General features: G+C 74.5%; 45 protein-coding genes and 2 pseudogenes (2 of these 47 only partly in view). 19 read left to right on the top strand and 28 right to left on the bottom strand.

Annotation, left to right across the window (positions count from 1 at the left end; all coding sequences use genetic code 11):
- The 3 genes from NX794_RS16420 to NX794_RS16410 all read right to left on the bottom strand — a co-directional run.
- The coding region annotated (locus NX794_RS16420; RefSeq protein WP_258779285.1) for an SDR family NAD(P)-dependent oxidoreductase crosses the window boundary (this coding region is incomplete at its 3' end): on the bottom strand, window positions 1-1,411 show 1,411 of its 6,258 nt. The annotated region extends 4,847 nt beyond the left edge of the window.
- Window positions 1,408-3,036 (bottom strand): AMP-binding protein, encoded by a 1,629-nt coding sequence (locus NX794_RS16415; protein WP_258779284.1) that lies wholly within the window; start codon window positions 3,034-3,036, stop codon window positions 1,408-1,410. The genes NX794_RS16415 and NX794_RS16420, both read right to left, overlap by 4 nt.
- A gap of 32 nt (window positions 3,037-3,068) precedes the next feature.
- Complete coding sequence (locus tag NX794_RS16410; RefSeq protein WP_258779283.1) at window positions 3,069-3,323, bottom strand: acyl carrier protein; 255 nt, start codon at window positions 3,321-3,323, stop codon at window positions 3,069-3,071.
- Window positions 3,324-3,638: 315 nt separating this feature from the next.
- On the opposite strand from NX794_RS16410, the gene NX794_RS16405 reads away from it, so the two are divergent.
- Both NX794_RS16405 and NX794_RS16400 read left to right on the top strand, forming a co-directional pair.
- Window positions 3,639-5,972 (top strand): alpha/beta fold hydrolase, encoded by a 2,334-nt coding sequence (locus NX794_RS16405; protein ID WP_258779282.1) that lies wholly within the window; start codon window positions 3,639-3,641, stop codon window positions 5,970-5,972.
- Window positions 5,969-6,715: a class I SAM-dependent methyltransferase gene (locus NX794_RS16400; RefSeq protein WP_258779281.1), complete on the top strand. Its 747-nt coding sequence runs from the start codon at window positions 5,969-5,971 to the stop codon at window positions 6,713-6,715. Before NX794_RS16405 ends, NX794_RS16400 begins: the two co-directional genes overlap by 4 nt.
- Window positions 6,716-6,799: 84 nt before the next feature.
- Here the strand turns inward: NX794_RS16400 and NX794_RS16395 are convergent, their stop codons facing one another.
- Entirely contained in the window at window positions 6,800-7,516 is a 717-nt protein-coding gene (locus tag NX794_RS16395; protein ID WP_258779280.1) for a PIG-L deacetylase family protein, read from the bottom strand.
- 169 nt (window positions 7,517-7,685) lie between these two features.
- Between NX794_RS16395 and NX794_RS16390 the strand changes: the two genes are divergently transcribed.
- Both NX794_RS16390 and NX794_RS16385 read left to right on the top strand, forming a co-directional pair.
- The gene (locus NX794_RS16390; RefSeq protein WP_258779279.1) at window positions 7,686-8,093 is read left to right on the top strand and encodes a DUF3224 domain-containing protein; all 408 of its coding nucleotides are present in this window, start codon (window positions 7,686-7,688) and stop codon (window positions 8,091-8,093) included.
- A 139-nt stretch (window positions 8,094-8,232) separates the two neighbouring features.
- Window positions 8,233-8,598: a VOC family protein gene (locus NX794_RS16385; protein WP_258779278.1), complete on the top strand. Its 366-nt coding sequence runs from the start codon at window positions 8,233-8,235 to the stop codon at window positions 8,596-8,598.
- A gap of 72 nt (window positions 8,599-8,670) precedes the next feature.
- On the opposite strand, the gene NX794_RS16380 is transcribed toward NX794_RS16385, so the two are convergent.
- The 8 genes from NX794_RS16380 to NX794_RS16345 form a co-directional block, all read right to left on the bottom strand.
- Window positions 8,671-9,603, bottom strand: coding sequence for a DUF6039 family protein (locus NX794_RS16380; RefSeq protein ID WP_258779277.1), 933 nt, complete (start codon window positions 9,601-9,603; stop codon window positions 8,671-8,673).
- 19 nt (window positions 9,604-9,622) lie between these two features.
- Entirely contained in the window at window positions 9,623-11,971 is a 2,349-nt protein-coding gene (gene fabD / locus NX794_RS16375; protein ID WP_258779276.1) for an ACP S-malonyltransferase, read from the bottom strand.
- Entirely contained in the window at window positions 11,968-12,867 is a 900-nt protein-coding gene (locus NX794_RS16370; protein ID WP_258779275.1) for a DUF6039 family protein, read from the bottom strand. Before NX794_RS16370 ends, fabD begins: the two co-directional genes overlap by 4 nt.
- A gap of 143 nt (window positions 12,868-13,010) precedes the next feature.
- Window positions 13,011-14,570 carry an MDR family MFS transporter gene (locus NX794_RS16365; protein ID WP_258779274.1) on the bottom strand — a complete coding sequence of 520 codons (1,560 nt, stop codon included), beginning with the start codon at window positions 14,568-14,570 and terminating at the stop codon, window positions 13,011-13,013.
- A 47-nt stretch (window positions 14,571-14,617) separates the two neighbouring features.
- On the bottom strand, window positions 14,618-20,821 hold the full coding sequence (locus NX794_RS16360; protein WP_258779273.1) for a beta-ketoacyl synthase N-terminal-like domain-containing protein: 6,204 nt from the start codon (window positions 20,819-20,821) through the stop codon (window positions 14,618-14,620).
- A 137-nt stretch (window positions 20,822-20,958) separates the two neighbouring features.
- A complete protein-coding gene (locus tag NX794_RS16355; RefSeq protein WP_258779272.1) occupies window positions 20,959-23,241 on the bottom strand; it encodes an acyltransferase domain-containing protein in 2,283 nt (760 codons plus the stop codon).
- 46 nt (window positions 23,242-23,287) lie between these two features.
- A complete protein-coding gene (locus NX794_RS16350) occupies window positions 23,288-24,067 on the bottom strand; it encodes an enoyl-CoA hydratase-related protein (RefSeq protein WP_258779271.1) in 780 nt (259 codons plus the stop codon).
- 7 nt (window positions 24,068-24,074) lie between these two features.
- Window positions 24,075-25,307: a hydroxymethylglutaryl-CoA synthase family protein gene (locus NX794_RS16345; protein ID WP_258779270.1), complete on the bottom strand. Its 1,233-nt coding sequence runs from the start codon at window positions 25,305-25,307 to the stop codon at window positions 24,075-24,077.
- A 174-nt stretch (window positions 25,308-25,481) separates the two neighbouring features.
- Here NX794_RS16345 and NX794_RS16340 point away from each other — a divergent pair, with 174 nt between their 5' ends.
- Complete coding sequence (locus tag NX794_RS16340) at window positions 25,482-26,222, top strand: 4'-phosphopantetheinyl transferase family protein (protein WP_258779269.1); 741 nt, start codon at window positions 25,482-25,484, stop codon at window positions 26,220-26,222.
- 6 nt (window positions 26,223-26,228) lie between these two features.
- Here the strand turns inward: NX794_RS16340 and NX794_RS16335 are convergent, their stop codons facing one another.
- From NX794_RS16335 to NX794_RS16315, 5 genes are all read right to left on the bottom strand, one after another.
- Window positions 26,229-26,996, bottom strand: coding sequence for a thioesterase II family protein (locus tag NX794_RS16335; protein WP_258779268.1), 768 nt, complete (start codon window positions 26,994-26,996; stop codon window positions 26,229-26,231).
- 43 nt (window positions 26,997-27,039) lie between these two features.
- Window positions 27,040-33,942: an amino acid adenylation domain-containing protein gene (locus tag NX794_RS16330; RefSeq protein WP_258779267.1), complete on the bottom strand. Its 6,903-nt coding sequence runs from the start codon at window positions 33,940-33,942 to the stop codon at window positions 27,040-27,042.
- A 65-nt stretch (window positions 33,943-34,007) separates the two neighbouring features.
- A complete protein-coding gene (locus tag NX794_RS16325) occupies window positions 34,008-34,445 on the bottom strand; it encodes a group II truncated hemoglobin (RefSeq protein WP_258779266.1) in 438 nt (145 codons plus the stop codon).
- A 68-nt stretch (window positions 34,446-34,513) separates the two neighbouring features.
- Window positions 34,514-34,792 carry a hypothetical protein gene (locus NX794_RS16320; protein WP_258779265.1) on the bottom strand — a complete coding sequence of 93 codons (279 nt, stop codon included), beginning with the start codon at window positions 34,790-34,792 and terminating at the stop codon, window positions 34,514-34,516.
- Window positions 34,793-34,894: 102 nt separating this feature from the next.
- A complete protein-coding gene (locus NX794_RS16315) occupies window positions 34,895-35,611 on the bottom strand; it encodes an FAD binding domain-containing protein (RefSeq protein ID WP_258779264.1) in 717 nt (238 codons plus the stop codon).
- 198 nt (window positions 35,612-35,809) lie between these two features.
- Between NX794_RS16315 and cpt the strand changes: the two are divergent.
- Both cpt and NX794_RS16305 read left to right on the top strand, forming a co-directional pair.
- Window positions 35,810-36,328 (top strand): annotated as a pseudogene (cpt, locus tag NX794_RS16310) (chloramphenicol phosphotransferase CPT); the annotation flags it as partial.
- 151 nt (window positions 36,329-36,479) lie between these two features.
- The gene (locus NX794_RS16305) at window positions 36,480-36,866 is read left to right on the top strand and encodes an SRPBCC family protein (protein WP_309505997.1); all 387 of its coding nucleotides are present in this window, start codon (window positions 36,480-36,482) and stop codon (window positions 36,864-36,866) included.
- 16 nt (window positions 36,867-36,882) lie between these two features.
- Here the strand turns inward: NX794_RS16305 and NX794_RS16300 are convergent, their stop codons facing one another.
- Window positions 36,883-37,443, bottom strand: coding sequence for a TetR/AcrR family transcriptional regulator (locus tag NX794_RS16300; protein WP_258779263.1), 561 nt, complete (start codon window positions 37,441-37,443; stop codon window positions 36,883-36,885).
- A 91-nt stretch (window positions 37,444-37,534) separates the two neighbouring features.
- Between NX794_RS16300 and NX794_RS16295 the strand changes: the two genes are divergently transcribed.
- Window positions 37,535-38,989, top strand: a complete 1,455-nt coding sequence (locus NX794_RS16295) for an MDR family MFS transporter (RefSeq protein WP_258779262.1) — start codon at window positions 37,535-37,537, stop codon at window positions 38,987-38,989.
- 64 nt (window positions 38,990-39,053) lie between these two features.
- On the opposite strand, the gene NX794_RS16290 is transcribed toward NX794_RS16295, so the two are convergent.
- Window positions 39,054-40,121, bottom strand: coding sequence for a YihY/virulence factor BrkB family protein (locus NX794_RS16290; protein WP_258779261.1), 1,068 nt, complete (start codon window positions 40,119-40,121; stop codon window positions 39,054-39,056).
- A 96-nt stretch (window positions 40,122-40,217) separates the two neighbouring features.
- On the opposite strand from NX794_RS16290, the gene NX794_RS16285 reads away from it, so the two are divergent.
- Window positions 40,218-40,814 carry a YdeI/OmpD-associated family protein gene (locus NX794_RS16285; protein ID WP_428985917.1) on the top strand — a complete coding sequence of 199 codons (597 nt, stop codon included), beginning with the start codon at window positions 40,218-40,220 and terminating at the stop codon, window positions 40,812-40,814.
- An 18-nt stretch (window positions 40,815-40,832) separates the two neighbouring features.
- Here the strand turns inward: NX794_RS16285 and NX794_RS36140 are convergent, their stop codons facing one another.
- A complete protein-coding gene (locus tag NX794_RS36140) occupies window positions 40,833-40,910 on the bottom strand; it encodes a 50S ribosomal protein bL37 (RefSeq protein ID WP_467258484.1) in 78 nt (25 codons plus the stop codon).
- A gap of 144 nt (window positions 40,911-41,054) precedes the next feature.
- Here NX794_RS36140 and NX794_RS16280 point away from each other — a divergent pair, with 144 nt between their 5' ends.
- Window positions 41,055-41,525 (top strand): GreA/GreB family elongation factor, encoded by a 471-nt coding sequence (locus NX794_RS16280; protein ID WP_258779259.1) that lies wholly within the window; start codon window positions 41,055-41,057, stop codon window positions 41,523-41,525.
- A 10-nt stretch (window positions 41,526-41,535) separates the two neighbouring features.
- Here the strand turns inward: NX794_RS16280 and NX794_RS16275 are convergent, their stop codons facing one another.
- From NX794_RS16275 to NX794_RS16260, 4 genes are all read right to left on the bottom strand, one after another.
- Complete coding sequence (locus NX794_RS16275) at window positions 41,536-41,805, bottom strand: hypothetical protein (protein WP_258779301.1); 270 nt, start codon at window positions 41,803-41,805, stop codon at window positions 41,536-41,538.
- Window positions 41,806-41,881: 76 nt separating this feature from the next.
- Entirely contained in the window at window positions 41,882-44,404 is a 2,523-nt protein-coding gene (locus tag NX794_RS16270; RefSeq protein WP_258779258.1) for an ATP-dependent Clp protease ATP-binding subunit, read from the bottom strand.
- A gap of 183 nt (window positions 44,405-44,587) precedes the next feature.
- The gene (locus tag NX794_RS16265; protein WP_258779257.1) at window positions 44,588-45,469 is read right to left on the bottom strand and encodes a diacylglycerol kinase family protein; all 882 of its coding nucleotides are present in this window, start codon (window positions 45,467-45,469) and stop codon (window positions 44,588-44,590) included.
- Window positions 45,470-45,519: 50 nt separating this feature from the next.
- Window positions 45,520-47,112: an FAD-binding oxidoreductase gene (locus NX794_RS16260; protein ID WP_258779256.1), complete on the bottom strand. Its 1,593-nt coding sequence runs from the start codon at window positions 47,110-47,112 to the stop codon at window positions 45,520-45,522.
- Window positions 47,113-47,242: 130 nt separating this feature from the next.
- Here NX794_RS16260 and NX794_RS16255 point away from each other — a divergent pair, with 130 nt between their 5' ends.
- Window positions 47,243-47,866: a TetR/AcrR family transcriptional regulator gene (locus tag NX794_RS16255; protein ID WP_258779255.1), complete on the top strand. Its 624-nt coding sequence runs from the start codon at window positions 47,243-47,245 to the stop codon at window positions 47,864-47,866.
- Window positions 47,863-49,446: a glycerol-3-phosphate dehydrogenase/oxidase gene (locus NX794_RS16250; protein ID WP_258779254.1), complete on the top strand. Its 1,584-nt coding sequence runs from the start codon at window positions 47,863-47,865 to the stop codon at window positions 49,444-49,446. Before NX794_RS16255 ends, NX794_RS16250 begins: the two co-directional genes overlap by 4 nt.
- A gap of 5 nt (window positions 49,447-49,451) precedes the next feature.
- Here the strand turns inward: NX794_RS16250 and NX794_RS16245 are convergent, their stop codons facing one another.
- From NX794_RS16245 to NX794_RS16235, 3 genes are all read right to left on the bottom strand, one after another.
- Window positions 49,452-50,903: a WGR domain-containing protein gene (locus NX794_RS16245; RefSeq protein WP_258779253.1), complete on the bottom strand. Its 1,452-nt coding sequence runs from the start codon at window positions 50,901-50,903 to the stop codon at window positions 49,452-49,454.
- A gap of 94 nt (window positions 50,904-50,997) precedes the next feature.
- Window positions 50,998-51,960, bottom strand: a complete 963-nt coding sequence (locus tag NX794_RS16240; protein WP_258779252.1) for a threo-3-hydroxy-L-aspartate ammonia-lyase — start codon at window positions 51,958-51,960, stop codon at window positions 50,998-51,000.
- Window positions 51,961-52,028: 68 nt separating this feature from the next.
- Window positions 52,029-52,664 (bottom strand): helix-turn-helix transcriptional regulator, encoded by a 636-nt coding sequence (locus NX794_RS16235; RefSeq protein WP_258779251.1) that lies wholly within the window; start codon window positions 52,662-52,664, stop codon window positions 52,029-52,031.
- A gap of 174 nt (window positions 52,665-52,838) precedes the next feature.
- Between NX794_RS16235 and NX794_RS16230 the strand changes: the two genes are divergently transcribed.
- Window positions 52,839-54,317, top strand: coding sequence for a glutamate-cysteine ligase family protein (locus NX794_RS16230; protein WP_258779250.1), 1,479 nt, complete (start codon window positions 52,839-52,841; stop codon window positions 54,315-54,317).
- A 15-nt stretch (window positions 54,318-54,332) separates the two neighbouring features.
- On the opposite strand, the gene NX794_RS16225 is transcribed toward NX794_RS16230, so the two are convergent.
- Window positions 54,333-54,719: a winged helix-turn-helix transcriptional regulator gene (locus tag NX794_RS16225; protein ID WP_258779249.1), complete on the bottom strand. Its 387-nt coding sequence runs from the start codon at window positions 54,717-54,719 to the stop codon at window positions 54,333-54,335.
- A 149-nt stretch (window positions 54,720-54,868) separates the two neighbouring features.
- Here NX794_RS16225 and NX794_RS16220 point away from each other — a divergent pair, with 149 nt between their 5' ends.
- The 6 genes and pseudogenes from NX794_RS16220 to NX794_RS16195 form a co-directional block, all read left to right on the top strand.
- Window positions 54,869-55,507 (top strand): FMN-dependent NADH-azoreductase, encoded by a 639-nt coding sequence (locus NX794_RS16220; RefSeq protein WP_258779248.1) that lies wholly within the window; start codon window positions 54,869-54,871, stop codon window positions 55,505-55,507.
- A 107-nt stretch (window positions 55,508-55,614) separates the two neighbouring features.
- Complete coding sequence (locus NX794_RS16215; RefSeq protein WP_258779247.1) at window positions 55,615-55,896, top strand: hypothetical protein; 282 nt, start codon at window positions 55,615-55,617, stop codon at window positions 55,894-55,896.
- Between the two features lie 114 nt (window positions 55,897-56,010).
- Entirely contained in the window at window positions 56,011-56,178 is a 168-nt protein-coding gene (locus tag NX794_RS16210; RefSeq protein WP_258779246.1) for a hypothetical protein, read from the top strand.
- Window position 56,179: 1 nt separating this feature from the next.
- Entirely contained in the window at window positions 56,180-56,452 is a 273-nt protein-coding gene (locus tag NX794_RS16205) for a DUF4190 domain-containing protein (RefSeq protein ID WP_258779245.1), read from the top strand.
- Window positions 56,453-56,567: 115 nt separating this feature from the next.
- Window positions 56,568-57,191: pseudogene (locus NX794_RS16200) on the top strand (hypothetical protein); the annotation flags it as partial.
- Between the two features lie 36 nt (window positions 57,192-57,227).
- A protein-coding gene (locus tag NX794_RS16195; protein ID WP_258779298.1) for a hypothetical protein crosses the window boundary here: on the top strand, window positions 57,228-57,343 show its 5' portion. It continues 412 nt past the right edge of the window; only the first 116 of its 528 coding nucleotides appear in the window; the start codon lies at window positions 57,228-57,230; its stop codon lies off the right edge, out of view.

Raw genomic sequence — 57,343 nt, 5'->3', positions numbered from 1 at the left:
GCGGCTGCTGGGCGCGGGTGGCGGCGAGGGGTATCCAGCGGGGGCGGTGGAGGGCGAGGCGGGCGGCGGACGCCGGTGGTGCCGGCGGCTCGTCGGCAGGCGCGTCCGTCGCGGCGGTCGGTGCCGTGGCGGTCGGTGCCGTGGCAGTCGGTGCCGTGGCAGTCGGTGCCGTGGCAGTCGGTGCCGTGGCAGTCGGTGCCGTGGCGGTCGGTGCCGTGGCGGCCCGGTCCTCGGCCGGCAGCGTGAGGGTGTGCCGCTGGGCCAGGTGGTGGGCGACGGAGGCGACGTCCGGGTGCTCGAAGAGCAGCGTCGGGTAGAGGCGGCCGTCGACGACCTTCTCCAGTTCGGCGCTCAGTGAGAGCAACGCGACCGAGTCCAGGCCGAGTTCGTAGAATCCCCGGCGGGGGTCGACGGTCTCCGGAGCCCGGCCCAGCAGGCCGCCGATCAGGGAGCGCACGTACGCGACCAGCCGCTGCTCGGGGTCGCCGGCCGCCTCGACGGCGGAGGCGGGCCGCTCCGGCGGTGCGGCCGGGGTGTCGGTGTCCAGGAGCCGGGTGATGAGCCCGGCGTGCCGTACCCGCTTGCAGCTGAGTTTGGTGAACTGGGCGACGAAGCGGCCCTGTTCGTCGTAGAGCAGGCAGTCGTTGTGCATCACGTCGCCGGACGGGGCGACGGTCTCGGCCGTCGGCACGTGCACCCAGCAGGGCCCGGTCACCGCGCGCGGGGCGCGGAACTCCGCGATGTAGACCGGGATGAACGGGTCGGGTCCGGGCGGCGGCCGGTGGCCGAAGGCGACGAGGGTGGCGGCGTCGAGCTTCGCCGGGTGCAGGTGGAAGGCGCTCTCCTGGTCCCGGGAGCCGGGGTCGAGTTCGAGGCGGGCCAGCAGGCCGCCCGTGTCGAGGCGGTGGAGGACGCCGAAGCCCATCATGGGCGGGCCGTGCTCGATGTCCTCGGTCCGGGCCTGCCGGTACAGCTCGGCCATGTCCCGGCTGGACTCGGCGCGGGTGAGCAGGGCGCGCGGGTCGATCGGCGGGGGCGGGGGTTCGTCGGTGAACTCCAGGCGGGCCGAGAAGTGTGGGCGCCAGCGGACACCGTCGGAAGCCGCCGCCGGGTCCGTGCCCGGTGCCATGACGGCGCCGGCCGCCGCCACGGGCCGGGAGCCGGTGGTGTCGGGGGCGCCGATCGTGACGCGGACGGCGAGGTCGCGTCCCGGGGCGGTGGCGATGGGCTCGGCGAAGAGCACGTCCCGCAGCACCGCGCGCTCGGTGTCCATCCCCCGCGCGCGCAGGATCCGGTACACGATGTCGAGGAAGGTCGCGCCCGGCATCACCGACACCTGGTGGATACGGTGGTTCTGCATGATGAAGTCGTCGTGCGGCAGCGAGAGGTGACACTCGATCGGGTCGTTCACGGCGTGGCTTCCCCCTCGTGTCCGAGCCGGCGGGCGGCGTCCTCGCGCAGCCGGGTCCGGTCCGTCTTCCCATGGGCGTTCAGCGGTGCGTCGGGCAGCCACCACAGGTGGCGGGGCAGCATGTAGGGCGGCAGGCGGTCGGCGAGCCGTTCGGCCAGGTGCGCGGTGTCGGGTTCGGTGTCGCCGAGCAGGTAGGCGACGAGCCGGGTGCCGCCGGGCGCGTCGAGCGCGAACGCGACGGCGTCGGTGCCGGAGGTGTCGCGCAGGGCGGCCTCCACCTCGCCGACCTCCACCCGGTAGCCGTTGACCTTCACCTGGGCGTCCTTGCGGCCGAGGTGGACCCAGCCGTGCGCGGTGGCGCGCACCTGGTCGCCGGTGCGGTACCAGCGCCGGCCGCCGTGGTGCAGGAACCGGCCCGCGTCCTGGGCCGGTTCGAGGTAGCCGCGGAACATCTGGGGCCCGGTCATGACGAGTTCGCCGGTGCCGTCGGCGGGCGAGCCGTCCGGGGCCAGGAGCATGGCCGCCATGCCGGGGTTCGGAGCGCCGATGGGTACGGTGGCGCCGTACGTCGGGTCGGACAGGTCCTGGTCCGGGTGCCAGCGGAACGCGGTGCAGGCGATGGTCAGTTCGGTGGGGCCGTAGATGTTGTCGAGGACGCCGTCGGGTGCGGCCCGCTGCCAGTAGCGGGCGGTGTCCACGAGCAGGGGCTCGCCGGCGAACACCGACTGGCGCAGGCCTCGCAGACTGCCGGGGGCGAGCCGGTCGGCGCGTTGCAGGCCGCGTGCGAGGCTGGGGGTGCTGTGCCAGACGGTCAGCGCGTACCGGCGCACCCAGCGTGCCGGGTCCAGGGCCTGGAGCCGGGACAGCACACAGACACAGGCGCCGCCGGCCCAGGCCGGGAAGATGTCGCACATCGCCAGGTCGAAGGTGGTCTCGTGGACCTGGCTGAAGCGGTCCTGGGGGCGGACGCCGTACCGGGAGAGCGAGGCGGCGAGGAACGCCGAGACGTTGCCGTGGCTGACGGGCACGCCCTTGGGGGTGCCGGTCGAGCCGGAGGTGAACAGGATGTAGGCGAGGTCGTCGGGGGTTCCGGCCGGTGGCCGCCACCCGTTACCGGCGCCGGGTTCGGACAGCTCGTCCGCCGTCAGGACGCGGGCCTCGCCGACGGCGCTCGGCAGCTTCGCGGGCAGGGCGGTACGGCCCGTGCCCGGGGCCAGCGCGACATGGACGGGTGCCGCCTCCACCAGCCGGGCCACCTGCCCCGCCGCGTCCGGGGCGGCGATCACCGCGCCGCAGCCCGCGGCCCGCAGCACGGCGGCGTTGCGGGCCGGCGGGTTCTCCGGGTTCAGCGGCACGGCGGGGGCGCCGGCGTACAGGGCGGCGAGCAGGCCGATGTACGCCTCGGGGGTCTTGGAGGCGAGCACGGCGACGGGCGCGCCGGTCTCACCGGCCGTGCCGATGGCGGCGGCCCAGGCGCGGGCGAGCGCGTCGACCTCGGTGTAGCTCCACGCACGGTCGAGGATGCGCAGCGCGGGTCCGTCGGGGTTGCGGGCGAGGCCGTCGGCGAACCAGTCGTGCAGCATCCGGGCGGCCCCCGGCAGGGTGCCCGGTTCGCCGCCGGTCACCGGTTCACCGGCCCTCACCGGCTCGCCGCCCGTCACCGGTCCGCCAGACAGCCGCTGACCACGCGCCACAGGTCGGCAGGGGTGGCGAAGCTGGCCGGGACGAGGGCGCCGTCGGGGAACTCGATGCCGTAGGCGTCCTCCAGCCGGGCGGAGAGGCCGACCATGCCGAGGGAGTCCAGGCCGTGCGCGGGCAACGGGACGTCGGCGCGCAGCGGAGCGGTCGGGGGGTAGTCGGTGAGTGCGGCCCTGACCAGCTTCTCGTAGGTCTCGTCCCAAGTCGTCGCCACGGTGCGCCTCGTCCTTCTCGTCGTCGCCGGGGTGGTGCCGGTGTGCCGGGTGAGCCGTGTCGGTGTGCACGCGTGCGGACGATTCCGGGGAACGTCGCGGAAAGGGCGTGCGGCCCGGTCGAGAGAAATCCGGCGCGGGGATGCTAACGACGGAATTTCCGCCACCGCAAGGGCGTCCGGGCACTTTTCCGGCGTGCGCACTATTGAGCAGAATTCCGGCCCGTATAGAGCGGACCATCGGGGATCTTCATTTTGTTTCCAGGCCCCGGGAATCAGGCCCTCGGCGGCGCCCGCCGGCACAGGAGGACGGTACGCATGCCGCAGCGTGTGCTGATCGCCGGTACGTCACCCCTCCTCGCGGGCCGGCTGGCCGCCCGCTGCCTGGCGGCCACGGAATCCGCCGGCACCGAGGTGGTCCTGCTGTCCGCCGCCCGGTCCCGGCCGGGGGCGCCCGCGCCGGACCGGCGGGAGCTGGCCGGGTTCGTGGCGCGGTGCGGCGGCGAGGAGCCGGAGGCCCCCGACGCGGGGCGGCTGACCGTGGTGTGCGCCGAGCCCGACTCCGTCGCCGCCGAACTGAAGGCCTGGACGGCGGAGCGGGTGTGGTGCGTGGTGCCGGGCTGGGACCGGTCACCGGTCCGCGGGGCACGCGCGGACGCCGTACTGGCCGGTGCGCTGCTCGCCGCACTGCCCGCCCTCGGGGCCACCGGCTACGCGCACGTGGGCCCGGACACGAGCCCCGACGCGGGCCGGGCGCACCGGTCGTACCGGGACCTGGAACGGCTGGCGGTGGAGGCGTGCCTGGACGCCGGGGTGTCCTGGCGGGTGCTGCGCACGGCGCCGGTGGTGGACGCCCGGGCGCCGGAGCTGGGCGAGTGCCCGCCGGGCCTGCACCGGCTGCTGTGGGCGCTGCACTCGGTGCGCGCCGAGGTCGGGGACCGGGCGCCGGACTGGTTCGAGCGGCATCCGCTGCGGGTGGCCGGGGTGGCGGGCCTCGGCCTGACCCTGCTGACGGCGGAACAGGCCGCCGGGGAACTCTGGCGGTCCGGCGCGCCCGGCGAACTGCCCGACGGATTCGCCACGGTGCCCCGGCCCGCCCCGGTCCCGCTGGCCGACGTGCTCGCCCGGGCCGGCGCCGTGCACGGCATCGACGTACGCCCGGTACCGGACCGCGCCGACTTCAGCGCCGCCGACCGCCTCCTGCACCTCCGCCTGACCGACGTACGCCGGGCGGCGGTACGGCTGCGGGACGCGGCGCCGGCATCCTCGGAGGCGCCTGCGCCGAGCCGGGCGGGGGCCGACGGGACGGTGTCCGGCGGGGCGGAAGCGAACGCGGGGCCGTCCGGCGCCGCGTGGTCCAGCGGCATGGCGCACGACACGGCACGGTCCGAGGCTGCCGGGCTCGACACGGCCGGGGTCCACGCGGCCGGCACCACGCCACCGGTGACCCCCGCGGCGCCCGCCACCGCACCGCCGCGCCCCCGGGAACCCTCCGCCGCCCCGAAACCGGCCCCGTGCGCCGACCACCCGGCACCCGTCAAGGCGGTCCAGCTCTCCCCGGGCAGGATGGACACCCCGGCCACCCCCCGGACGACAGAGGCCTCCGCACTCCCGCGGTCGTCCGCCGCCGGCGCCGACCCGGCCGCCCCCGTGTCGCTCTCCCCCGCCGACCAGTGGGAGCTGTTCGGTGCCGTGCGGGCCTGTCAGGCGCTGTCGGCGCCAAGGGGCCCGGCGTTGCGGCAGCGTGTCGTGGAGGTGGCCGGGCGGCCGCTCGTGCTGTTCGAGGGCGGGGCCGGCGAGGGGCCGCCGCTGCTCGTTCTGAACGCGCTCGGGCAGGGCCCCGGCTTCCTGACCCGGCTGTGCGCGCACCTGACCCCGCACCACCGCGTCGTCACCTGGCAGGTACGCGGCACCGAGCGGGACGATCCGGCCTGGGGCACCCGGCAGCAGCTCGGTGACATCGACGCCGTACTGGAAGCGGCCGGCGCCGAGCGCGCCCATCTGCTCGGCTGGTGCACCGGCGCCAAGATCGCCACGGCCTTCCAGCAGCACCGCCCCGAGGCCGTCGCCTCCCTCGTCTTCCTGAACGCCACGTTCCGGCAGAACGACCGCTGGGACGGCATGGACACCAAGTACGAGTCCGACCTCGCGGCGGTGTGCCGCGCGCTGGACCGCAGGCCCGACAAGGCCGCCCGGATGCTGGACCTGCTGGCCCCGGGCGCGGCGGGCGGCAAGGGCAGCCCGGGGGCGCGGGACGCCGGGGTGCTCGGAGTGCTCAGCAGGGCGCTCGCCGACGAGGTGCGGCGGCCCTTCCGGCACGCCGAGGTGCTCGTCCGGTACGCCCGGCAGCTCGTGGACCTGTGGCGGCTGGACTCGGCGGCACAGGCACCGCGGGTGGCCGTGCCCGCGCTGTTCGTCTGCTCGGAGTTCGACGGCATCTCCTCCCCCGCCCGGGCCCGCGAGGCCGCCCGGTGCTTCCCGCACGCGCGGTACGCGGAGCTGGCCGTCGCCGGTCACTACGCGCCGCACGACCGCCCCGCCCTGGTGGCGGAGCTGATCACGGAGTTCGTCCGCGCCCCGCACGAGGTCGCCGACCTGGTGCGGTACGCGGAACTCAGCTGGCACATCGACACGGAAGGAACTGCGCGGTGACCGAGGCCAATGCCTTCGACCGGGTCGCGGACGACTACGACCGGATGCGGGGCGGAATGGAGCGCGGCAGGCAGGCCGCGGCACAGCTGGCCGGGGACCTGACCCCGGGTCCGGTGCTGGAGGTGGGCGTCGGCACGGGCATCGTGGCGGCGGGGCTGGCCGAGCTGGGCCACGAGGTGCACGGTGTCGACGTGTCGCCGCCGATGCTGGCGCGGGCCGCCGAGCGGCTGCCGGGCCGGGTCACGCTCGGGGACGCGCGGGCGCTGCCGTTCGCCGACGGCACGTTCGCCAACCTGGTCTTCACGCACGTCCTGCACCTGGTCGGGGACATGCCCCGGGTGCTCGGCGAGGCGGCGCGGGTGCTGCGTCCCGGGGGGCGGCTGCTCGCGGTGCACGGGGATCCGGCGGCCGATCCTGACGAGCTGGTCGCCGTACTGGACCGGCTGGCGGTGCTGCAACCGCCGCGCCCCGACACGCCCGAGCGCCTCGACGCGGCGGCGCGGGAGGCGGGACTGGAGCGGCTGCGGCACGAGTTCGCCCCGGACTACGAGCGGGCCACCACGCCCCGGCAGCTCCTGGAGAGCCTGGAGCGCCGGCTGCCGCCGTACCTGTGGGAGGTGGACGACGAGACCTGGGCGCGGGTCGTCGAGCCGGCGCTGGACGCGCTGCGCGCCCTACCCGACCCGGACCGCCCGCGAGTACAGCACTGGCGGGTGCACCGCAGCGTGTACGTCAGGAAGTGAGCCGTCGGCGGCCGAGCACGCGGGCCGGGGACGAGGGGCGGCCCGCCCCTCGTCCCCGGCCCGCGCCGCCGCGCCCGGTACCGGTCAGCGCGGTATGAGTTCGAACGCGATCGCCGGACGGCCGCCGAAGCGGGCCCCCATCGCCCGGGCCAGGCCGAGCAGCGGGCCGCGGACGTCGGTGACGGGCGGCTGCATGGCCGCCAGATAGCTCGCGTGGGCCTCCAGCGAGGCCACCGCCTGGTCGATGTGGTCGCTGACGTCGACGGCGTGGGTCGGCCGGGGCGAGTTGGAGACCGCCACGTAGCGGACGCCCTGCCAGGGGCCGGGACCGTCCTCGGGGAAGATCCAGCGGTTGGCCGCGTCGCCGACCGCGTCCAGCAGGGCGCGGCCGGTGTTGCGGTGGTCCGGCGAGTTCCAGCGGCCCGTGGAGGTGTGGTCGTGGTGGCAGAAGCCGATGACCAGCTCGGGGCGGTGGCGGCGGATCGCGGCGGCGAACTCGCGGCGCAGCTCGGCGGAGTACTCGATACGGCCGTCGGGATGGTCGAGGAACTCCACCCCGGCCGCTCCCACGACGGCCGCGCTGGCCCGCTGTTCCGCCTCGCGGACCTCGGCGGCCTTCTCGGGGGCCATCGAGTCGATACCGGCCTCGCCCCGGCTGGCCACCAGGTAGGTGACCGACTTCCCGGCCGCGGTCCAGCGCGCCACGGCGCCCGCGGCGCCGAATTCCATGTCGTCGGGATGCGCCACCACGGCGAGGGCGCGGGTCCAGTCCTCGGGCATTTCCTGGAATTCATCGCTCATGGCCCGAAGATAACAGCGCCCTTTCCGGTCCCGATAGCCTCGGAATTCTTTTCTCCGGTTCGCTCAATAGTGAGCAGAGCCGGCGGTTTCGAGGCGCGAGGATCCGGCTGATCCCCGTCGGCAGTCCGGCCACCGGTGCGCCGAGGTCCCGCGAACGAGAGGACAGCACATGCAGACGCAGTCGACCAGCACCATGACCTGGGATCCCTGGCAGCCGGCCCCCTACGAGCAGACGGAGGGCGCGCCGCTGCTGCTGCACGGCGAGGTGGCCAACCACTACACCGGGCACATCGAGGGCGAGGGCGTCCAGCAGGTCCTCATCGCCCTGTCCCCCGAGGGGGCGAGTGTGTTCACGGCGCTGGAGCGGGTGACCGGCCGGATCGGCGACCGCAGCGGCAGCTTCGTCCTCCAGGTCACCGGCACCACCGGCGGCGGCACGGCCAAGGCCACCCTGGAGGTGCTGGAGGGCTCCGGAACAGGCGGGCTGACCGGTTTGCGCGGTACCGGGACCTACTTCTGCGACAACCCGGGCCCGGACGGGTGTGCGACCGTCACACTGGACCACTCCTTCGAGTAGTCCCGGCGATCCGCGTGCGCCCGGGCCGGTCAGGGCCTAGGCTCACGAACGCCGGAGGTGCACACAGGAGTTGCCGGCGGACGTTGTCCGCGGGCGTTGCACGCCGAGACGATCATCGTCCTGAGGAAGGAAACCTTTCATGTCCCCCATTGGGAGCCTGGCAGCGGTCACCCTCGACGCGCCGGACCCGAAGGCCCTGGCCGAGTTCTACAGCGCCGTCACCGGCTGGCAGACGCTCTTCGCGAGCGAGGACTTCGCCTACATCGGCGCCCCGGACGGATCCAGCCGCATCGGTTTCCAGCGGGTCGAGAGCCTGAAGCAGCCCTCCTGGCCCGGTGACGACAAGCAGATGCACCTCGACTTCAGCGTCAGCGACCTGGACGAGTCGGTGGAGCGGCTGACCGCCCTGGGAGCGACCAAGCCGGACCACCAGCCGGGCGGCGAGAAGTGGGTCGTCCTGATCGACCCGGCCGGCCACCCGTTCTGCGTGACCACCATGGCCTGACGGCGCCTTCGCCCGTACGGCGCGAGGAGGCCGCGGCACCCGGACGGGTGCCGCGGCCTCCTCGTGTGCGTCTCAGTCCCCCCAGTACTGCGGCGTCAGGCAGCCGTCGTGCCCGCTGCCCTCCAGCATCAGGCTGTCCCAGCGGCCACCGCCCTGCTCCTTGGACACCCAGTCCTGCATGTAGGTCGCGCGTGGCGCCGTGGGGTCGGTGCGGGCGTCGATGCCCATGAGCTTGTACATCGTGCCCAGCGATTTCATGTGGATGAGGAAGTGCATCCGCTCCATGGTCCCGAAGAGTTCCTCGAAGACCAGCGCGGTGGCGTCCCCGCCGGCGTTCAGGTTGGTGTTCTCGGCGACCGTACGGGCGAACAGGCGTGCCTCGGCCCGGTACTTGTAGCTGAAGTCGACCACCCGGTGCATGATGACGCCGGCGGTGGCCGTGTTGAGGAGCTGGTCGGCGGGGACGGCGGTCTGGTGGTGCGCCGGCCGCACCTCGAACCAGGGCTCGTCCCGGTCGGCGGCCAGCGGGCTCATCGACGGGTCCTGGGCCATGGTCTGGGTGGCGGTGCCGAACATCCCCCAGCGGTGCGGGAACATCATGGTCTCCCGCACGCTGCCGGGCACGAACGCGGCCTGCCACTCCTCGGCCTGGTGGTGGGAGACATGGCCGCCGAGCACGCCGTCGCGGAAGTCGCGGGCGCCGCCCATGTGCACCAGCCGCTCGTAGTCCTCCAGGGACCGGAAGTGGATCAGCCAGTGCAGCCGGTCCTTGACGCCGAAGGTCTCCTCGTAGACGAACACCGTCGCGAGGCCCGGATGCTTGGTGTTGACGAACTCGGCGGCCTCGCGGGCCAGTCGGCGCGCGCTGTCGCCCTGTCCGGCGGCGATCTGCGCGACCCGCTCCACGACGACGCCGGCGTTCGCCGAGTGCAGGATCCGGTCCGCGGGCTGCGCGGTCTGGTGCCGGGCGGGCGGAACACCGGGCGTGCCGCTGTCCAGGGTCATGGGGCTCTCCTCGTGGGTGTCATGGGCGGGGTGCGGGATGTGGTGGCCCGGGCGGGGCGTAGGCGGCCAGGCGTTCGGCGAGGACCCGGGCCGCTCCGGTCATCAGCAGGTCAGCGACGCGTTCGACGTGCCGCTCCCGCCAGGGCTCCAGGGCGGTGCCGGCGACAAAGCGGTTGAAGGCGCCGGCCGCGGGCCCGCAGTGCACCTGGTAGTTGGCCCGTTCGGCGGGGTCGCCGTCCTGGGCGGCCCGGTTGGTGCGGGCGAAGTACGACTTGAACAGGAGGGCCATGCGGTGCCGGGGGTCCCGCTCGGCCCGTTCGATCTCGTGGGCGCGGCCGGTGTCCCGGTAGTGGGCGCACGTCTGTTTCCACGCCTGGTCCAGCGGGGCGCGCAGGCAGTCGCGCTCCAGCCAGGCGCGGGTGGCCTCGTCCAGGTCGTCCAGGCCGGTGTGGTGGCGGTAGAGCTGGTACAGCTTGTTGGCGCGGGCCGCGAACAGGGTTCCCTTGCGCACCACCTGGACACGGGAGCCGAGTTCGAACAGGTCGCCGGCGGGCGCGTACGCGGTGTCCTGCACGTCCAGGGCGGCCAGCAGGTCCTTCACGGCGTCCGAGGTGCCCGCCTCGGGTGTGCACTGGTTGACGGAGCCGGTGACCACGAAGTCGGCGCCGAGCACGAAGGCCGCCGCGACCGCCTCGGGGGTGCCGAGGCCCCCGCAGGCCCCGACCCGCAGGCGGCGGGCGTAGCCGTGCTGTGCCGTCAGCCGCTCGGCGAACGCGGCCGTCGTCGGCACCAGGGCCAGGCTGACACCGCCGTCGGTGTGACCGGCCGAGTCGCCCTCCACGCAGATGTCCTGCGCCACCGGCAGTCCGCCGGCCGCGTCGGCCTCGGCCGGGGTCAGCGCGCCCTGGCCGACCAGGCGCCGCAGCAGGTCCGCGGCGGGCGGTGCCATGAAGTGGGCGGCCACCTCGGGGCGTGAGCACTTGGCGACCAGGGTGCGTACGGCGACGGGTGTGCCGTCGGCGGCGCGGTGGGCGCCGGTGAACCGGAAGCGGACGAGTGCCGGGGTGACGGTGGTGAAGGCGGCGGCCTCCACGTGCCGCACGTCGTGCCGCAGCAGCAGGTCGGTCAGGGCGTCCTCGGCACCGGGACGGGTGAGGTCGTGCAGCAGGTTGACGCCGTAGCGGCCGTCGAGGCCGGGGGTGCGGGCGAGTTCGGTGAGCGCCTTCTCGACGGTGCCCGGGTCGAGTCCGCCGGCGCCGAAGTAGCCGCGCAGGCCGGCCCGTCCGAGCCGGGCGACCAGGGCCACGGAGGACACGCCCCGGAACATGCTGCCGGCGAGGTAGGCGTAGCGCACTGCGTGGTCCTGCCGGAACTCCGCGCTGCCGAGCCGGGCGGCGGCCGGGTCCCCTACGGGTTCCGGCTCCGGGGCGGAGGCGAGGGCGGGAGCCGGGGCGCGGGCGTCGCGTCGTGCCGGCGCCGCGACCGTGGCGGACACCGACGGGGACGTCGGCTGCGGCGCGGTCTCCTGTTCGGCCCGCACCGAGTCCCACATCGGCCGCAGCATGGGGCGCGGGCCGAACTCGCGGGCCTCGGTCACGCCCCGCCGGACGAGTTCGCGCAGGGTCTCGTGCCAGCGCACCGGGGCCGCGATCTGCCGGGCCAGCAGGTCCGCCACGCCGTCGGCCGGATAGGGCCGGCCGGTGACGTTGGCGAGCACGGGGATGCGCGGTGGCCGGAACTCGACGGTGTCCAGGAATGCGGCGAAGCGCTCCTGGGCCGGGCGCATGTGCCGGGAGTGGAAGGCGCCGCTGGTGGCCAGCGGGACGCAGCGGGCGCCCGGTGTCGCCCGGACGGCCGTGCGGACGGCCTTCATGGACTCGGCCGGCCCCGACACCACCACCTGGGTGGCGGTGTTGAGGTTGGCCAGGTCGACGTCGGCGGCCCCGCCGCGGTCGAGCAGGGCGCGCACGGCGTCGGGCGCGAGACCGACGACGGCCAGCATGGCGCCGCCGTCCGCCTCGCCCAGCAGTTCCCCGCGCCGGCACACGATCCGCAGGCCGGTCTCGAAGTCGAAACAGCCCGCGGCGAGCAGCGCGTTGTACTCGCCGAGGCTGTGTCCCGCGAGCACGTCGGGTGCCGGGCCCTCCGCCAGCGCCTCGGCGCAGGCGAGCGCGTTGACGACGTACAGCGCGGGCTGGGTCCACCGGGTGCGGTTCAGCCGGCCGTCGGGGTCGTCCAGGCACAGCGCGCGCACGGACTCGCCGAGGATCCGGTCGGCGGCCGTCACGTACGCGGGGAAGCGGTCGAAGAGCGCCTCCCCCATTCCGGCGCGCTGCGCCCCCTGGCCGGCGAAGAGCCAGGCTCTCACGCGCCCGGGTGGAGCTGGTACGGCAGCAGCACGGTGTCCTCGATGGTGCCGGGCACGAAGGAGCGGCCCCAGGTGCCGCCGCCCTTGGCGCCGGCGATGAACTGGCGCGTGCCGAGAGCCCGGAAGTCGTCGTCCGCGCGCTCCAGTTCGAGCAGTTCCTGGTAGGCGTCGAAGTCCTTGAAGTGGACGAGCCAGTGCAGCCGGTCCATCACGCCGAAGGTCTCCTCGTAGAGGTAGGAGGTGGCGCGGCCGGGCAGCTTGCGGTTGACCTCGTTCTGCCAGGCGAACGCGTACAGCCGGGCCTCCTTGCGGAACTCGTGCGAGGCCTGGCCGGTGCGGTGCACGGTCAGCAGCGCGTTCGCGGAGTGCAGCAGCTCGGTGTCGGACTGGCCGGTCTGCACCTTGGCGGGGTCGACCCAGAGTTCGCCGCTGTCGTGCTCGTCCTCCTCGTGCACGAGCCCGTGCTGCGGGACGAGGATGCGTTCGCGTACGGAGCCCTCGACGACGGCCCGGCCCCACACGCCGGCGCTGGCGTCCTCGGGCACGCGGTCGCTCTCCAGCATGTCGATCATCTTCTCGTCGTGATCGACCATGTGCAGGCTGATGGCGTAGTCGTTCGGGGTCTTCCAGTGGATCAGCCAGTGCACCCGATCCTGCTTGCCGAACGCCTCCTCGTAGAAGTAGAAGGAGGCGCCGTTGAGGTCGGACTGGTTCATGTAGGCGATCACGTCGGCGAAGAGCTTGCGGCCCTCGGCGCGGTGCTCGTACTTGAGCTGGGCGCTGCGGGCGATGGTGAAGCCCGAGTTGCCGGAGTGCAGCAGCTTGTCGGCGGGCACGGGGCTCTGGGCCGACGCGGGGCTGGGACCGGCCGCGCTCCGGGCTGTCCGCTGATCCATGGAATGGCCGTCCTTCCAGTGCGCAGAATGCGTGGCTCGTGCCGGACCTGGGAGGCCGGCGCGAGCCACGCTAGGCGGACCGCCGTGGTGGGGGCTGCACAACTTTGAGCAGGCGGGGAGGGGTCCCGCCGGCCCGCGCGGGGTCAGCCGGCCGCGGGGGCCTCCTGCGCCGGCTGCTCGGCGGCCGGGTCGCTCTTGCGGGGCATCTCCTTGAGGAACAGGGACACCACGAGGGCGACGCCGACCAGCAGCACGCACACCAGGAACATGTCGCCCATGGCGTGCGCGTAGCCGTCCAGGGCGTCTCCGCGCACCGGTTCGGGCAGCCGGTGCAGGGCCGTGACGCCCTGGTCGGCGGCGCGTGCCGCGTCCTGGCCGAGGTCGCCGAGCCGGTCGGTCACCCGGCTGGTGAGGACGGTTCCCAGGACCGCGACCCCGACGGCGGACCCCATGCGCTGGAAGAAGTTCGCGGCGCTGGTGGCCGCGCCGATGTCCTGCGGCGGCACGGAGTTCTGTACGGCGGTGATGACGGGCTGCATCACCAGGCCGACGCCGGCGCCGAACAGGAAGGCGTACAGGCCGACCTGCCAGTACGGGGTGCCGGCATCCAGCCGGGACAGCAGCAGCATGGTGACGACGAGCAGCGCGGACCCGGAGACGGGGAACACCTTGTACCGGCCGTTCTTGCTGATGAGCTGGCCGGAGGCGATGGAGGTGACGGTCAGCCCGAACATCGCGGGCAGCATGGCGAGTCCGGAGCGGGTGGAGGACATGCCCATCACGGCCTGGAAGTACAGCGGCAGGTAGACGATGCCGGCGAACATGGCGGCACCGGCGAGCAGTCCGAACAGGGCGCCGATGCCGAAGACCGGGTTGCGGAACAGCCGCAGCGGGATGACGGGTTCGGCCGCCCGGTTCTCCGCCCAGACGAACAGGACGCCGAGCGCGACGGCACCGGCGGCCAGCAGCAGCGAGCCGGGGGCGGCCCAACCGTAGGCGTCACCGGCCCAGTTGAGGTACAGCAGGGCGCACACGACCGCGCCGGCCACCAAGGCGGCGCCGGCGAAGTCGATGGTGTGCGGGCGCTGCGGACTGCGGATGCGCAGGCCGAGGGCGGTCGCGACCAGGGCGAGCACGCCGACCGGCACGTTGATGAGGAAGATCCAGCGCCAGCCCGGCCCGTCCGTGAACCAGCCGCCGACCAGTGGTCCGACGACGCTGGACAGGCCGAACACGGCCCCGAACATGCCCTGGTAGCGGCCCCGGCGCTCCGGCGGGACCACGTCGGCGATCACCGCGAGCGCCAGCACGAACAGCCCGCCCGCGCCGAGGCCCTGGATGCCGCGGAAGACGATGAGCTGCCAGATGCTCTGCGCGACGCCGCACAGCACGGACCCGACGACGAAGACGCCGATGGCGCACTGCACGACGGTCCGGCGGCCGTAGAGGTCGGACACCTTGCCCCACAGCGGGGTGACCGCCATGGAGGTGACCAGATAGACGGTCACCACCCAGGGCAGGCGTTCCAGACCGCCCAGTTCGCCGACGATGCTGGGCAGGGCGACGCTGACGACGGTCTGGTCCAGAGCCGACAGCAGCATCCCCGCCATCACACCGGCGATGGCCAGGGCGGCCTGGCGAGGGGTGGGCAGGGCCGGTGCCGCGTCCGCGGCCCCGGGGGGCGCCTCTGCGGAGTTGTCCATGGCGGGTGCTTCCTTCCGTGGGGGTGACGGGCGGCGGTGCGGGTGCGCTACGGCACCCGCACCGCCGGGCTGGATTCGGGAACGCCGTCCGTCACCTGGCGGGTGACGAAGCGCAGATCGAGGATGGCGGCGCGGGCGGGCGCGGGGCGGGACTCCGACCGGGGCACGGGGGCCGGGCGGGGTTGTGTCTCCGAGGCGGGAGCGCCCTCCGTCCGGCGCTCCAGCCACAGCCGCCGTCGTGCGTAGGCGGGCGCGGGCAGGGGCTGCCGTACCGGGACTCCCGCCGGCCGCGCGGCCGGGTCGAGGGCGGAGGCGACGAGGTGGGCGTTGGTGCCGCCGAGTCCGAAGGAGCTGATGCCGGCCACCCGCCGCTCGGGCGGTACGGTCCACGGTTCGGCCGCGGTCACGGGCCGGAACGGCGAGTGGGCGAAGTCGAAGCGCGGGTTGGGCGTCTCGCAGAACAGGGTGGGCGGCACCACCCCGTGCTCCAGGCTCAGCGCGACCTTGATCAGGCCCGCCACGCCGGCCGCGCTCAGCAGGTGGCCGACGTTGGCCTTCAGGCTGCCGATGGCGCAGCGGCCGTACGGCTCCTCGGCGCCCGCGAACGCGTCGGTGAGCGCCTTGAGTTCCATCGGGTCGCCGATCCTGGTGGCCGTCCCGTGTGCCTCCACCAGTCCGATCTCGTCGGCCCGGCGTCCGGCCGCGGCCAGGGCCTTGCGGACGACGTCGGTCTGGGCGGCCGGGTTCGGGGTGGTCGTGCCCATGGTGTGGCCGTCGTTGTTGACGGCGACCGCCTCGATCACCGCGTGCACGCGGTCGCCGTCGCGCAGGGCGGCGGCCAGCGGTTTCAGCAGGACGGCACCGCAGCCCTCCCCCGGCACGATGCCGTCCGCCCGCTCGTCGAACGGCCGGCAGCGACCAGTGGGCGACAGCACCCGTGCGGCACTGAACTCCAGGTAGGGCCGCTCGTCCAGCAGGATCTCCACCCCGCCGGCCAGGGCCACCTCCGCCTCCCCCGCCAGCACGCTGCGGCACGCCAGCTGCACGCTCACCAGGGAGGACGAACAGGCGCTGTCCACCACGAGGTTGGGGCCGCGGAAGTCGAAGCGGTGGGCGACCTGCGCGGCCAGGAAGTTCTGGTCGGACTGGAGCACGTCCGGGCGCAGCGGCGCGCGCAGCGGGTAGGAGGAGATCCGTCCGCCGACGAACACGCCCACGTCCCGGCCGCGCAGTTCCTCACCCCGGTAGCCGGCATCGGCCAGACAGTCCCGGGCGGCTTCGAGGAACAGCCTGATCCCCGGGTCCAGTACGGTCGCCTCGTCGTCGGTGAGCTGGAACGGGCCGGGGTCGAACAGGTCGAGCCCGTCGAGGAATCCGCCCCACTTCCCGGTGCTGCGGCCCAACTCGTGGTCGGGGCGGTAGTACGCCTCGGTGTCCCAGCGTTCGGCCGGCACCTCGGTGACGGCACAGTGGCCGTCGAGCAGGTTCCGCCAGAAGGCGGCGACGTCCGGCGCACCGGGGAAGCGTCCGGCCATGCCGATGACGGCGACCTTGCCTTCGGTACGGGGGTCGGCGGGGGCGGGGGACGCGGTGGCCGGTGCCGGGGCGGGTGCTGGTGTTGGTGTGGCCGGTTCGGGCTTCGGGGCGAGGCCGAGGGACGTCAGGTGGTCGTGCAGCTGCCGCACCGACGGATGCTCCAACAGCAGCGACGGCGGAAGACGCCGGCCCACGGCCTCCTCCACCCGCTCCAGCAACTCGCCCAGCATCACGGACTCCACACCCAGATCGGCGAAATCCGCCGTGACATCGAGATCGGTCTCCGGAGTACCGAGCACCGCACACACCAGCGGGACCAGCCAGCCGGGACCGCTCTCGGCGCGCGAGGGCGCCGGTTCCGGGGCGGGCGGTACAGGTACGGGTGCCGGTGTCGCGGGTTCGGGGTGCGGGGCGGGCGGCGCGGTCGGGGTCTCGGCCTGCCGCGTGTCCAGCAGGGTCTCGGCGTCGAAGGAGGCGTCCAGGGGGACGGCCGGCAGGACCGTGCCGCCCCAGGGCATGGCGATCACCTGCTCCAGGACGCGCAGCCCCGTCGCGTCGTCGACGGTGTCCAGGCCGACCGGGGCGCAGACGTTGTCCTTGCCGCGCGCCGCGCCGCTCTCGGTCCACATCGGCCAGGCGACGGAGCGGAAGTGGCCGCCGCCGGTGCGGACCCGGTGGCCGAGCACCAGGTCCGCCGCCGCGTTGGCCGCCGCGTAGTCGGTGACGCCGACGGCGAGGCGCGGGATCAGGGCGCAGGCCGAGGAGAACGCGACGAAGAAGTCGAGCCGGTCGCCCTCGCACAGGGCGGCCAGCGTCTCCAGGCCGTCGGCCTTCGGCGCGAAGGTGGCACGGACCGTGGTGGTGTCCTTGCCGACGAAGGCGGGCCGGCCGCCGCCGAGTCCGCCCGCGCAGTGCACCACACCGCCGAGCGGCCCGAGTTCGGACCGCACCCGGTCCAGGAAGGCGCCGAGGGCGGCCCGGTCGGTGAGCGGTCCGGTGTGCACCAGGACGCGCGCGCCGAGCTGTTCGAGGCGCCGTACGCCCGCGACGGCCTCCGCCTCGGCGGCACCGAGCGCCCCGGGGGTGTCCCACCGCTCGCGAGGGGGCAGTGGCCGGCCGCCGAGCACCGCGATCGCCCGGGCTCCGCGCTGGACGAGGTGCGCGGCGACCCGGGCGCCGATGCCCCGGGTGCCGCCGGTGACGACGTACGCACGGGCGGGGTCCGGGACGAGCGGGGTGTGCCGGGCCAGGGTGGGGCGCAGGACGGGTTCGTAGCGCAGTCCGTGCCGGTGGCAGATCTCGGCACGGACGCCGGTCCGGTGCCACTCGCCCCAGAGCGAGGCGGCCAGCCGTTCCGCGTCGGAGGTGAGCAGGTCGGTGTCGAGGACGGTGGTGTCCAGCCGCTGGTACTCGGCGCCGAGGCAGCGCAGGAAACCCGCCATGCGGGCGCCCGACGGGCAGGGTTCGGGTCCGTCGAGGTCCTGGAGCCCGCGCACCGCCTGAACGCCGCGCAGCCGGGCACCGGGCCGGGCGCCGATCAGCCGGCGGATCAGCAGCAGGCGGGCGGTCCAGGGGCCGGGGTCGGCGGGGTCGGTCCGGTCGAGGTCGGTGAGGTCGATCCAGCCGGCGATCACGGGGTGGCGGGCGAGCAGGCCGTCGGTGACGGCGTCGGCCTCGCTGTCGTCCCCGAACTGCCCTACCCCACCCGGGGAACGGCCATCGTCGTCGAACTCCCCCGGTCCGCGCGGGGATTGGCCGTCCTGGACGAGGACCGGGGCGACGGTTCCGGGCGGTGCTGTGCGGGCGAGCGCGTCGGCCACGGCCCGGGTCGCGGCGCCGTACAGGCACACCACGACGCCCTCCGCGGGACCGCTCCCGGCGGTCGCCTCGCCGGTGGGCAGCCATGCGCGGCGCAGCAACTCCACTTCTTCGGGCGCCTGTTGGGGAGCCGGTGTGGCCGAGGGGGTGGCGGGCCCGCTGGTGTCGTCCTCCTCGCGGATCCAGCACCGCATCCCGGCGAAGGGGTACGTCGGCAGGGAGATGACGCGCGGTGCGGCGCCGGCGTACAGCCGGGACCAGTCGACGGGTCCGCCGGTCGCCCAGTGCCGGGCGAGTGCGGCGAGGTCGGGGTCCGGGCCGTCCGGCAGCAGGCGCCCCTGGGGCCGGCCGCCGTGGGGTGCCCGGCCGCGTACGACGCCCTCGGCGCCCGCGTCCCGCCCGGCCGCGAACTCCGCCAGGCGGGCGGCGGCGTCCGCCGTGTCGGTGGCGACGAGCGCGAGGCGTTCGCGCAGTGGTTCGCGGCCGGCCTGGAGGGTCCAGGCGACGTCGGCGAGCGGCGCCGCGCCCGGGCGGCGCAGCCAGGAGGCGAGCCGGGACGCGGTGTCCCTCAGGCGCTGTTCGTCGTGTGCGGAGAGCACGAGCAGCCGGGGCGCCGGGTCGGTGTCCGTGCCCTGTCCGGCGGGGGCGGGGAACTCCTCCAGGACCACGTGGGCGATGGTGCCGCCGGCGCCGAAGGAGCTGATGCCCGCGCGTCGGGGGCGGGGTGCGCCGTCCGGCCCGGTCGGTCGCTGCCAGGGGGCGGCGGTGCGCTGGGCGCGGAAGGGCACGGTGTCCCAGTCGATGTTGGGGTTGAGCCGGTCCACGTGCAGGGTCGGGGCCAGGGTGCCGTGTTCGAGCTGGAGCAGGCACTTGGTGAGCGCGGCCATGCCGGCGGCGGCCTCGGCGTGCCCGATGACGGACTTCACCGAGCCGATCGGCAGCGAGCCCGCGGGACGGTCGTCGTCGCCGAAGACGCGGGTGAGTCCGTCGATCTCGACCGGGTCGCCGAGGGCGGTGCCGGCGCCGTGCGCCTCCACGTAGTCGATGTCGGCGGCCCGCAGTCCGGCGTCGGCGAGGGCGTCCCGGACGACCTGGCTCTGCGCGACGGGGGACGGCACGATGTAGCCGTTGGTGCGGCCGGCGTGCACCACGGCGGTGCCCCGGATCACCGCGCGCACCCGGTCGCCGTCGGCCAGGGCCCGGGCCAGTGGCTTCAGCACCAGCACGCCCACCGCCTCGGCCGGCACGAACCCGTCGCCGCCCTCGCCGAAGCTGCGGCAGCGCCGGGAACTGGAGGTCAGCGACATGAGCCGCTGCTGGACGAACTTGTTGGGGTGCAGGGAGAGGTTGACGGCCCCGGCGAGGGCGATCTCGCAGTCCCCCGCCCGTAGCGCGCGGACGGCCAGATGCAGGGCGGCCAGCGAGGAGGAGCACATGGTGTCGACGGCGAGGCTGGGGCCGTGCAGGTCGAGGATGTACGAGACCCGGTTGGCGATGTTGCCGAGCGCGCCGCCGCTGTAGGCGGGGCGTCCGCGCAGGGACTCCTCCACGCCGAAGAAGGCGTAGTCGGCGTACATGGCGCCCGCGTAGACGCCGACGCGCGACCCGTGCCGTTCGCGCAGCCGCTGCCGGGGGTGGGCGGCGTCCTCCAGGGCGGCCCAGGCCGTCTCCAGGAAGAGGCGTTCGTGGGGGTCCATGAGGGCGGCGTCGCGGGGGGTGATGCCGAACAGCAGCGGGTCGAAGCGGTCGACGCCGTCGAGGAAGCCGCCGGTCATGTCGTCGACGGGCCAGCCGGGCCGGTGCCGGTCGGCGGGCAGGCCGGTGACGCAGTCGTGTCCGGACCTCAGGTTGGCCCAGAAGGTCTCCAGGTCGGAGGCCTGCGGGTAGCGGCCCGCGACCCCGATGACGGCTATCGCGCCGTCGGTCTCCCCGCTCCCGGCTGTCGCGCCGCCGGTCTCCCCGCTCCCGGCTGTCGTGCCGTCAGCCTCCTCGACCGGAGCCGGGGACATCGGAGCCGATGCCCGAATCGGGGTCGACAGTGCCTCGGTCTGCGGGCGTTCGGCTTCCGGTGCCTGGCGCGGGGCGGCTCCGCAGCGGCGCACGGCGTCCTCCGCCACGTGGGCCATGTCGCCGTGCTCGAAGAACAGGGTGCGGCTGCCGACCCCCCAGTCCTCGGCGAGCAGGCGGTTGAGTTCGCCGATCTGGAGCGAGGTGAGCCCGTACTCCACGAAGGGCGTGTGGGCGTCGAGTTCGTCGCGGGGTATCCCGGACACCTCCGCGTACCGGTCCAGGAGGGCGGTCTCCAGGCGGGCCACGCGCGGGTCCGGGCCCGCGTCCGGCGCGGTGGCGGCGGCCGTTTCCGGCGCGGGCGGCGGGGTGGGCGCGTCGGTGGTGGTGAAGGGGTACACGGGCAGGGCGACGCGGGCGCGCGGGGTGCGCCAGTAGGTCTCCCAGGGCAAGTCGGCGCCCTGGGCCCACAGCCGGGCCGCCTCGGCGGCGGTCCCGGGCGAGCCGGCGGGGGCGCGGCCGGCCTGCCCGGTGTGGACGGCGGGATCGGGGCGGCCGGTGAGGAAGGCACCGAGCGCGGCGACGACACCGGCGAGGTCGGGGTGGACGACGGCCAGCCGGTGCCGCATGGGCACCCGGCCGGTCTGGGTGGTCCAGGCGACGTCGGCGGGGGCGGGCGCCCGGTCCTCGCGCAGCAGCCGGGCGAGCCGGTCGCGCAGGTCGCGGGCGGCGTGGGCGAGCCGGTCGGGGTCGCCCGCCGACACGAGGACGACGCACGGGTCGACCGGCACCGTCCCGGGGCCGCCGGGCGGTGCCTCCGGGGGCGTGGGCGGGGCGGCCGTACCGGCGTCGCGTCGGGTGTCGATGTCGGGGCGCTCCATTGGGTTCATGCCGTCTCACTCCACGGGTGTCGGCCTCGGCTCGGTCCATGCCGGTCCGGGCATGCCGCATGCCCGTGGGGTCCCGTGGGCGGGACGCCGCTGTCCGTCGCAGACCGTATCGGCGATTGCTTGATGTGTCCGCTGATTCATGGGCGCGTTTCAGCCCGTCTCAGGGTTCTCTCTGTCAGCAGTTCCGCGGCGTTTGTCAGGAGGTGTCCGGCCACCGCTTCGGGGGTGCGGGCGGTCCACGCGGCCAGTGCGGTGCCAACCGTGGCGCGGTTGAAGTGGGTCAGTTCCGGGTCGCACGGCAGCTGGTGGTCCAGCGGCCGCACCGGTTCGCCGGCCGGTGTGCGGCGGGCGGTCTCCCGCGCGTACCGGCGGAACACGTCGGCCGTGCGCAGGCGGCCGTCCGCCGGTGGTTCGGTGGCCGGGCCGCCGAGGAGGTGTTCCTCGATGTGCCGGCGCCGGTGTTCCGGGACGTCGGCGAAATACCGCTGTTCGCGCAGGAGTCGGTGCAGCAGGCCGGCCCGGGCGGGGAACAGGGTGCCCCGGCGGAGGACGCGCGCGGGGACGCCGAGGGTGCCGTGCCGTTCGGTGGGTGCCCAGGTGACGTCGTCGTCGCCGGCCCGCGCGAGGGTGTCCTTGAGGGGGTCGGCGAGCCGGGCGGCGGGGGCGCAGGCGGTGAGCGAGGTGGAGACGAGGAAGGCGGCGCCGAGCGCGAAGGCGGTGGCGGCCTGTTCCGGTGTGCCGGCGACTCCGCACAGGCCCACGTGCACGGGTTCGGGGCCGGGGCTCCGGGCGGCGAGCAGGGCCACGGAGGGCAGCAGCTGGTAGGCGTCGGCGCCGTCGTCGTGCCAGCCTCCGGGAGCCTGGACGGCCAGGTCGGAGGCGACGGGCAGCTCGCGGGCGGCGTCGGCCTCGCCGGCCGACAGGCCCCCGGTGCGCACGAGTTCGGCGAGCAGGGCCGGGGCGGGCGGGCGCAGGAAGGCGGCGGCCTGGTCGAGTCCGGTGACGCGGGCGAGGACGTGCCGGGCGGCGACGGGGGTGCCGGCCGGGCCCCGGTGGGCGCCGGTGAAGCGGAAGCGGACGAGTGCCGCGTCGGGGCCGTGCGGGTGGCCGGCCTCGACGTGCCGCACCCCGTGCGCGAGCAGCGCGGTGACCTGTGCGTCGGCGTCCGGCCCGGGACGCAGTCCGATCCCCCACCCGGACCGGGCCGCCTCGCCGAGGGACGCCTGGTCGGGGCCATCGGCGACCGGATCGGTGAAGGCCGCGAGCCCCGCCGTCCGGGCGGCCCGGCACACCTCGTCGCCCACGGCCCCGTCCCCGGTCCCGGACACGACCCAGGCCAGCTCGGTCCCGTACCGCTCCTGGAACCGCGCCGAGCCCAGCCGCTCCCGGGCCACCTGGACAGGGCGCCGCCGCGTCCCGCCCGTGTCCTCCCGCGTCCCCGGCACCGCCACACCGCCACCGCCCCGCTCCGGGTCCGGCACCGTGTCCCGCCCGTTCCGCGTCGCCGGGACCACCTCACCACCGGCGGCCGCGCCCGTACCCGACCTCACCACAGCACCCGGAGTCTCTTGCGGTGGCGGGAGTTCGGCCCGGGCCGTCGCCCACAGCTTGGTCAGCACGCTGCCGGGCCCCAACTCGACCAGTTCCGTGACACCTTGGCCGACGAGGTGGGCCAGGCTGTCCCACCAGCGCACTCCCTGGCACATGTGTTCGCGCAGCCGGAGGGCGATGTGGTCGGCGCGGTGGGGGCGGGCGGTGACGTTGGAGACGACCGGGACCCGGGGTTCCCGGAAGGTGACGGTGTCGAGGACGGCCCCGAGTTCGTCGGCGGCCCCGGTCATGTAGCGGGAGTGGGCGGCGACGCTGATGTGCAGGAGCACGCACTTGCCCGCGCCCTCCCGGCGGAGCACGGGCGCGAGGGCGCGGACGGACTCCTCGGGGCCGGAAAGGACCGTCTGCACAGGCGAGTTGTGGTTGGCGACGTCGATGTCGTCGGCGCCCTCGCGACGCATGACCTCCCGCAGCCGCTCGACGCCGAGTCCCACGACGGCGAGCATGCCGCCCCCGCGCGCCCGGCCCATGATCTCGGCGCGGGCCACGACGAGACGCAGCCCGGTCTCGAAGTCGAGGGCGCCGGAGGCGTAGAGGGCGGTGTACTCGCCGAGGCTGTGTCCGATCATCCAGTCGGGCTGCGGCTCGCGGGCGGCGCGGTCGAGGTAGGTGAGCGCGCCGATGGTGTAGAGGACGGGCTGCAGGACGCGGGTATCGCGCAACGCGGTCTGGTCGGCGCTGAGTTCGCGGACCGAGCGGCCGAGTACGGCGTCCGCGCGCGCGAGCGTGCCGGGGTGGCGGTCGAAGAGGCCGGCCCCCATGTCCTTGCGCTGAGAGCCCTGGCCGGGAAACGCCCATGCGACGCTCATCGGCGGCCTTCCCGCCGCTCTACCGGGCGGCGCGCGGGCCCGGTGCTCACCGCTCCCACGGGAAGCGCCCCTCGGCGGCGAAGCGTGCCATGCCCTCGCGGACGCCGGGCTGGGCGGCGAGCCGGGCGAACTCGGTGACCGCGCGCCGCTCGGTCTCGGCGGTGACGGGACGCAGCGCGGAGAGGTACCCCTTGGCCTCCCCGATCATCCGGGCGTCGACCTTGGTCAGCCGGGACAGCAGCCGGCGTGTCAACGGGGCTGGATCCGGCGAGAGTTCGTCGGCCAGTCCGCGGTCCACGGCCTGCTGGGCGGTGAGCGGCAGCGTGGTGAGGGTCATGGTGCCGGCGGTGCGCAGGCCGGTGCGGCGGGCCAGGAACGGGAGCACGCTGCACGGCAGCAGGCCCCACAGCGCCTCGGGGAGGCTGAACACGCCGCGTTCGGTGGTGTGGACGAGATCGCAGGCCGCGGCGAGCCCCACGCCGCCGCCCGCCACCCGACCGTCCACGCAGGCGAGGGTGAGCCGTGGCACCTCGGTGAGCCGCCGCAACAGCCCGAAGAACGCCGACCCCTGGGACGACCCTGGGTCCGTGTCCCGCTCGGGGATCTCTCCCGCCGCCTCGGCCATGTCCATCCCGTTGCAGAACACCTCACCCGGCGCGTCGAGCACCACCAGCCGGCAGGTGTCGGACTTCTCGGCGCCGTCCAGGGCCTCGTGCAGGTCCGCGATCAGGGCGGAGTCGACGGTGTTGCCGCGCTCGGGCCGGCTCAGGGTGATCCGCACGACGGCGGGGTCCTGGTGCCGGACGCGGACGGTGCCGTGGCTCATCGGTCGGTCAGCTCCAGGAGTAGAGGCGGTGGAAGTTCTCGATGCGGTCGAGCATCAGCAGCCCGGCTCCGTCGAACAGGTCGCCGTACAGGTCCGCGTAGGGCTTGGTGTCGACGTCCAGGTCCCGGACGCCGAAGGCGCGGTCGCCGCCGAGTTCGGTGACGGCGTCGTACTCCTCCATGGTCAGTGCCCGCCGGGCGTCGAGGGCGGCGCCGATCCGCATCCGGCCGGCGGTGGCCGCCGCCTCCTCGCCGAGGACGCCGCTGAAGAACTCCGAGCCGCACCCGGAGCCGTAGGAGAACAGCCCGATGCGGCACGGGGTTTCGGGGTCGCCGTGGTCGAGGAGGGAGCACAGGGCGAGGTACAGCGAGGCGGAGAAGAGGTTCCCGACCCGGGAGCCGTAGTGCAGGGTGGGGGCGATCCGGCGCGCGAAGTCCTCGGCCGCCTCGCGCGGGCCCAGCCCCTTGTGGCTGCGCAGCAGTTTGCGGTGCGCGCCCTTGACCATGCCGGCGAACGGGGTGTGCAGCACGAGGTGCTGGAAGCTGTCGACCACGTCGGCGCCGGCCACCCGTTCGCGGTAGGCGGCGAAGCTGCGCTCCAGGCAGGTCATGTACGACAGCAGGGACACGTCGGAGTCGACGTAGTCGAGGTCGGGGCGGGGCCGCAGGGTGTCCATCACCTCGAAGGTGTGCAGTCCGCTGGCGCCGGGATCCAGTTCCAGGACACGCGGTGCGCGGCCGACGAGGAGGGCGACGGCGCCGGCGCCCTCGGAGGGTTCCCAGTAGGTGCCGCGGGCCGCCGCGCTCGGTGCGTCGGCGGCGATCACCAGGGCCTTGGCGGTCTCGACGGGGGTGGCGGCGACGATGCCGGCGGCGGTCTGGAGGGCGGCCGTACCGCCGTAGCAGGCGTGTTTGACCTCGAAGGAGCGGCAGCGGGAGCTGAGGCCGAGGTGGTGGTGGATGTAGGTGGAGATGGGTTTGCCGAGGTCGAGCCCCGACTCGGTGCCGACGACGAGGAGTTCGATGGCGTCGCGTTCCTCGGAGCTGAGCCGGTCGAGGAGGGGCTTGGCCGCGTTGACGGCGTTGGTGACCGCGTCCTCGCAGGGCAGGTTGACCGACTTCTGGCGCATCATGAGGTTGTCGAAGCGGGTCATGTCCAGGCCTCGGCCCCGGAAAAGCTCCGCCACGTCGAAACAGGCGCGTGCCACATAGGCGTTGATCGCCTCGATGCCGACGGCCATGGTCGCTCCCGCGGTCGGGGGCCTGCCACCCGGGCCCCGGCTCTCCCGGTTGTAGCCGTCGCGACCGTCGCGGATCTGCTCACTTTTGCACGGCGGGGCCGTTTGGGTGCGCCGCAGGCTCGGCGTGCGCCGCCGAATCCCCGGCGGCCGCGCGCCGACAGCGGGGAGGCCGCCGTGCGCGAGGGGACACCGCCGCCGCCCCCCGTCGCCCTGCACCACGCGGTCACCGGCGCCCCGCTCGCCCATGTGTGGGCCGCCGCCCCGGACGCCTACGGCGACACCACCCTGCTGTCGGCGGAGGAACGGCACCGAGCCGAGGCCTTCCGCAGGCACCAGGACCGGCGCCTGTTCGTCGCGGCGCGCACCCTGCTGCGGACCGCGCTCAGCCGCTCTGTGCCCGAAGTCCCGCCCGCCGACTGGCGGTTCACGACGGGCCCGCACGGCCGTCCCGAGCCCGCCGGGCCGCACACCGTGCCCCGGCTGCGGTTCAGCGTGGCCCACGCCCCGGGTCTTGCCGTCTGCCTGGTCTGTCCCGAACTGGACTGCGGTGTCGACGTGGAGGTCACCGACCGCTCGGTGGACCCGGTACGCGTCGCGCGCGCCATGTTCCATCCCCGGGAGGCCGCACGGGTGTTCGCGGCTCCGCCCGCCGAACGCGGCGCCGTGTTCCTGCGGCACTGGACGCTGAAGGAGGCGTACGGCAAGGCGCGCGGCCTAGGCTTCCTGCTGCCCCCGGACTCCTACGCCGTCACCCCGGACGCCTCCGGTGGGCCCCGGCTGGCGGCGGCCGACGACGACGGCCGGCTCTGGCAGTTCGCCCAGTGGCCGCACGGCGGCCGGCACCTCCTCGCGGCGGCGGTACGGCGGTGCCACGGGCCGGACGTGACGGTGGTCCGGCATTCCGGGCCGCCGTGACCCGGGTCAGGACACCGTCTGCCGCGGCATCTTGATGTCGTCCCGCAGGTCCTCCCGCAGGTCCGAGCGCAGGGGCTCGGGCAGCCCGGCCAGGTAGAAGTGGTCGCCGTCGTACACCCGCATCCGGAACGGGCCGTCGCTCGTGGTCTCCCACAGCCGCAGTTCGAGCGGGGTGACCTCGGGGTCGTGGTCGCCGGTGAACCCGGACAGCGGGCAGCGCAGCCGGGGGCCGGGCAGCGGCCGGTAGCTCTCGTTGAGGTGGAAGTCGGCGCGCAGCGCGGGCAGGAACATCCGCATCAGGTCGCGCTGGCGCATCACCTCCTCGGGGGTGCCGCCGAGTTCGGCGACGACCCGCAGGAAGTCGTCGTCGGCGAGCCCCGCGAACGGCGGCCGGCGGGCCGCGAGGTGCGGGGCGCGCCGCCCCGAGACCAGCAGCCGGCGCGGGGCGCGCGCCGGGTCGTCCTGGAAGCGGCGGGCGACCTCGTAGGCGATGGCCGCGCCGGTGCTGTGGCCGAACAGCGCGTAGGGCCGGTCGAGTTGAGGGGCGAGGCCCGCGCAGAGCGGACCGATCAGGTCCGCCATGCTTCGGAAGGCGGGCTCGGCGACCCTGGTCTCGCGGCCGGGCAGGATGACCGGGCACACCTCGATCTCCGGCAGCAGCAGCTCCCGCCAGGGCCGGAAGAAGCCGCCGCCGCCACCGGCGTGGGCGAAGCAGAACAGCCGCAGGGGTGCGTCCGTGGTGGCGTCGCCGCTCTTCAGCCAGGTACCGGTCACCGCTGTCCTTCCGTTCGGTCGGGTCCGGGGCGGGCGGGCCCGGTCACTGGTCGGTGCCGTCGGCGGAGCGGAGCACGGCGTGGCCGTACGCGCCGGTCGCCGAGACGGCGTTGACGAGCGCCCGCAGCGGCGCGCCCGGGGTGGCGGGCGTCCAGGGCCGGGCGGTGTCGGTGACCGTGAGCCGGGTCCAGTCGGGCAGTTCGGTGCGCCGGGGTGCCACGGCGGTCGGAGCCAGGGTGCGCTCGCGCAGTTGCAGGAGGACCTTGGTGAGCTGGGACAGCCCGGAGGCCGCCTCCAGGTGCCCGATGTGCGGTTTGACGGTGCCGACGAGCAGATCCCCGGTGGTGCCGGGCGGGCGCAACGCGGCCAGCAGGGCGTCCAGTTCGGCGGCGTCGGCCAGCAGGGCGCCGGATGCGGCGCACTCGGCGTACCCGATGTCGGACCCGTCGAGTCCGTGCCGGTGCAGCATGCGGGTGAGGGAGCGGGCGAGCGGGTCGGCGGCGGGCATCCCGAAGGGGCCCGGCCGCCCGGCCGCCCCGGTGCCGGTCGCCTCGACGACCGCGTGCAGCACGTCCCGGCTCCGCTCGGCGTCCCGCAGCGGGCGCAGCAGCAGGGCGCCCGCGCCCTCGCCGGGCGACCAGCCGCCGTCCTCGGCGCCGAAGGCACCGGCGGACGGCCGCTCGGCCGCCAGGCCGAGGTCGCGCAGCAGCGCCAGGTGGTAGGGGTGGGCGACGACGTTGACGCCCGTGACCAGCGCCGCGTCGCAGTTCCCCTGGCGCAGGCTGGTCGCGGCCAGGTGCAGGGCGGTCAGCGAGGAGGAGCAGGCGGTGTCCACCGCGACGGCCGGGCCCTCGAACCCGAGGCAGTGCGCGATCCGCGCGGGGAGGTCCGAGACCGCCCCGGCCTGGCGGGCCGGTCCGCCCGCCCGCCAGCGGGCCTCGCCCGCCTGCCGGTGGTCGTGCCACATGGCCGCCGTGAACACCCCGACCCGCTCGCCGTCCCGGGTGAGGCTGCCGGGCGTGTGACCGGCGTCCTCCAGGCACTGCCACACCACGGGCAGCAGCAGCCGGAGTTGGGGGTCCAGACCTGCGGCCTCCTGGGGCGAGATACGGAACAGCCGGCCGTCGAACCCGTCCTCGCCGCGCAGATAGCCGCCGTACGGCCAGGCCTCCGCCCGGTCCGGTGCGGTGCCCGCGGCGGCGGCGAGGGCGGCCGACCGCTCGGCGGGCAGCGGGCCGAGCGTACGGCGCCCGGAGCGCAGGTTCTGCCAGAAGTCCTCCAGGCCGTCCGCGCCGGGATAGCGTCCGGCGGCGCCGATGACGGCCATGTCTGCCGGCGCCGGCCGCGTCTCTGCGCTGACGTGCCGCTGCCGGGCCGGCCGGACCCGCCCGGACTCCCCCTCGGGCAGCGGGCCGGCGAGGAAGGCGTGCAGCAGCCGCTGGCCGGGATGCAGCCGCAGGGCGTCGCGGACCCGGTCGAAGGCGAGGCTTCCGACGGCGCACAGGCCGACGCCGCTCTCCCGCTGCCCGCTCATCAGCAACTGGCCCAGATAGCCGGCCTCGACGGCCAGGTACAGCTCCGACTCCGCGCCGTACAGCGGCTCGATGCCGCGCGGTTCGGAGACCAGGTACACCTCGAAGGCCGCGCGGTCGAACACGGGGCGGTTGTAGGCGAAGTGGACGGTGCGGTCGATGCCGGGCTCGGCGGTGACGCGTTGCAGGGCGTGGTCGTCCGGGCGGTGGTAGTAGAGACCGCCGGGGACGCCTTCGACGGCGCCCGGCTTGACGTGCAGGTAGACCTGTACGGCGTAGGTGTCCCCGGCGGAGGCGTACAGGCGGCGCGGGCCGTCGCCGCTCGGCCGGGCGCGCAGGGCGGCCAGGAAGCGGAGGAAGCCGTCGTGGGCGAGCGGGCCGGCGGCGAAGTCCCGGTGGGTGGCTCGCTCCTGGTACCGCTCGGCGGGCGGCAGCGGTCCGTCGAGCGGGAGGAGGGGTTCGTCGTCGGAGCGCCGCCGCAGGTGCCAGGCGCCCGACTTGAAGCGGTCGCGGTCCTCGGCGGAGAAGAACTCGACGGCCTCCGGTGCCGTTTGGTGCTTCTCCTCGGGCACCGGCTCCTTCTCGGCCACCGGCTCCTTCTCGGCCACCGGCTCCTCGTCGTCGCCGTCTCCCGCCAGGTGGCGGGCCATTCCGGCGACGGTCGGCTCGGCCAGCAGGGCCGAGACGGGGATGCGGCGGCCGTAGCGGGCCCGCAGCGCCGAGGAGAGCTGGGCCAGGGTGAAGGAGGTGGCACCCTGGTCCCACAGGTCGAGCGTCGGGTCCAGTTCGGGCACACCGATCAGGCCGGCCAGCAACGAGCCGATCTCCGCCGCCAGTTCACCGGCGGGCGGGAACACGGAGCCGGTGCCGGAGCCGGAATCGGAACCGGTGCCGGTGCCGGTGCCGGTGCCGGAGCCGGAGCCGGTAGCAGGCGGCCGCACGGGTGCCGGGGTCTCCGGCTCGCCGGGCGCGGGCAGCGGCCACGGCAGGGCGTCCCGGTCCAGCTTGCCGTTGCCGGTCGCCGGGAAGGACGGCAGGAACGCCACGAAATTCGGGACCATGTAGTCGGGCAGGGCCCGGGCGGCGTGCGCGCGCAGCTCGGACACGGCGGGCCGGACGGTGCCCGGTTCGGCGAGCAGGTAGGCGACCAGGCGCCGGTCCCCGCTGCCGTCCGGCCGGGCCACCACCACCGCGTCGTGCACGGCGGGGTGTGCGCGCAACCGGTGCTCGATCTCGCCGAGTTCGACCCGGAAGCCCCGGATCTTCACCTGGTGGTCGCGCCGCCCGAGGAACACGAGGACGCCGTCGTCGCGGAAGGCCGCCCGGTCCCCGGTGGCGTACATGCGGGACTCCGGGCCGCCCGCGAAGGGCTCGGGGACGAACCGCTCCCGGGTCAGTCCGGGCTGCCCGTGGTAGCCGAGGCTGAGGCAGTCGCCGGCGATGTAGAGGTCGCCCTCCTCGCCGGCCGGACAGGGCTCCAGGCGCTCGTCCAGCACGTAGTAGCGGGCGTTGTCGATCGGCGTGCCGTAGGGGATGCTGCGCCACTCGGGGTCGACGGTGCCGACGGGGTACCAGTTGGACCAGACGGTGGCCTCGGTGGCGCCGCCGAGACTGATCACCCGGGCCCCGCCGAACACACTCCGCACGTCGTCGGGCAGGGACAGCGGGATCCAGTCGCCGCTGAGGAAGACCAGGCGCAGATCCTCGGTACCGGGATGGCCGCGGTGTTCCCGCAGGAGCGGTACGAGCCGGGCCAGGGTGGTGGGCGCGGAGTTCCAGAAGGTGACCGGCTCCCGCAGCAGGGCCTCGACGAGCAGCTCGGGGTCGCGCTGCTCGGCCTCGTCGGCGAGGTAGACGCCGCCGCCGTGGCCGAGGAGGCCGAGGATGTCGAAGACGGACAGGTCGAAGCCGAGGGAGGTGACGCACAGCCCGGTGTCGCCCGGACCGAGGTCGAAGGTACGGCGGCACCAGTCGAAGAGGTTGTGCAGCGAACGGTGCGCCACCACCACGCACTTGGGCCGCCCGGTGCTGCCGGAGGTGAACAGCCGGTAGGCCACCGAGTCCGGGCCGGTGACGGGTTCCGGGTCCCCCGGGTCGGGCAGGCCCGCGCCGGTGGTCCCGGGCGCGTCCAGGTCGAGGACGTCCACGCCGTCCGGGACCTGCCAGCCGGGGCCGCCGGCCGTGACCAGCAGGTGCCGGGTGCCGGTGTCCTGGAGCATGCCGTGGGCGCGCTCGCGGGGCAGCCCGGGGTCGACGGGGACGTAGGCGCCACCCGCCTTCAGGACGGCGAACACGGACACGGCCATCGCCGGGCCGCGCCGCACGGAGATGCCGACGGAGGTCCCGTCGCCGACGCTGGCCCGGCGCAGCCGGTGCGCGACCAGGTTGGCCCGGCGGTTGAGTTCGCCGTACGTCATGGTGCCCTCGCGCCAGCGCAGCGCCACCGCGTCGGGACGGCTGCGGGCCTGCCGTTCGAAGAGCAGGTGGACGGGGCCCTCGGCCGGGTAGGGGCGGGCGGTGTCGTTGACGGCGTACAGGAGGCGGTGGCGCTCGGCGTCGGCGAGGGTGCCGCCCGTCGCCGGGCCGTCCTGGTCGCCGTCCGCCGCCGGGCCGTCCTGCGGTTCCGTGTCGCCGGTCTCCCCCGCCAGGGCGGTGAGCAGATCGGCGTACTCCTCGAACGCCCGGTCCAGCGCGCCGTCCGCGAACCGTTCGTCCAGCGCGTCCCAGGCCAGGTGCAGCGAGGTTCCGTCGTCGACGGTCACGCAGTCGAGGGCGACGTCGGTGGTGGCCGTGCCCGCGGGGCCGGGGCGCACGCCGGCCGGCAGGGGGTGGGCGGAGACGTCGAGCACGGTCGTGAACACCACGGGGTGCTCGAAGTCCGCGTCCCGGCGACGCCGTACGACGAGCGAGCGCATCTCCGCGAGTCCGGCGCCGCCGCCCCGCTCCAGGTCCTCGGTGAGTTGCCGGTGGTAGGCGCGGGCGAGGTCCGGCAGGGCGGTGCCGGGGGCCGGTGAGCGGGCCCAGGTCAGTTCGGTGAACTCGGCGGGGCGCTGGGCGTCGGCGCCGGTGAAGCAGACCACGGGCAGCGCGAACGGCTCGTCGTACAGGGCACCGAGGGCGGTGCAGTAGGCGGCCAGCAGCGTGGCGTCGAGGCTCACCCCGTGCCGGTCGGCCCAGGCGGCGAGGGCCGTGCGGTCGGTGAGGAGGCGCTCGCGGCGCCGGGGGCGGGTGGGGTCCTGCGCGTCCCGCAGGGGCGGCCCGGCGGGCAGGCCGGCGAGCCGGTCCCGCCAGTGGGCGCGGGCCGTCTCGGACACCGGCCGGGGCGCGCGGGGCAGCCGGGTCGGGACCGGCGGGGCGCCGGCCGGGTCGGCGTACCGGCGCAGCAGGTCGCGGGCGAGCAGCACGATGCTGCGGGCGTCCCCGACGAGCAGGTCGACGGCCAGGTGCACGGTGGCGGGCCGTCCGGGTGCCCGCACGACCCTGAGGTCGGTGTGCGCTCCCCGGCCGAGTCCGAAGGGCCGGTGGGTCAGGTCGGCGCGTACGGCGCGGTCGACGGCGTCGGCGTCCACGCCCTCGGGGACGTCCAGGACCGGGATCCACGCGTCGGAGGGGGCCGCGGGCAGCACGCCGAGCGTGCCGTCGGCGTCGGTGCGCAGCCGCAACGCCTCGTGTGCGGCGACGAGTTCGTGCCAGGCGGCGCGCAGCCGCCCGAGGTCCAGGCCGGCCACGTGGAAGCTCTGGTGGTACTGGCAGCCGCGCCCGGTGCGGCCGTCGAGCCGGGCCACCAGGTACGCCTGCTGGAGTTCGCGGGCGGGCAGGACGGTGTCGGGCGCCGGCTCGCACAGTCCCTGCAGCAGCCGGCAGAAGCGGCCGAACAGGGCGTCGGGCGTGCCCGGCGGGAAGAGGGTGTCGGCGGTGTCCCAGCGGAAGTCGAGGCCGTCGTCGCGCTCCCGCATCTGGTGGTCGAGCGCGATGCCGGAGGTCTGGCCGACGACGTACCGCTCGTGGTCGGTCATGCCGCCCCGCCCGGCGCCGTCGAAGCGCAGGTCGAGCAGGCTGGTGAAGACGACGGGCAGCGCGGGCGCCCGGGTGCCGTGGGCGCGCAGCTCGCGCAGCACCTCGACGCTGCCGGTGTGCGCGTGGGACAGCGCCTCCCACACCCGCTGGTGGAGGGCGCGCGCGGCCTCGTCCGGCGCGGGCGCGGGGGTGTGCGCGTCGACGACGAGCAGGCAGCCGGAGGTGTAGGGGCCGACGAGTCCCTCGGCGGCGGCCGGCAGCCGGGGCCGGTCGGTGGTGGTCAGGACGAGGGTGAACGGATCGTCCGAGCCGGCCGGTGCCAGGGTCTCGGTGAAGGCGGTCAGCACGAGCGAGGTGGGCGAGACGCGCAGGTCGGCGGCGCGCGCCCGCAGGGCCGCCCACTGGGCCGGGCTGAGCCGGCCGCGGCGCGGGGTGCGCAGGTGGCCGTCGAGGCCGGGCGGCGGCTGCGGTGGTTCGGCGAGCAGGACGGGCGGGCCGCCGGGCAGTCCCTTGAGCCGTTCGGCGGCCCGGGACAGGGCGGCCCGGTGGGCGGCGGAGTCGCGGTGGCGGGCGAGCGCGTCCAGGGTGTCGCGGAGGGTGAACGGCACCTCGGGCAGCGGGTGTCGGTCGTCCGTGTAGGCGTGCCACCAGTGGTGCAGCAGCAGGTCGGTGCCGTGGGCGTCGGTGACCGTGCCGTCGAGGCTGAGGTGGACCACGGCGCGTCCGGCGGGCTCGCGGCAGATCTCGACCTGGAACGGCGGCCAGTGGCCCGGCGGGTAGCGGTGGTGGGAGAGCCGGCGGCGTACGGCGTCCGCCTCGGCCTCCAGCGCGTCCGGGTCCGGCGTCTCGTGGACGACGGGCGCGGGCACCCGCACGCTCTCCTGGACGTGCTGGTTGCGTCCGACGCCGGTGAGCCGGAGGGCGTCGAAGTGCTCCACGAGCCGCTGCCAGGCGCGGGCCAGGCGGTCGGTGTCCAGGGCGTCGAGGGCGAACTCGTGGTAGTGGTGGCAGCCGAAGGCGTCCGGGTCCAGCTCCGGGTACTTGCCGACGACGTACGCCTCCTGCATCGGGGTCGCCGGGACGGGCGCGTGGCGCAGTTCCGGGGTCGCCACCACCTCCACGGGCCCGGTGGCGCCGTCGCCGTCCCCACCCTCCCCGCCGTCGATCCGGTCGGCGAGGTCGCGCGGGGTGCGGCACTCCAGGAGCAGGGAGAGCGGCACCTCGGTGCCGAACTCGGTCTCTATCTCCAGCATCAGCCGGACCGCGGCGAGCGAGGAGAGTCCGGCGTCGGCCAGGTCGGTGTCCGGATCCAGTGGCCCGGCCTGGGTGACCAGGGGCTCCAGGATGCCGAGCAGTCGCTCACAGGTGGTGCCGGCGGTCACCTCGGCGGATGACACGGGGACGGGCTCCGCGGGCTTCAACGCTCCCCCTCGTCTCGGTGGTCTGTCTCAGCGCTGCCGGTTCACCACTGCCAGCGGCCCAGCACCGGGTACGGCGGCTGGAGCATGGGGTGGTCGTCGTCCTGGGAGGCCTTGGTGGTGAAGCCGGCGGCCTTCTCGACGTTGGCGGTGAACGCCTTGCGGAAGCGGTCGTCGTCGGGCAGTCCGACCTCGTCGGCCGACCGGAGCAGCAGGGTGACGAAGCGGTCGCTCTGCTCGGGGGTGATCCGCATGCGGGCGTGGGCCCGCAACAGGGCGATGAAGCCCCCGAGTTCGTCGGTGTAGCGGGCGGGGCCGCCGAGCATCTCGGCGAGGAAGGCGGTGAGGTGGTCGGCGTGGTACGGCGATCCGGCGCGGAACAGGTCACCCAGCAGCGGGTCCGCCAGCACCAGGTGGTGGAAGTGCTCCGCCAGCCGCCGCAGCGCCTCTTCCCCGCCGACGTGCTCGTACATCGTCGTCATGCGTCCGCCCCTTCGGTGTGCCGCTCGACCAGCGGGGACGGTACGCGGGGGTGCCTACGGCCTGCTGCTCAACTTTGTGCACGCCCGGACGGGTCGGGGTTCAGCTCCGCGTGCACCATGTCGACCAGTTCGGTGCCCTCGGGCGTCCGGAAGTCCTCGGGGACCTCGTAGTAGCCGCCCAGGGTGGTGATCACGTCCCGCTCGGAGTCGTCGTAGGGCTTGTCGGCGGGGTCCCGCCACCACCACACCTGGTCGCGGATCTCGTCCTTGGACAGCGGTCCGCTCAGGACGATGTCCCGGCCCTGCACCTTGCCGGTGATCCGCACCGGGCTCGTGTCCGTACCCACGCCTCGCGCCTCCTCTCGCGGAGGAGGCGCCCTCGGCACCTCTCCCCGGTCACGGCAGCGGATACCCGGGAAGCGCGCCCCTACCGCGCGAGCCGGGAAGCGTTACCGGGCGTCCCCGCGCACCAGCCCCGCGACCTGGGGCCCGACGGCCTCCCACACGGTGTCCGGCAGGTCGCCGAGTTCCGTGCCGCGCAGCGCCCGCAGGACCGCCTCGGGACCGGCGTCGGCGTCGGCGGCGCCGGTGGACACGTCGTAGCCGTCCCGTACGGCGACCAGGACGCGGCGGCCCGTGTCGTCGGCGTGCAGCGCGGAGGCGACGACGAGGGGCGGCGGGCCGCCCGCGTCCGCTTCGAGTTTGCGGTAGGCGGAGGCGATCGGGACCCGCCAGCGCAGGCTCAGCAACACGGGGCGTTTGGCGACCAGTTCGGCCAGGTCCGTCTCGTGCACGCCCTCGGAGTCCAGCACCGTGGCGCGGGCGTCCAGGACCAGGGCCGGGGGCAGCAGACAGCGCAGGGTGCTGCCGACCAGGTTCCCGCCGACGGTCGCGGTCCGCCGGACGGCACCGGTGCCCACGGAGCCGGCCGCGAGACGCAGCACGTCGGGGACCCGGCCGTCGATCCGGTGCAGGGTCACGGCGGCACCGAGGGTGTCCCGCCCTACGCCGTTCGCCTCCGCCAACTCACGCAGTGAGAGCGCCTGTTCGGGGAAGCCGTCGCGTTGCCAGCCGGCCCACACGAGGGTCGCCCCGCCGATCGGCACGGCCCCTTCGGCCAGACATTCCCGCGCTTCGGACACCGATGTGGGCAGACGCAACAGCACAGCGGCGGACCCGCCTTTCCGAGAACTGGGACGGCGTTGGCCACCGCCTCGCACACGGTGTCAGTGTGGTCGCCCGGCCGGGGGCGCGTCCAGGGCTCACACGCGCACGGTATGCGCCCCCGCGGATCGCCGGGCGCCGGTGAAATGCGTTGCACGCCGTCCCGCCCGCGCCCCTGGGGTGGCCGCGTGACGGCACAGATGATCATTCTCAACGGCGGTTCCAGCTCCGGGAAGACCGGCATGGCCCGCTGTCCCCAGGCCGTACTGCCGGGCAGCTGGCCGGCGTTCGGTATCGACTCGCTCGTCGACGCGCTGCCGGCGGCCCTGCGGACTACGGAGGGCGGCATCACCCTCGCCGACGACGGCGGGGTGGCGGTCGGCGACACGTTCCTCACCCTGGAGGCGGCGTGGCGCGAGGGCCTCGCCGCCATGGTCCGCGCGGGCGCCCGTGTCATCGTGGACGACGTCTTCCTCGGCGGCGCCACCTCCCAGGAGCGGTGGCGGAAGGCCGTGGCCGGCCTGGAGGTGCTCCGGGTCGGCGTCCGGTGCGCCGCCCCCGTCGCCGAGGGGCGCGAGATCGCGCGCGGCGACCGGATCCCGGGCATGGCGGCACGTCAGGCGGATTCGGTGCACCGGGGTGTCGTCTACGACGGGGAGGTGGACACGACCCGCACCGAGTCCCTGACGTGCGCGCGAGCCGTGGCGGCCCGGCTCGGCCGAGCGGAGGCGGGCAAGCAGCGGGTCGGCGCCGAAGGACTCCCCGGGGTCCGGGACCGGCGCCGTACCCCCAGGGCCATGGCCACACGGCACGGCCGAGGATGCGGGCGCCCCCGGTCGCCGCCATGGTGGAAGCGATGAGGGATCTTCCGTGGGTCGCCTGACCCTTCGCGCCACCGGCCGGGCCCGCCCGGAGCTGGTCTGGCAGCGCTATGTCCAGGTGGACCGGTGGGCGTCGTGGTCGCCGCAGATCAGGGCCGTGCGCTGCGTCGGGCGGCGACTGGCTCCCGGGCTGAGCGGCACGGTCGAGTCGGTGCCGGGTGTCCGGGTGGCCTTCCTCGTCGAAGCCGTCGACCACGAACAGCGCACCTGGACCTGGCGGGTGCGGTGGGGGCCGGTCCGGCTCCGTCTGCACCACGCGGTACGCCCGCATCCGCGCGGCAGCGCCACGAGCCTGACGATGACGGGTCCGTGGGCCGCCCTGCCGGCCTACGCCCCGCCGGCCCTGCTGGCCCTGCGCCGCCTGGTACGGCCCTGAGACCTCCTTACTCCGGTCAGCGCACGAGCGGGAGGAAGATCGTGTCGACGATCTCCTCCAGGACGTGGTCGGGCGCGGGCGCGAAGGTCGTGAGGAACTCGTGGCGCAGCAGGTCGAACGGGAGGGTCCTGACGCGTTCACTGAGGCGTTCCGGGTCGATCTCGCCGCGTTCGGCGGCGCGGGCGAAGAGCACGTCGGCGTTGTTGTCGCCGGCCGCGGCGAGGAGGTCGCCGGCGCTGGTGCCCGCCTCCTGGTAGTAGGCCGCCAGGTGCGCGCTCATGACGATGACGAGCTGGAAGCGCGTGGCGTTGATGGCCCGCATGAGGGTGAGGACGTCCTCGCGCAGGCTCCCGGTGTCGGGCAGGTCGATGCGCGAGCGCTCCAGGACGTGGACGATGGCCGCGCGGACCAGTTCGTCGCGGCCGGGCCAACGGCGGTAGAGCACCGGGGGGCTGGTGCTGGCGCGCTTGACGACGGCGTCCATGGTGAAGCGGGCGTAGCCGCTCGCGGTGAGTTCCTCCCAGGCCGCGTCGAGCAGTGCCTTCTCCAGTGCCGCGCCTCGGCGTCGCTCGGGCATCCACCCTCCCTTAGATAGAGTTGCCTTTCTTAGATTCCCACCCTACCCTGCCGACCGTAAGATACGACCCTCTATCTTAAGGTCCACGCTCATGAGCCATCCCGACACGACCGGAGCCCCGCCGACGGCGACGGCCCCCGACCGCCTCGACCCCGCCGTGTGGCGTACGGCGGTCACCGTCCTCGTCGGCGCCCTCGCCGTCGTCTTCGACACCACCATCGTCAGCGTCGCCCTCGACGACCTGGCGAGGGACCTCGACGCCCCGCTGCGCACGATCCAGTGGGTGAGCACCGGCTATCTGCTGGCCGTGTTCCTGACCATCCCGCTGGCCGGCTGGGCCCAGCAGCGGCTGGGCGGCCGACGCCTGTGGATGGCGTCCCTGTCGGTGTTCCTGCTCGGCTCGGTGCTGAGCGCGCTCGCCTGGAACGCGGCCGCTCTGATCGCCTTCCGTGTCGTCCAGGGCATCGGCGGCGGCATCATGATGCCGCTGACGGCCACGCTGATCATCCAGGCCGCCAAGGGCCGTGACATCGGCAAGGTCATGGCCGTCATCACCGTGCCGACGGCGCTCGGTCCCATCCTCGGCCCGGTCCTCGGCGGTCTCATCCTGCGGCTGGCCGACTGGCGCTGGATGTTCCTCGTGAACATCCCCTTCTGCGCCGCCGGCCTCTGGCTCGCCCGCCGCAACCTGTCCCCCGGCCGGCCGGCGGACGGCGGCTCCCGCGTCCGGCTGGACGTCGTGGGCCTGCTCCTGCTCTCGCCGGGAGTCGTCGCCGTCATCTACGGCCTCTCCCGGGTCGAGGGCGAGGCCGGCTTCTTGACCGCCGGGGTCCTGGTCCCGCTGACCGCCGGACTCGCCCTGGTCGGCGGCTTCGTGGGCCACGCGCTGCACCGCCCCGCCGGCGCCCTGATCGACATACGGCTCCTCCGGCACCGGGCGCCGGCCGCCGCCTCCGCCCTGCTCTTCCTCGGCGGCTTCGCCCTCTACGCGCCGATGATGCTGCTGCCCCTGTACTTCCAGCAGATCCGGGGCCACGATCCCCTCGGCACCGGGCTGCTGCTGATCCCGCAGGGCGTCGGCGCGCTCCTGGCCCGCGGCCTCGCGGGCAGCTACACCGACCGCTTCGGGCCCCGCCGGGTCGCCGTCGCCGCGTTCGCCGTCATCGCGCTCGCCACCGTGCCGTTCGCCCGCGTCACCGCCGGCACCAGCGAGATCCTGCTCATGGCCGCCCTGCTGGTCCGCGGCGTCGGCCTGGGCGCCGCCATGATCGCGCCCTTCGACGCCGCCTACGCCGGCCTGGGACACCACGAGATCGCCGACGCCAGCATCATCACCCGTATCGCCCAGCAGATCGGCGGCTCGGTGGGCATCGCCGTCCTCGTCGTCGTCCTCCAGCACGCCACCGGCACCGCCCGCACGGCGAGTGCCCTGGCCGACGGCTTCGGCACCGCCTTCTGGTGGTCGGTGGCCTTCACCGCCGCCGCGATCCCGCTGAGCCTGCTCCTACCGGGCCGCCGCGCGCCGGAGCCCGCCGCCGAGGACTGAGGCGATCACCGGGGTACCGCGCCCGCCGGCGGACCCGCGGCCCTGAGCCGCGGGTCGAGCGGGGTCACAGGCCGTCGTCCAGGCGGCGGACGTCCTCCTCGTCCCACGTCCGGGTGTCACGCGGCTGGGTGTACGGCTCGGCCTCCGGCGGGTGGCCGCCGGCGATGGCGCGCTGACGGACCGTCTCCGCGTCGAACTCCAGGCCGAGCAGGATCGCCAGGTTGCTGATCCACAGCCAGACCAGGAAGACGATGACACCGGCCATGGTGCCGTAGGTCTTGTTGTACGACGCGAAGTTCGAGACGTAGAAGGCGAACCCGGCGGAGGCGATCATCCAGATCAGCAGGGCCAGAAAGCTGCCCGGGGAGATCCACCGGAAGCCCTTGGTCTTGGCGTTCGGGGTGGCCCAGTACAGGATGCCGATCATCAGCGTCACCAGCAGCACCAGGACCGGCCACTTCGCGATCGACCACACGGTGATCGCGGTGTCGCCGAGCCCGATGGCGTCTCCGGCCCGGCGCGCCAGGCCGCCGGTGAAGACCACGATGAGCGCGCTGGCCACGGCGAGCACCATCAGCACCACCGTGACACCGACGCGCACCGGGAGGATCTTCCACACCGGGCGCCCCTCCGGCATGTCGTAGACGGCGTTGGCGGCCCGGATGAACGCGGCCACGTACCCGGACGCCGACCAGATCGCCAGCACGATGCCGACGAGCGCCATGAGCGAACCGACGCCCGCGCTGTCCTGGAGCTGCTCCACGGCCCGGGTGAGGATGTCCCGGGCGGAGCCGGGCGCCAGGTTCCGCAGGTTGTCCAGCACCTTGTCGGTGGTCGAGCGGCCGGCGACGCCCAGCATCGAGACCAGCACCAGCAGCGCCGGGAACAGGGCCAGGACCCCGTAGTAGGTGAGCGCGGCGGCCCGGTCGGTCAGCTCGTCGTCCTGGAACTCGCGCAGCGAGCCCTTCAGCACCGCGAGCCAGGCCGAACGGGGCAGTTTGGTCGGCGTGTCGGGGGCCGCCCGCTCGACTTCCTCGTCCGGACCCGCCTCGTCCGGCGTCGGCACCCGCGACGCCGGGTCCTCGTCGGCGGGAGGGTGCTCTTTGTGCCCTGGAAGATGCAGCTTCGCCATGCCCTCCCGAGTATCCCGACCGCGCGCGCTCACGCCCTCGGAGTGTGCGCACTCCCCCCGACGCGGTGGTTGACCCGCCCCCGGCGGTGGGATTTCATGGCGTCCATGTCTGAGGGAGCGCGGAAGTCGCCGGATCCGGTCCTGTCCTTCGCCACGCAGAAAGAGTGGGAGAAGTGGCTGGAGGAGCACCACGAGGACACGGCGGGGGTCTGGTTCCGGATCCCGAAGAACGGCTCCGGGGCCGACGGCGTCGACTACGCGCACGCGCTGGAGTCCGCCCTGTGCTACGGCTGGATCGACGGGCAGAAGAAGAAGCAGGACGAGCGGCACTGGTTGCAGCGCTTCACCCCGCGGCGGTCCGGCAGCAAGTGGTCGAAGGTGAACCGGGAGAAGGCCACCGAGCTGATCGAGGCCGGCCGGATGCGGCCCGCCGGGCAGCGCGAGGTGGACAAGGCCAAGAAGGACGGCCGCTGGGAGGCGGCGTACGCCTCGCAGAGCAAGGCCACGGTGCCCGACGACCTCCAGGCCGCCCTGGACGCGGCCCCCGAGGCCCGCGACTTCTTCGCCACCCTGGACAGCCGCAACCGCTACGCGATCCTGCACCGGGTCGAGGACGCCAAGAAGGCGGAGACCCGGGCGGCCCGCGTCGAGAAGTTCGTCGCCATGCTGGCGGAGGGCAAGAAGCTGTACTGATGCCGCGGCCCGGGTGCCTCAGGACTGCGGTCGGCGTCCGTGGTTCGCGGCGTGCTTGCGGCGGGACTTCTTCTTGCGGCGGCGCTTCGAGGACATGGCGACCTCCTGGTACGAGTCGTGAGCGGTGACGAGTCGCGAGTGGTACGGACAACAACGTATCGCCGGATCTTCCACCCCTCCACCCGAGCCGATCGGTGCGAGGATGAGGTGACGTGCCCGGGAGAGAACGGAGGAGCCGCCATGTCCGGTGCCCCCGAGCCGATCAGCGCCGCCGCCCATCGCGCGCTGGAGCAGGAACTGGCCGATCTGCGCGACGAGCGCCGGCTCGTGTCAGGCACTCTCCGGCAGAACGGCGACGTGGGCGACGAGGCCGACCAGGCCGACGAGTTGCGGCGCGCCGACGAGCTGGACCGGCTGGACCGCCGTATCGACGTCATCACCGAACGGCTGCGCACGGCGGCACAGGCCGGCCCGGCCCGCACCGACGAGGTCGGCGTGGGCAGCACGGTCACCGTCCGCTTTCCCGACGGCTCCGAGGAGACCCTGCGGATCGGGGAGGCCGCCGAGGCCCTGGACCAGACGCTGGTGACCGCCGACAGCCCGCTCGGCCGCGCGCTGCTGGGCCGCCGCCCGGGCGACCCGGTGCGCTACGGCACACCTGACGGCGACGCCACCGTCGTCGTGGTGTCGATCGGGGCCGACGAGGGGTGAGGCGGGGGCGTCAGCCGTCGTAGCGGGCGGGCGGGTAGGCCTCCCGGCTGTCACCCGTCAGCAGTTCGCCCTGGGCCGCCTCCCTGTCGATCTCGGTCCGCACCTCCTCGTAGCGCGTCTGCGTGTCGGACCGCTCGGGGGTGATCAGCCCCGCTTCCCTACGGGCCGCACGGGTGCGCTCGTCGAGTGCCGTGTCGTCGGGCCGCAGCGGCATGCCCCGGCCGTGTCCGAAGTCCGGGTCGCCCTCGACCTGTGCGTTGGACTTGTGATGGTGCCCCATGGAGTCCTCCTTGGATGAACACCCCGGGCTGGACCCCGCCCGGGTGTGCCTCGGGACTGCCTGTGCCGGCTCGGGGTCAGGTCGCCGTCCCCGTGCTCGCGGCGTCGGCCGGGCCGACGGTGTCGTTCTTGCGTACGTGGCAGTGCAGCGAGTCGGCCTCCACGTCGGCGACGATCGTGTCGCCGGGGTCGGCCTCGCCGCTCAGCAGCAGGGTGGCGACGCGGTTGTCGAGTTCCGCCTGGATGGTGCGGCGCAGCGGCCGGGCGCCGAACTCGGGCTGGTGGCCGTGCGCCATGAGCAGCTTCTTGGCGGCCTCGGTGACCTCCAGGCGCAGTCCCTGGGCGCCCACCCGGCGCTTGCTCTGGTCGAGCAGGTGGTCCACGATCTGCCCGAGGTCGTCCTCGGTCAGGCCGTGGAAGATGATGATGTCGTCGATGCGGTTGAGGAACTCGGGCAGGAACCGCGAGCGCAGGTCCGCCATCAGCGCGTCCTTCAGTTCGGACACGTCGCCCTGGTGGTCGAGGATGCGGTGGGCGCCGATGTTGGACGTCATGATGATCACGCAGTGCCGGAAGTCGACGGTGCGGCCCTGCGCGTCGGTCAGCCGGCCGTCGTCCAGGATCTGGAGCAGGGTGTTGAAGACATCCGGGTGGGCCTTCTCCACCTCGTCGAACAGCACCACGCTGTACGGCTTCCGGCGCACCTTCTCGGTGAGCTGGCCCGCCTCCTCGTAGCCGACGTATCCGGGTGGGGCGCCGACCAGCCGGGCCACGGTGTGCTTCTCCTGGAACTCGCTCATGTCGAACCGGATCAAGCGGTCCTCCTCGCCGAACAGCAACGCGGCGAGGGTCTTGGCGAGTTCGGTCTTGCCGACGCCGGTGGGGCCGAGGAACAGGAAGGACCCGACCGGGCGGTTCGGGTCGCCCATGCCGGCGCGGTTGCGGCGCACGGCCTGCGAGACGGCGGTGACCGCCTCGTCCTGGCCGACGATCCGCGCGTGCATCTCCTCCTCCAGCCTGAGGAGTTTCTCCTTCTCGCCGGCGGTGAGCCGGGAGACCGGGATGCCGGTGCGGCGGGAGACGACGTCGGCGATGTCGGCGGCGGTGACGGAGACGACGCCCTCGCGGCGCTCCTCGATCCCGGCCAGTTCGCCCTCCACCCCGGCGATCTCCCGCTTGATGTCGGAGGCCTTCTCGAAGTCCTCGGCGGAGACGGCCTGTTCGAGTTCGCGGCGGAGTCCGGCGATCCGGTCCTCGCGGCCGACGACCTCCGTGGAGCGGCCCGCGCCGCGCAGCCGTACCCGGGCGCCCGCCTGGTCCATCACGTCGATCGCCTTGTCGGGCAGGAACCGGTCGGTGACGTACCGGTCGGACAGTTCGGCCGCGGCGGCGAGCGCGGCGTCCTCGAAGCGGACCTGGTGATGGGCCTCGTAGGCGTCGCGCAGCCCCTCCAGGATCCGCACGGTCTCCTCGACGGTCGGCTCGGGGACCATGACGGGCTGGAACCGGCGCTCCAGGGCGGCGTCCTTCTCGACGTACTTGCGGTACTCGTCGATGGTCGTGGCGCCGACGACGTGCAACTCGCCCCGCGCGAGGGCCGGTTTGAGCATGTTGCCGGCGTCCATGGCGCCCTCGCCGGTCGCGCCGGCGCCGACGACGGTGTGCAACTCGTCGATGAACAGGATGATGTCGCCCTCGGCCCGCTGGACGTCCTCGATGACCTTCTTCAGCCGCTCCTCGAACTGGCCGCGGTACTGCGCGCCGGCCACCAGGCCGGCCAGGTCGAGGACGACGACCCGCTTGCCCTTCAGGCTCTCGGGGACCTCGCCGGCCACGATGCGCTGCGCCAGCCCCTCCACGATGGCGGTCTTGCCGACGCCCGGTTCGCCGATCAGCACCGGGTTGTTCTTGGAGCGCCGGGAGAGGATCTCGACGGTCTGCTCGATCTCCTCGGACCGGCCGACCACCGGGTCCAGCCGGCCGGCCCTGGCCTCCTCGGTGAGGTCGCGGCCGAACTCGTCGAGGGTGGTGGCCGGTTGCCGTTCGGCGGCGGGCGCCTCGGGGCGGGCGCTCTGTTCGGCGATGCCCGCCATGCGCCGGGTGTCCAGGCCCTCGGCGCGCAGCAGGCGGGCGGCGCCCGTGTCGCTGTCGCCGAGCAGCGCGCCCAGGATGTGTTCGGGGCCGATGTAGGAGACGCCGGACGCCTGGGAGCGGGCGAAGGCGGCGCTCAGGGTGCGCTTGGCCGCCGGGGTGAGGCCGGGGGTGGCGGAGGGTTCGCCGGACTCGCGCGGCAGGGTCTTGGCGATCTCCGCGGCGAGCGGGTCGGGGTCCGCGCCGACCTGGGCGAGCAGCCGGCGGGACGGGTCGACCTGGGTGGCCGCCCACAGCAGGTGTTCGGTGTCGAGGTCGGAGGTGCCGTCGTCCACGGCCTTCCGCGCCGCCAGGTCGAGCAGTTCCCGGGAGGACTCGGTCAGCAGCCGGCCGATGGGCACGCGCTGCACCGCGGGCGGTGAGGAGGCCGGTGACATGCCGAAGAACCGGTTGAACAACTCGTTGAACGGGTCCGGGGAACCGAACGGGGCACCGAACGACATCGACATGACAGCTCCTGGTGCGCAAGGGGGTCCGTTCTCACTGAACCCCGGCGCGCACGGCCTCGCAAGCGGAGGCCAGGCGCCTCGGTTCGGGCCTCCGGGGCCGGCGGGAGGCGGTCGGGGAAGGTCACCGTCGGCACGTGGCGGAGACAGCCCGTGACCGGCCCGCGGACGCCGGGAACGCGGCGGTCAGTACAGCATCGGCAGGTCGCCGGGGCGTATCCGGACGGTGACCGGCAGGGTGGCGTCGGCCTCGCCGTCGGCGCCGTAGGGGACGGGACGGGCGGACTCGATGCGCAGTTCCCTGCCGCGCAGGACCCGTACCTCGGGGCGGTGTACGTGGGCGCCGGTCTTCAGCTCGTTCATCAGGGCGAAGAACAGCCGGCGGGGTGCCGCGCGGATCAGGACGACGTCGAGGAGTCCGTCGTCGACCTTCGCGCCGGGGGCGATGAGCCGGCCGGAACCGTAGTAGGGGGAGTTCGCGGCGACGACGGTGTAGCCGCGGTGGGTGTGGTCCGCGCCGTCGACGGTGAGGCGGTAGTCGGCGGCCCGCCAGGTGGTGACGGCGCGCAGGCCGCCCGCGTAGTAGGAGGCGGCGCCGCGCAGCAGCCGGGCCTGGTTGGCGTGCCGGTTGGCGAGCGCGTCGACCCCGGCGTACACGCTGCCGAGGACCACCGTGCGCTGGTGGGCGGCCGACTCCACCTCGATGGTGTCGACGGGCCGGGGCGCGGCGTCCAGCAGGACGCGGGCGAGGGCGGCGGGGTCGGCGGGCAGGCCCAGGGCGCGGGCGAAGTCGTTGCCGCGGCCGGCGGGGACGAGGCCGAGGACGGTGCCGGTGCCGCTGAGGGCGCCGCCGATGCCGCCGGCCATGCCGTCACCGCCGACGGCCAGCACGATCCGCCCGCGCTCCCCGGCCCGCCGGGCGATGTCCTGGGCGTGCGCGAGGCTGTGGCTGTACTCCGTGTCCAGCCCGGCGCCGCCCTCGCGGAGCAGCCGGGCGAGCTGGAGCAGGGTCGCCGCCCCGGTGGAGCCGCCCGCTGTGGGGTTGACGACGGCGGTGAACTGTCGCATCGGTGTGCCTCCGAGGCAGGCGGATCGGTGGGGCTGACGGGGCGGGCGGGTCAGTCGGTGGGCAGCAGGACGCCGGGGCTGAGCAGGCCGGCCGGGTCCAGGGCGCCCTTGACGGCGCGCAGCGCGGCGATGCCGAGCGGGCCCGCCTCGCGGACGTACCAGTCGCGGTGGTCGGTGCCGACGCCGTGGTGGTGGGAGATCGTACCGCCGGCCGCCAGCACCGCTTCGTTGGCCGCGTGCTTGGCGGGCTCCCAGTGGGCCACCGGGTCCTCGCCCTGGGCGCTGACGACGGTGAAGTACAGGGAGGCGCCGTTCTCGTAGACGTGGGAGATGTGGCACATCACCAGCGGCGGGGTGCCGGCCTGGGTGAGGGTGTCGGTGAGGGCGGTGCGGACGGCGCCGTACAGCTCGGGGACGCGGGACCAGAAGGCCGCGGTCTCCAGGGTCTCGGCGAAGGCGCCGACGTCGAGGAGGGCGTCGCGCAGGTAGGGCGCGTTGTAGCGGCCGTGGGCCCAGCGCTCGCCGGGTTCGGTGCCGAGGAGGGTGCCGCCGCAGTCGGTGAGGACGGCCGCCGCCCGCTCGCGGCGGTGGGCGGTGTCCTCGGGGGTGCCCTCGTAGCCGACGACGGCCGTGCAGCCGGCGTCGCCGCGGGTCAGGTCGTTGCCGATGGCGTCGGGCTGGGCGAGGCCGATCAGGGTCTCGGTCTCGTCGGACAGCCGCAGCACGGTGGGCCGGGGGCCGTCCTGGGCGAGCCTGCGCAGGGCGGTGGCGCCCGCCTCGAAGGAGGCGAACCGCCAGCCCTCGTAGACCCGGACCTCGGGGACCGGGCGGATCCGGACGGTCACGGAGGTGATGACGCCGAAGGCGCCCTCGGAGCCGAGGATCAGCTGGCGCAGGTCGGGTCCGGCGGCGGAGCGGGGGGCGCGGCCGGTCTCGACGGTGCCCTCGGGGGTGGCGAGGGTGAGGCCGAGGACCATCTCGTCGAAGCGGCCGTACCCGGCGGAGGCCTGTCCGCTGGAGCGGGCGGCGGCGAAGCCTCCGATGGTGGCCCATTCGAAGGACTGCGGGAAGTGGCCGAGGGTGAAGCCGTGTTCGGCGAGCAGCGCCTCGGCCTCGGGGGCGCGCAGGCCGGGCTGGAGGACGGCGGTGCGCGAGACGGGGTCGAGGTCGAGCAGGCCGCTCATGCGCCGCAGGTCCAGGGCGACGAACGCGGCGTGCTCGGGGGCGAGGCCGCCGACGACCGAGGTGCCGCCGCCGAAGGGCACGACGGCCAGGCCGTGGGTGGCGCAGGCGCCGAGGACGGCGAGGACCTCGTCGTGGGTCTCGGGCAGGACCACGGCCTGGGGTACGTCGGTGGTGTCGCCGGCGCGGAGGCGCAGCAGGTCCGGGGTGGACTTGCCGCGGGTGTGCCGGAGGCGGCTCTCGGCGTCGGTGCGCACGTGCTGGGCGCCGCCGACGGCCGTGGCGAGCGCCGCCAGGGCGGTGGCGTCGGCCGTGGGGGCGGGTACGGGGATGTCGCCGAGGGCGAGGGCGGGGGTGGTGCGGGGCTTGACGCCGAGCAGGTCGTGCAGCAGTGCCGTCACCGAGTCGGGCAGCGGTGTTGCCCTGGCGGGGTCGCCCCAGCCGTTCCACAGCATGTCCATTGAACGGTCGTCCTCACAGATCGGTGTGCTCGGTTGCGCGCGGCGGCTCCCGCGGCCGGGCCCGGGGACGGCGGTGGCCGGCGGTGGCCGTCCGGTTCCGTCCGGCGCCCGGGGCGTTACACTGTGACACATGACGCCTATTCGTCACAACGGTCCGGACGGCGGTGCGACCGGCGGCTCCGACAGCGATCCGGTGCTCGACGCGGTACGTGACTGCGTACTGGCCGTCGGCGTGCGCCGCACGACCCTCGCCGACGTGGCCCGCCGCGCCGGTGTCTCCCGTATGACGCTGTACCGGCGCTGGCCGGACCTGCGCACGCTGGTGGGCGATCTGATGACCCGCGAGTGGATCGACGTGGCGAGCGGCGCCATCCCGGAACCGGCTCCCGGCACCCCGACCCGCGACCGGATCGTGGACGGCCTGGTGGCCGGGATCGCGGCGTTCCGGGCGCATCCGCTCTTCCGGAAGATCGTGGACGTCGACCCGGAACTGCTGCTGCCCTATGTCCTCGACCGGCGTGGAGCGAGCCAGGTGGCGCTGCTGGCGCTGCTGGCCGACGCGCTGCGCGAGGGGCACGCGGACGGCTCCGTGCGCCCCGGGCACATCGAACGCCAGGCCCGCGCCCTGCTGTTGACCGTGCAGTCCTTCGCCCTGTCCCTGCGCACGATGACCGACGAGGACGATCCGGAGCTTGACTCCGAGGCCCTCCTCGGCGAGCTGCGCACCCTCTTGGAGAGGACCCTCACGCCATGAGCCACACCGAGGCAGCACCCGGCTCGTCCCTCAGCGCCTCCCGGCGGAGCCGGGAACTGGCCGAGGCCGCGGACGGCCGGGTGGTGGACGTCCTGGTCGTCGGGCTCGGCGCGACCGGCGCCGGGGCGGCCCTGGACGCCGCCGCCCGGGGCCTGGACGTCGTCGCGGTGGACGCCCACGACCTGGCCTTCGGCACCTCCCGCTGGAGTTCGAAGCTGATCCACGGCGGGCTGCGCTATCTGGCCTCCGCGCAGTTCGACGTGGCGCACGAGAGCGCGGTCGAGCGCGGGGTGCTGATGACCCGGACGGCTCCGCACCTGGTGTCCGCGCAGCCGTTCGTGCTGCCCCTGACCCCGTTGGTGTCCCGGGCGCAGGCCTCGCTGGCGTGGGCGGGCTTCCGGGCCGGGGACATGCTGCGGCTGGCGGCCCGGACCCCGCGTGGGGTGCTGCCGGCGCCGCGCCGGCTGTCGGCGACCGAGGCCCGGCACCTGGCGCCCGGGGTGCGGGCGGCGGGGCTGCGGGGCGGGCTGCTGTCCTGGGACGGCAAGGTCACCGACGACGCCCGGCTGGTCACCGCCCTCGCCCGGACCGCCGCCGCGCGCGGGGCGCGGGTGCTGACCCGGGTCCGGGTGCTGGAGCTGACCGGGTCCGGTGCCCGCGTCCGCGACGAACTCACCGGCGAGGAGGGCGAGATCAGGGCCCGGGCCGTGATGAACGCGGCCGGGGTGTGGGCGGGCGGCCTGGTGGACGGCATCCGCGTCCGCCCCTCGCGCGGCACCCATCTGGTGCTGCGCTCGGAGCGGCTCGGCGCCCTGCCCGCCGGTCTGCACGTCCCGATCCCCGGGGAGACCAACCGCTTCGTCCTGGTGCTGCCGCAGGGCGACGGCCGGGTCTACGTCGGCCTCACCGACGAGCCGGTGGACGGCGGCATCCCGGACGTGCCCGAAGTCCCGGAGACCGACATCGGCTTCCTGCTCGACGTGCTGGGCTCGGTCCTGGACGTGCCCGTGACCCGGGAGGAGGTCGTCGGCGCCTTCGCGGGCCTGCGCCCGCTGCTGGACGCGTCCGAGGCCGAGGTCTCCCCCGGGGCGGCGCCCCGGACCTCGGACATCTCCCGCAGGCACGCGGTGCTGACGTCCCCGGACGGGGTCACCACGGTCGTCGGCGGCAAGCTCACCACCTACCGGCGGATGGCCGAGGACGCGGTGGACGCGGCGAGTGCCGCCCGCGGCCTGCGCGCCGCCCCCTCCCCCACGGCCGCCCTCCCGCTGGTCGGCGCCGCGTCCCCGGCCCGGCTGCGCGCGCTGTCCGCTCCCCCGGACCTGGTCCGCCGCTACGGCACCGAGGCCCCGGCGGTCCTCGAACTCGCCGCACGCGACCCGCGCCTGGCCGAACCGGTGCTCCCGGGCCACCCGGTCACCCGGGCCGAACTCCGCTGGGCGGTCCGCCACGAGGGCGCCCTGGACGAGTCCGACCTCCTCGACCGCCGCACCCGCGTGGGTCTGGTCCCCGAGGACCGTGCGGAGGCCCTCGCCGCGGCCCGGGAGGCGCTGCGCGAGACGGCGTCCCTTCGCCCCTGACGGGCTCACAGCAGGCGGCGGATGTCACCCCGGACCCGGTAGAAGCCGCCCGCCGCCGGGTGCAGGGCGTCCACGACGTAGCGGGCGCCGGGCTCGCGTATCGCGCGCGGGAACTGGACGTTCCAGGAGGTGTCGTAGCCGTCGGAGATGACGTGGACGCGCATCCGGCCGCCGTCCTGGACGCACTCGACGACGATCGAGCCGGCCGGGGCGGCGCTCACCGCGGCCACCGCGGTCGCGGTGGTGGCGGGCGCGTAGGTGGGCAGGGCCGCGGCGAGCTTGACGTCACGGGCCACCGGCACCATGCCCTGCTGGGCCGCCGCGATGGCCGCCTCGCTCGCGTCCACGCACACCAGCGAGCCGTCCGTGGTCACCAGGTACAGGCGCTCGTCGTGGTACTGCATCGACAGCGCCGAGCCGCCGCCGGTGCCGAGCTTCCACAGCCGGGTGCCGTCCTCGGCGAAGCAGTACACGGAGGAGGCGGCGTCACCGGCGAACACGAACCGGCCGCCGGGCGAGGTCGCGCACGAGTACACCGAGCTGTCGCAGGCGTACGTCGCCTCGATCGCGCCGCTCGCCTTGGACAGCCGCTGCACCACGCGGTGCGCGGTGCCCGCGTACACCGCGTCGGCCTCCTGCCAGCCGAACAGCACGCCGCCCCGGGTGGGCGTGTGCCACAACTCGCCGGTGCCGTCCGGGGCATAGGCGGTGACGCCGGTGCCGTGGCCGTGGTAGACGGCCCGGTCGTCGGCGCGGACCATCCAGGCGTGCTGGCCCTGGCCCCGGCGCGACCACTGGTGCTCGTCCTCGTGGTCGATGACGGTGAGCCGGCCCTCGCGGTCCGAGACGTCGAGGACGCCCTCGTGGATGTCCAGCCAGAAGATGTCGACGTCGGCGGCGATGTCGTAGGCGGCGAACGGCAGTTTGGAGGACAGGTCGTAGACCTTGCCGTCGTCACAGCCGGCGTAGATCCAGAAGTCGTCGGCGACCAGGCACTTCACCCCGTCGGGCAGGCTGAACCTGGCCAGTACGGCGCCCTCGTGGTCCAGGGTGTAGACGTCACCGGCCTGGTTGCCCACCCAGCAGCGCTCGTCGTCCACGTGGATGCCGAAGGCCGCCGAGCCGGTGCGGAACCGCCACAGCACCGGGGCCACGGCGCGCGCGGTGGACGGCGCCGAGCTGACCTGACGGCGGGTCACCGCACGCGGGGCGCGCTGGCCCCGCACAGCCGGCGCGTATCCCTTGCGGACCTTCTCCCCCAGCTTCTTCGCGGCGGCCGCCCGCGCCTTCTCCACGGTCGGGAACGAGGTCGTCTGCAGCTGTCCGGCGGCGCCGATCCGCCCGTACCGCACGGTCACCGTCGTTCCGTCGACGGTGACCTCGTAGAACTTGTGGGCGCCATCGCCCTCCTGCGACAGCTCCAGATACGTCGTCGACCCCGCGGACGCCGTGGTCATGGCACACCCCTCCCCAGCACGGACCGGCCCCCGTTCGGGCAGGTCCCCATGCCCGAACAGTAGGGGGAGGCACTGACAACGGGTCCGGACGCCGTCAGCCGACGATCTCGGCGAACCGCCGAGTGTCGATGTTGCCGCCGGAGGCGATGACGCCCACGCGGGGCGGCAGTTCGAGCCGGCCGGCGAGGAGCGCGGCCAGACCGGTGGCACCGCTCGGTTCGAGGACGATCTTCAGACGCTCGAAGGCGAAGCGCATGGCGTCGACGATCTGCGCGTCACTCACCAGCGTGACGGCGTCGACCAGGTGCCGGTTGATGCCGAAGGTGAGCGCGCCGGGGATCTCCGCCGCCTGGCCGTCGGCGATGGTGCGCGGGACCGGCACGGTGACGCGCGCCCCGCTCTCCAGGGAGCGTTTGGTGTCGTCGCCCGCCTCCGGTTCGACGCCGACGATCCGGATGTCCGGGCGCAGCCCCTTGGCCGCGACGGCACTGCCCGCGATCAGCCCGCCACCGCCCACCGGGACGACCAGGGCGTCCAACGCGCCTGCCTCCTCCAGGAGTTCGAGAGCGGCGGTGCCCTGCCCGGCGACGACGTGCGGGTGGTCGTACGGCGGGATCAGCGCCAGGCCGCGGTCCCGGGCCAGCGCCTCGCCGAGCGCGGTGCGGTCCTGGGTGTAGCGGTCGTAGGTGACGACCTCGGCGCCGTACTCCCGGGTGGCCTCCAGCTTGGAGCGCGGGACGTCCTCCGGCATCAGGATGACGGCACGGGTGCCGAGTTCCCGCGCGGCGAGGGCGACGGCCTGGGCGTGGTTGCCGGAGGAGTAGGCGGCGATGCCCCGGGCCAGCTGCTCCGGGGTGAGCTGGGCGGCGGCGTTGTAGGCGCCGCGCGTCTTGAAGGCGCCGACGCGCTGGAAGTTCTCGCATTTGACGAACACGTGGGCGCCGACGCGCTCGTCGAGGGTGCGGGAGGTGAGGACGGGGGTGCGGTGGGCGACGCCTTTGAGGCGTTCGGCCGCCGCGCGGACGTCGTCGAGGGTCACGGGCAGGTCGGCGGCCATGGTGGCGTCCCCTTTCGAGGGTTTCACGGGTTGCACGGGTTCTCGGTCCCGCGGTGCCGGCGGGCTTGTCACTTGGCGTAGTTGTAGACCGTCGCCCGGGACACGCCGAGCAGGTCGGCGATGGTCTGGGCGGCGTCCCGCGAGTCGAAGTAGCCGTCGCGGTGCAGCTGCCGGACGAGCGCCTTCTTGTCGTCGCGGCTCAGCGAGCGGGGTGTGGCGGCGCGCCTGGCGGCCAACTCCTCGACCGTGCGGCGCAGTTCACGGGTGGTGCGGGCGCGCAGCGTCTCCAGGGGCCGGTCGGGGTCCCCGGCCTCGGTGGCGACGAGGTGCGACAGGGCCAGGGTGACGGGGGACAGCACGGAGATGTCGAGGTTGAGGCAGAGGGCCGCGACGTACTCCCCGGCCTGGTTCCTGATGCCGATGGACGTGCTCTTGGCCGGGCGGCCGTCCGGGAACCGGTTGGGGTAGTTCTGGATCACGCCGGGGTACTCGGGATCGGCGATCCGGGCGAGCCCCAGCTCGGTGGCCGCGTCACCGGTCCGCCGCCCCGACAGGTTGTTCTCGATCGCGCGGATCGCGTGCTCCGGGTCCCGCAGGTCGTGCAGCACGACCTCGCACAGCCCCGGGAACATCCGGCCGAGCGCGACGGCGATCTTCTCGGTCTCCCGGAGCAGGTGTTCGTCGGCGTCGACGGTCTCGCTCACCCTGCCCCCTTGGACGGTTTTTCCAGATCTGGACTGGAAGACTAAGCAGGGCGTGGGCGCCTTGTCCAGGAGTTCCGGTCCGCCCGGCGCCCGGCTCCGCCCGGCTCGTGCGGTGCGCGCGTTGGTGCGACGCTGGTGGGAGAGGTGTCCGACGAGGGGAATCTGGGAGGGCCGATGGGACGGGACGTCCCGGCGCTCGTCTTCACCCGCGAGGACCGCCGCCGGTACCGGGTCAAGATGCAGGAGTGCCTGGACGCGCTGGCGCAGATGCTGCGCGAGGCACGGTTCGAGTCGGAGCGGCCCCAGGTCGGCCTGGAGATAGAGCTCAACCTGGTCGACGACGACGCCGAGCCCGCGATGCGCAACGCCGACGTGCTGGAGGCGATCTCCGATCCGGCCTGGTCCACCGAGCTGGGCCGGTTCAACCTGGAGATCAACGTGCCGCCGAGGCGGCTGACGGCGGGCGGCCCGGACGCCTGGGAGTCGGAGATCCGGGCCGCGCTCAACCACGCCGACGGGCGGGCCCGTTCGGTCGGCGCCCGGCTGATCACGGTCGGCATCCTGCCCACGCTGCGGCAGGACGACATCGGCGAGGACGCCCTGTCGGAGAACCCCCGCTACCGGCTGCTCAACGACCAGGTGTTCGCCGCCCGCAGGGAGGACCTGCGGCTGGAGGTGGACGGGGTCGACCGGCTGCGCGCCTACGCGGACACCATCACCCCGGAGGCCGCCTGCACCAGCACGCAGTTCCATCTCCAGGTCTCCCCCGACGAGTTCGCGCCGTACTGGAACGCGGCGCAGGCGATCGCGGGCGTGCAGGTGGCGCTGGCCGCGAACGCGCCCTTCCTGTTCGGCAAGGAGCTGTGGCACGAGACCCGGATCCCGCTGTTCGAGCAGGCCACCGACACCCGCCCCGAGGAGATCAAGGTGCAGGGGGTGCGGCCCCGGGTGTGGTTCGGGGAACGCTGGATCAACAGCGTCTTCGACCTGTTCGAGGAGAACCTGCGCTACTTCCCCGCCCTGCTGCCGCTGTGCGACGAGGAGGATCCGGCACGGACGCTGGACCGCGGGGACGTGCCCGAGCTGGGCGAACTGACGCTGCACAACGGCACGATCTACCGCTGGAACCGTCCGGTGTACGCGGTGTCACGGGGCGTGCCGCACATCCGGGTGGAGAACCGGGTGCTGCCCGCCGGCCCGACCGTCGCGGACACCCTCGCCAACGGCGCCTTCTACTACGGGCTGACCCGGGCGCTGGTGGAGGAGGACCGGCCGGTGTGGTCGCGGATGTCCTTCGCCGCCGCCGCGGACAACCTGCACACCGCCGCGCGCTACGGCATCGAGGCGCCCCTGTACTGGCCGGGGGCGGGCGAGGTGCCGGTGCCGGAACTGGTGCTGCGCCGGCTGCTGCCGCTCGCGCACCGGGGCCTGGAGCACTCGGGCATGGACGACGCGTGGCGGGAGCCGCTGCTCGGGATCATCGAGCAGCGGTGTGTGACGGCGCGCAACGGCGCGGTGTGGCAGAAGGAGATGGTGCACCGCCTGGAGGCCACCGCTCCCATCGGCCGCCACGAGGCACTGCGCCGCATGACCGAGCTGTACATCGACTACATGCACCTCAACGCCCCGGTCCACACCTGGCCGGTGGACTGACCGGCCCCGGACCCGCTACCGGGCGGTGTCGTCCGGCCGGCCCACCCCGGTGCACGGGCCGGCGTCCGGCAGGTGGGCCTCGGCCCATTCCGCGAGTTCCCTGAGGGCCGGTTCCAGGGCCGAGCCGGACTCGGTGAGCCGGTAGCAGACGCGCAGGGGCGGGCCCTCGTCGACCTCGCGCACGACGAGGCCGGCGGCGCCGAGTTCGGCGAGGCGGTCGGAGAGCATGCGCTCGCTGATGCCGGGGACGGCGCGGCGCAGGTCGGCGAAGTGGGCGGGCTGGCCCACCAGGACGGACACGATCGGGCCGCTCCAGCGCTTCCCGAGCAGGTGGAAGACGCGGGTGATGCCGTCGTCCACTCGTTTGCACGTCGCGCTGCCGTGGTTCCGTTCCGCCGCCATGGGAGCAGGGTACTACCCCGAGGTAGGGGGGTGAAAAAAAGTAAGTCCCTGTGATAGCAATAGTCGAGTACGAAAGAGCAGTCCCGTCCGGACCGTACGGGGCTGCCCCCTGCCTTTTGCCGACCCCTCACCCCTTTCCGGAGACACGCATGGCCACCCTGCTGCACATCGACTCCTCCGTACTCCCGGTCGAGGCATCCGCCTCGCGCGCCGTGGCGGCGGCCTTCCGCTCGCACTGGCTGGAGCAGCACCCGGACGGCACGGTCGTCCACCACGACCTGGCCGCCCGGCCCGTCCCGCACATCACCGCCGACGCGCACACCGCCGGCTTCGCCGACCCGGCCGGCCACACGCCCGGGCAGGCCGCCGCCTTCGCCGAGCGGCTCCGCCTGATCGAGGAACTGGAGCAGGCCGACGCGGTGCTGATCGGCGCCCCGATGTACAACTTCTCGATCCCGTCGACCCTGAAGGCCTGGCTGGACAACGTGATCCTGATGGGCCGCACCGCGGGCGAGAACCCCTCCGTCAAGGGCATCCCGGTGACCGTCGTCGCCAGCCGGGGCGGCTCCTACGCGCCGGGCACCCCGCGCGAGCCGTTCGAGTACGTGCAGAACTACCTCAAGGCCGTTCTCGCCGACGCCCTCGGCATGGAGCTGGAGTTCATCGTCCCGGAGCTGACGATGGCCCCGCACAACCCGGCGATGAGCGAGCTGGTCCCGCTGTTCGAAGCCTCCCGCGACCGGGCCTTCGAACAGGCGGCGGCGCGGGCGAAGCGCCTGGCGGCCTGAACCCCGGCCCACGGCGACACTCCGCCCCGTGGGCCGACCCGGCGACGCGCACGGCGACACCTGCGCGGTGCGGGGCGTGGCGGGCGGGTTGATGCAAATCTGCGCCCATGAACAACCCTCCCAGCATCGACAGGTACGTCGACCGGGTCATGGCCGGTCCCGGCGGCGCGCTGACCGACGAGGCCGGCGTCCTCACCGGTGACCTCACCGTCGCGACCATCCTCCAGGCCGACGGCCGCAGTGTGCGGGTCGCCGTCCAGCACTCCGGGAGCGACACCTGGTACACGCTCGCCGGCAGTCCCGCGCCGGTGCCGGCCGGCCGGCTCGCCGCCTACCACCGGGACCTGCTGGGCCGTATCCGGCGCGGCGGCGGCACGCGCGCGACCTGATCGCGTCGGCGTGAGCCGGGCGACGGCGGGAAACCGCGATGTCATGAACACCATGAGGAAACCGCCGCAACACCCGCCGTCCGTGCCCGACTTCACCGCGGTGGGGAGGTAGTCGTGCTCTTCCTGGTCGCCGCCCTGCTCCTGCTGGGCCTCGTCGTGGGTTCGGCCGCCTACCTCCCGCTGCCGGTGACGCTGGTGCTCGGGGCGCTCATCGCCGCGTGGCTGCTCGTCTTCACGGGACGCGAGCGGCGCCGCCGCCGGCAGCGGACGGGGAGGGCCTGACATGCGGCTGACCGCACCCCCCTCGGCCCGGACGGGCCGGCGGGACACCGAGGGCATGGCCGTGGCCTCCTTCGTCCTCGGGCTCGTCGGACTGCTCGTCCTCAATCTCGTCCTCGGCCCCCTCGCCATCGCGCTGGCCGTCATCGCCCTGCGCCGCGGCACCCCGCGCCGCTTCCGCGCCTACCTGGGCCTCGGCCTGGGCGTCGCGGACCTGGTGGTCCTCGCCGTCCTGGCCTCCGCCGACGGGACGGCGTCCTGGTCGGTGTGGGGCTGACCGCGCCGGGGACTCCCCCGGCCGGCGGGTTTCGGCGGGCCGCCCCGGGGGAGTCGGTGCCCGTGGCCTCGAACGGACCCGAGCGGCGCCCGCCCGACCCCGCGCCGCGCACCACGTGAACGCGACCTTGCCGGGTGCCGGCCGGCTGCGCTTCGACGGCTGGATCGCCGGGATCGGCACCGCCTCCGGCACCCGCGTGGTGCTCGGGCACTGGCCCCGCTCGCCGTTCGGCCCGATCAGCGACGTGATGCTCGAACGCGACGACGGGCACCGGCTGCTGCTGGCGCCGACCCGCGCGACGGCGGACTTCATCGCCGCCACCTACCGCTTCGACGAGGTGCGCGTGACGCCCGTACGGGTCCGGGTCGCCGGGAACCGGTGGACGGTCACCGCCGGAGCACTGCTCGACCTGCGCCTCACCGTCGGCCGCCGAGGCCCGGCCGGCCTGCTGCTGCGGGCCGTCCCCGGCGCGCTGGCCGCCCGCCCCTGGTGGACGGCGGTGACCGACCCGCTCGCCCGGGTACTGCTCGGCACCCGGACGCGGGGCACCGCGGGCGGTGGCCGGCGCGAGTGGTACGGCGCCCGCGACCTGCACCGGATCACAGCGGCGAGCGCCGTCCACGAGGGGCGGGACCTCGGCCCCCTCGCCCCGGTCGAACCCGCCGTACGGTTCGGCTTCGGCTCCACGCCCCGGACCCCCGGCCTGGTGCGGGTCACGACGACCGTGGCCGCGCCACCCCCGACCCGCCCGTCCGAGACCCACGGGAGGCCCGTCATGAACGGTCCGACACCGTCCGCCGCGCCCGGCGCGCGCCTGCTCTCCATCTACCTCAACGACCATCTCGCCGGTGCCACCGCCGGCACCCGGCGAGCCGACCACCTGGCCGCCGT

The organism is Streptomyces pyxinicus (genome assembly GCF_024753135.1).
GTDB lineage: Bacteria > Actinomycetota > Actinomycetes > Streptomycetales > Streptomycetaceae > Streptomyces > Streptomyces pyxinicus.
The sequence above is the reverse complement of the archived record's forward strand: the minus strand, read 5'-3'. Positions and strand labels throughout refer to the sequence as shown.

Bases quoted from the DNA above. Each gene is read 5' to 3' on its own strand.
- NX794_RS16405 (WP_258779282.1), top strand. From the start codon at position 3,639: ATGCCGCAGCGTGTGCTGATCGCCGGTACGTCACCCCTCCTCGCGGGC.
- NX794_RS16395 (WP_258779280.1), bottom strand. From the start codon at position 7,516: ATGAGCGATGAATTCCAGGAAATGCCCGAGGACTGGACCCGCGCCCTC.
- NX794_RS16390 (WP_258779279.1), top strand. From the start codon at position 7,686: ATGCAGACGCAGTCGACCAGCACCATGACCTGGGATCCCTGGCAGCCG.
- NX794_RS16385 (WP_258779278.1), top strand. From the start codon at position 8,233: ATGTCCCCCATTGGGAGCCTGGCAGCGGTCACCCTCGACGCGCCGGAC.
- NX794_RS16380 (WP_258779277.1), bottom strand. From the start codon at position 9,603: ATGACCCTGGACAGCGGCACGCCCGGTGTTCCGCCCGCCCGGCACCAG.
- NX794_RS16370 (WP_258779275.1), bottom strand. From the start codon at position 12,867: ATGGATCAGCGGACAGCCCGGAGCGCGGCCGGTCCCAGCCCCGCGTCG.
- NX794_RS16365 (WP_258779274.1), bottom strand. From the start codon at position 14,570: ATGGACAACTCCGCAGAGGCGCCCCCCGGGGCCGCGGACGCGGCACCG.
- NX794_RS16360 (WP_258779273.1), bottom strand. From the start codon at position 20,821: ATGAACCCAATGGAGCGCCCCGACATCGACACCCGACGCGACGCCGGT.
- NX794_RS16355 (WP_258779272.1), bottom strand. From the start codon at position 23,241: ATGAGCGTCGCATGGGCGTTTCCCGGCCAGGGCTCTCAGCGCAAGGAC.
- NX794_RS16350 (WP_258779271.1), bottom strand. From the start codon at position 24,067: ATGAGCCACGGCACCGTCCGCGTCCGGCACCAGGACCCCGCCGTCGTG.
- NX794_RS16345 (WP_258779270.1), bottom strand. From the start codon at position 25,307: ATGGCCGTCGGCATCGAGGCGATCAACGCCTATGTGGCACGCGCCTGT.
- NX794_RS16325 (WP_258779266.1), bottom strand. From the start codon at position 34,445: ATGACGACGATGTACGAGCACGTCGGCGGGGAAGAGGCGCTGCGGCGG.
- NX794_RS16300 (WP_258779263.1), bottom strand. From the start codon at position 37,443: ATGCCCGAGCGACGCCGAGGCGCGGCACTGGAGAAGGCACTGCTCGAC.
- NX794_RS16295 (WP_258779262.1), top strand. From the start codon at position 37,535: ATGAGCCATCCCGACACGACCGGAGCCCCGCCGACGGCGACGGCCCCC.
- NX794_RS16290 (WP_258779261.1), bottom strand. From the start codon at position 40,121: ATGGCGAAGCTGCATCTTCCAGGGCACAAAGAGCACCCTCCCGCCGAC.
- NX794_RS16285 (WP_428985917.1), top strand. From the start codon at position 40,218: ATGGCGTCCATGTCTGAGGGAGCGCGGAAGTCGCCGGATCCGGTCCTG.
- NX794_RS36140 (WP_467258484.1), bottom strand. From the start codon at position 40,910: ATGTCCTCGAAGCGCCGCCGCAAGAAGAAGTCCCGCCGCAAGCACGCC.
- NX794_RS16280 (WP_258779259.1), top strand. From the start codon at position 41,055: ATGTCCGGTGCCCCCGAGCCGATCAGCGCCGCCGCCCATCGCGCGCTG.
- NX794_RS16275 (WP_258779301.1), bottom strand. From the start codon at position 41,805: ATGGGGCACCATCACAAGTCCAACGCACAGGTCGAGGGCGACCCGGAC.
- NX794_RS16270 (WP_258779258.1), bottom strand. From the start codon at position 44,404: ATGTCGATGTCGTTCGGTGCCCCGTTCGGTTCCCCGGACCCGTTCAAC.
- NX794_RS16265 (WP_258779257.1), bottom strand. From the start codon at position 45,469: ATGCGACAGTTCACCGCCGTCGTCAACCCCACAGCGGGCGGCTCCACC.
- NX794_RS16260 (WP_258779256.1), bottom strand. From the start codon at position 47,112: ATGGACATGCTGTGGAACGGCTGGGGCGACCCCGCCAGGGCAACACCG.
- NX794_RS16255 (WP_258779255.1), top strand. From the start codon at position 47,243: ATGACGCCTATTCGTCACAACGGTCCGGACGGCGGTGCGACCGGCGGC.
- NX794_RS16250 (WP_258779254.1), top strand. From the start codon at position 47,863: ATGAGCCACACCGAGGCAGCACCCGGCTCGTCCCTCAGCGCCTCCCGG.
- NX794_RS16245 (WP_258779253.1), bottom strand. From the start codon at position 50,903: ATGACCACGGCGTCCGCGGGGTCGACGACGTATCTGGAGCTGTCGCAG.
- NX794_RS16240 (WP_258779252.1), bottom strand. From the start codon at position 51,960: ATGGCCGCCGACCTGCCCGTGACCCTCGACGACGTCCGCGCGGCGGCC.
- NX794_RS16230 (WP_258779250.1), top strand. From the start codon at position 52,839: ATGGGACGGGACGTCCCGGCGCTCGTCTTCACCCGCGAGGACCGCCGC.
- NX794_RS16225 (WP_258779249.1), bottom strand. From the start codon at position 54,719: ATGGCGGCGGAACGGAACCACGGCAGCGCGACGTGCAAACGAGTGGAC.
- NX794_RS16220 (WP_258779248.1), top strand. From the start codon at position 54,869: ATGGCCACCCTGCTGCACATCGACTCCTCCGTACTCCCGGTCGAGGCA.
- NX794_RS16215 (WP_258779247.1), top strand. From the start codon at position 55,615: ATGAACAACCCTCCCAGCATCGACAGGTACGTCGACCGGGTCATGGCC.
- NX794_RS16205 (WP_258779245.1), top strand. From the start codon at position 56,180: ATGCGGCTGACCGCACCCCCCTCGGCCCGGACGGGCCGGCGGGACACC.